Source organism: Peribacillus huizhouensis (assembly GCF_014138605.1).
In the GTDB taxonomy this organism is placed as follows: Bacteria; Bacillota; Bacilli; order Bacillales; family DSM-1321; genus Peribacillus; species Peribacillus huizhouensis.
In genome coordinates this window covers 288045-330561 of sequence record NZ_JACJHX010000005.1, presented here as the reverse complement: position 1 = coordinate 330561, position 42517 = coordinate 288045, and the positions used below count along the sequence as shown (strand labels likewise).

43 protein-coding genes, 1 tRNA gene and 1 rRNA gene are annotated in these 42517 nt (G+C 36.5%); 15 read left to right on the top strand and 30 right to left on the bottom strand.

Features of this window, described 5'->3' with window-relative positions:
* Together HNP81_RS11030 and HNP81_RS11025 are read right to left on the bottom strand one after the other, a co-directional pair.
* Window positions 1-79, bottom strand: a 16S ribosomal RNA gene (locus tag HNP81_RS11030); the annotation flags it as partial.
* A 572-nt stretch (window positions 80-651) separates the two neighbouring features.
* Window positions 652-1542, bottom strand: a complete 891-nt coding sequence (locus HNP81_RS11025) for a DMT family transporter (RefSeq protein WP_182502642.1) — start codon at window positions 1540-1542, stop codon at window positions 652-654.
* 164 nt (window positions 1543-1706) lie between these two features.
* Between HNP81_RS11025 and HNP81_RS11020 the strand changes: the two genes are divergently transcribed.
* Window positions 1707-2414, top strand: coding sequence for an MgtC/SapB family protein (locus HNP81_RS11020; RefSeq protein WP_028393771.1), 708 nt, complete (start codon window positions 1707-1709; stop codon window positions 2412-2414).
* Window positions 2415-2525: 111 nt separating this feature from the next.
* On the opposite strand, the gene HNP81_RS11015 is transcribed toward HNP81_RS11020, so the two are convergent.
* Window positions 2526-2828, bottom strand: coding sequence for a type II toxin-antitoxin system HicB family antitoxin (locus tag HNP81_RS11015; protein ID WP_028393770.1), 303 nt, complete (start codon window positions 2826-2828; stop codon window positions 2526-2528).
* A gap of 142 nt (window positions 2829-2970) precedes the next feature.
* On the opposite strand from HNP81_RS11015, the gene HNP81_RS11010 reads away from it, so the two are divergent.
* The 5 genes from HNP81_RS11010 (at window position 2971) to HNP81_RS10990 (ending at window position 7974) form a co-directional block, all read left to right on the top strand.
* A complete protein-coding gene (locus HNP81_RS11010; protein WP_182502641.1) occupies window positions 2971-3345 on the top strand; it encodes a nucleotide excision repair endonuclease in 375 nt (124 codons plus the stop codon).
* Window positions 3346-3592: 247 nt separating this feature from the next.
* Window positions 3593-3665 (top strand) — tRNA-Ala (locus HNP81_RS11005).
* Window positions 3666-4360: 695 nt separating this feature from the next.
* Window positions 4361-5752, top strand: coding sequence for a branched-chain amino acid transporter BcaP (gene bcaP, locus HNP81_RS11000; protein WP_182502640.1), 1392 nt, complete (start codon window positions 4361-4363; stop codon window positions 5750-5752).
* Window positions 5753-6380: 628 nt separating this feature from the next.
* On the top strand, window positions 6381-7442 hold the full coding sequence (locus tag HNP81_RS10995; RefSeq protein WP_182502639.1) for a DUF2157 domain-containing protein: 1062 nt from the start codon (window positions 6381-6383) through the stop codon (window positions 7440-7442).
* A complete protein-coding gene (locus HNP81_RS10990) occupies window positions 7432-7974 on the top strand; it encodes a GDYXXLXY domain-containing protein (RefSeq protein ID WP_182502638.1) in 543 nt (180 codons plus the stop codon). The genes HNP81_RS10995 and HNP81_RS10990 overlap by 11 nt, the downstream gene beginning before the upstream one ends.
* A gap of 83 nt (window positions 7975-8057) precedes the next feature.
* Here the strand turns inward: HNP81_RS10990 and HNP81_RS10985 are convergent, their stop codons facing one another.
* The 3 genes from HNP81_RS10985 to HNP81_RS10975 all read right to left on the bottom strand — a co-directional run bounded on the left by HNP81_RS10985 (window position 8058) and on the right by HNP81_RS10975 (window position 10261).
* Window positions 8058-8537 carry a C40 family peptidase gene (locus HNP81_RS10985; RefSeq protein WP_182502637.1) on the bottom strand — a complete coding sequence of 160 codons (480 nt, stop codon included), beginning with the start codon at window positions 8535-8537 and terminating at the stop codon, window positions 8058-8060.
* A gap of 207 nt (window positions 8538-8744) precedes the next feature.
* Window positions 8745-8945: a cold-shock protein gene (locus tag HNP81_RS10980; protein ID WP_028393766.1), complete on the bottom strand. Its 201-nt coding sequence runs from the start codon at window positions 8943-8945 to the stop codon at window positions 8745-8747.
* A 350-nt stretch (window positions 8946-9295) separates the two neighbouring features.
* Entirely contained in the window at window positions 9296-10261 is a 966-nt protein-coding gene (locus HNP81_RS10975; RefSeq protein ID WP_182502636.1) for a bile acid:sodium symporter family protein, read from the bottom strand.
* Window positions 10262-10495: 234 nt separating this feature from the next.
* Here HNP81_RS10975 and HNP81_RS10970 point away from each other — a divergent pair, with 234 nt between their 5' ends.
* Window positions 10496-10663: a hypothetical protein gene (locus HNP81_RS10970; RefSeq protein WP_182502635.1), complete on the top strand. Its 168-nt coding sequence runs from the start codon at window positions 10496-10498 to the stop codon at window positions 10661-10663.
* Window positions 10664-10813: 150 nt separating this feature from the next.
* On the opposite strand, the gene HNP81_RS23635 is transcribed toward HNP81_RS10970, so the two are convergent.
* From HNP81_RS23635 to HNP81_RS10910, 13 genes are all read right to left on the bottom strand, one after another.
* Window positions 10814-10945 carry a DUF6254 family protein gene (locus HNP81_RS23635; protein ID WP_220478549.1) on the bottom strand — a complete coding sequence of 44 codons (132 nt, stop codon included), beginning with the start codon at window positions 10943-10945 and terminating at the stop codon, window positions 10814-10816.
* Between the two features lie 114 nt (window positions 10946-11059).
* Window positions 11060-11242: a hypothetical protein gene (locus HNP81_RS10965; protein WP_182502634.1), complete on the bottom strand. Its 183-nt coding sequence runs from the start codon at window positions 11240-11242 to the stop codon at window positions 11060-11062.
* Window positions 11243-11592: 350 nt separating this feature from the next.
* Entirely contained in the window at window positions 11593-13422 is a 1830-nt protein-coding gene (locus tag HNP81_RS10960) for a glucose PTS transporter subunit IIA (RefSeq protein ID WP_182502633.1), read from the bottom strand.
* Window positions 13423-13929: 507 nt separating this feature from the next.
* Window positions 13930-14244 (bottom strand): thioredoxin family protein, encoded by a 315-nt coding sequence (locus HNP81_RS10955; protein WP_182502632.1) that lies wholly within the window; start codon window positions 14242-14244, stop codon window positions 13930-13932.
* A gap of 203 nt (window positions 14245-14447) precedes the next feature.
* Window positions 14448-14621 (bottom strand): anti-repressor SinI family protein, encoded by a 174-nt coding sequence (locus tag HNP81_RS10950; protein WP_152534808.1) that lies wholly within the window; start codon window positions 14619-14621, stop codon window positions 14448-14450.
* Between the two features lie 314 nt (window positions 14622-14935).
* Complete coding sequence (locus tag HNP81_RS23830) at window positions 14936-15181, bottom strand: TetR/AcrR family transcriptional regulator (protein ID WP_312859670.1); 246 nt, start codon at window positions 15179-15181, stop codon at window positions 14936-14938.
* Between the two features lie 671 nt (window positions 15182-15852).
* Window positions 15853-16251 carry a hypothetical protein gene (locus HNP81_RS10940; protein WP_246399311.1) on the bottom strand — a complete coding sequence of 133 codons (399 nt, stop codon included), beginning with the start codon at window positions 16249-16251 and terminating at the stop codon, window positions 15853-15855.
* 792 nt (window positions 16252-17043) lie between these two features.
* Window positions 17044-18180, bottom strand: coding sequence for an MGDG synthase family glycosyltransferase (locus HNP81_RS10935; protein WP_034302400.1), 1137 nt, complete (start codon window positions 18178-18180; stop codon window positions 17044-17046).
* A 164-nt stretch (window positions 18181-18344) separates the two neighbouring features.
* On the bottom strand, window positions 18345-18944 hold the full coding sequence (locus HNP81_RS10930) for a DedA family protein (RefSeq protein WP_028393759.1): 600 nt from the start codon (window positions 18942-18944) through the stop codon (window positions 18345-18347).
* Between the two features lie 15 nt (window positions 18945-18959).
* Window positions 18960-19661: a polysaccharide deacetylase family protein gene (locus HNP81_RS10925; RefSeq protein ID WP_312859669.1), complete on the bottom strand. Its 702-nt coding sequence runs from the start codon at window positions 19659-19661 to the stop codon at window positions 18960-18962.
* A 356-nt stretch (window positions 19662-20017) separates the two neighbouring features.
* On the bottom strand, window positions 20018-20848 hold the full coding sequence (locus HNP81_RS10920; protein ID WP_182502631.1) for a peptidoglycan-binding protein: 831 nt from the start codon (window positions 20846-20848) through the stop codon (window positions 20018-20020).
* Between the two features lie 260 nt (window positions 20849-21108).
* Window positions 21109-22299, bottom strand: a complete 1191-nt coding sequence (locus HNP81_RS10915; RefSeq protein WP_028393757.1) for a M14 family metallopeptidase — start codon at window positions 22297-22299, stop codon at window positions 21109-21111.
* 483 nt (window positions 22300-22782) lie between these two features.
* Complete coding sequence (locus HNP81_RS10910; RefSeq protein ID WP_028393756.1) at window positions 22783-23415, bottom strand: FMN-dependent NADH-azoreductase; 633 nt, start codon at window positions 23413-23415, stop codon at window positions 22783-22785.
* A 424-nt stretch (window positions 23416-23839) separates the two neighbouring features.
* Between HNP81_RS10910 and HNP81_RS10905 the strand changes: the two genes are divergently transcribed.
* Window positions 23840-24265, top strand: a complete 426-nt coding sequence (locus HNP81_RS10905) for a hypothetical protein (RefSeq protein ID WP_182502630.1) — start codon at window positions 23840-23842, stop codon at window positions 24263-24265.
* A gap of 142 nt (window positions 24266-24407) precedes the next feature.
* Window positions 24408-24608, top strand: coding sequence for a YwrJ family protein (locus HNP81_RS10900; RefSeq protein WP_512698951.1), 201 nt, complete (start codon window positions 24408-24410; stop codon window positions 24606-24608).
* A gap of 426 nt (window positions 24609-25034) precedes the next feature.
* On the opposite strand, the gene HNP81_RS10895 is transcribed toward HNP81_RS10900, so the two are convergent.
* A complete protein-coding gene (locus HNP81_RS10895) occupies window positions 25035-25874 on the bottom strand; it encodes a YitT family protein (RefSeq protein WP_028393754.1) in 840 nt (279 codons plus the stop codon).
* A gap of 540 nt (window positions 25875-26414) precedes the next feature.
* Between HNP81_RS10895 and HNP81_RS10890 the strand changes: the two genes are divergently transcribed.
* The gene (locus tag HNP81_RS10890) at window positions 26415-27317 is read left to right on the top strand and encodes a TetR/AcrR family transcriptional regulator (protein WP_028393753.1); all 903 of its coding nucleotides are present in this window, start codon (window positions 26415-26417) and stop codon (window positions 27315-27317) included.
* Window positions 27318-27601: 284 nt separating this feature from the next.
* Window positions 27602-27934, top strand: a complete 333-nt coding sequence (locus HNP81_RS10885) for a phage holin family protein (RefSeq protein ID WP_182502628.1) — start codon at window positions 27602-27604, stop codon at window positions 27932-27934.
* Between the two features lie 97 nt (window positions 27935-28031).
* Here the strand turns inward: HNP81_RS10885 and HNP81_RS10880 are convergent, their stop codons facing one another.
* Together HNP81_RS10880 and HNP81_RS10875 are read right to left on the bottom strand one after the other, a co-directional pair.
* Window positions 28032-28874 (bottom strand): GNAT family N-acetyltransferase, encoded by an 843-nt coding sequence (locus HNP81_RS10880; RefSeq protein ID WP_182502627.1) that lies wholly within the window; start codon window positions 28872-28874, stop codon window positions 28032-28034.
* 52 nt (window positions 28875-28926) lie between these two features.
* A complete protein-coding gene (locus HNP81_RS10875; protein WP_246399310.1) occupies window positions 28927-29091 on the bottom strand; it encodes a YvrJ family protein in 165 nt (54 codons plus the stop codon).
* A gap of 156 nt (window positions 29092-29247) precedes the next feature.
* Here HNP81_RS10875 and HNP81_RS10870 point away from each other — a divergent pair, with 156 nt between their 5' ends.
* Both HNP81_RS10870 and HNP81_RS10865 read left to right on the top strand, forming a co-directional pair.
* Entirely contained in the window at window positions 29248-29868 is a 621-nt protein-coding gene (locus HNP81_RS10870; protein WP_182502626.1) for a sigma-70 family RNA polymerase sigma factor, read from the top strand.
* Window positions 29852-30064, top strand: coding sequence for a hypothetical protein (locus HNP81_RS10865; RefSeq protein WP_028393749.1), 213 nt, complete (start codon window positions 29852-29854; stop codon window positions 30062-30064). Before HNP81_RS10870 ends, HNP81_RS10865 begins: the two co-directional genes overlap by 17 nt.
* 288 nt (window positions 30065-30352) lie before the next feature.
* On the opposite strand, the gene HNP81_RS10860 is transcribed toward HNP81_RS10865, so the two are convergent.
* From HNP81_RS10860 to HNP81_RS10840, 5 genes are all read right to left on the bottom strand, one after another.
* On the bottom strand, window positions 30353-31606 hold the full coding sequence (locus HNP81_RS10860; protein ID WP_182502625.1) for a methyl-accepting chemotaxis protein: 1254 nt from the start codon (window positions 31604-31606) through the stop codon (window positions 30353-30355).
* Between the two features lie 169 nt (window positions 31607-31775).
* Complete coding sequence (locus HNP81_RS10855; RefSeq protein ID WP_028393747.1) at window positions 31776-32108, bottom strand: hypothetical protein; 333 nt, start codon at window positions 32106-32108, stop codon at window positions 31776-31778.
* A gap of 807 nt (window positions 32109-32915) precedes the next feature.
* A complete protein-coding gene (gene katA / locus HNP81_RS10850; protein WP_182502624.1) occupies window positions 32916-34370 on the bottom strand; it encodes a catalase KatA in 1455 nt (484 codons plus the stop codon).
* A gap of 414 nt (window positions 34371-34784) precedes the next feature.
* Window positions 34785-35612, bottom strand: coding sequence for an undecaprenyl-diphosphate phosphatase (locus HNP81_RS10845; RefSeq protein ID WP_512698952.1), 828 nt, complete (start codon window positions 35610-35612; stop codon window positions 34785-34787).
* A 213-nt stretch (window positions 35613-35825) separates the two neighbouring features.
* Window positions 35826-36029: an alpha/beta-type small acid-soluble spore protein gene (locus tag HNP81_RS10840; protein WP_028393744.1), complete on the bottom strand. Its 204-nt coding sequence runs from the start codon at window positions 36027-36029 to the stop codon at window positions 35826-35828.
* A gap of 157 nt (window positions 36030-36186) precedes the next feature.
* Here HNP81_RS10840 and HNP81_RS10835 point away from each other — a divergent pair, with 157 nt between their 5' ends.
* Window positions 36187-37473 (top strand): glycoside hydrolase family 18 protein, encoded by a 1287-nt coding sequence (locus tag HNP81_RS10835; protein WP_182502622.1) that lies wholly within the window; start codon window positions 36187-36189, stop codon window positions 37471-37473.
* Between the two features lie 357 nt (window positions 37474-37830).
* A complete protein-coding gene (locus HNP81_RS10830) occupies window positions 37831-38814 on the top strand; it encodes a potassium channel family protein (protein WP_182502621.1) in 984 nt (327 codons plus the stop codon).
* A gap of 87 nt (window positions 38815-38901) precedes the next feature.
* Here the strand turns inward: HNP81_RS10830 and HNP81_RS10825 are convergent, their stop codons facing one another.
* From HNP81_RS10825 to yugI, 3 genes are all read right to left on the bottom strand, one after another.
* Window positions 38902-40254, bottom strand: coding sequence for a glucose-6-phosphate isomerase (locus tag HNP81_RS10825; protein ID WP_028393741.1), 1353 nt, complete (start codon window positions 40252-40254; stop codon window positions 38902-38904).
* A 188-nt stretch (window positions 40255-40442) separates the two neighbouring features.
* Complete coding sequence (locus HNP81_RS10820) at window positions 40443-41606, bottom strand: iron-containing alcohol dehydrogenase (RefSeq protein WP_182502620.1); 1164 nt, start codon at window positions 41604-41606, stop codon at window positions 40443-40445.
* Between the two features lie 324 nt (window positions 41607-41930).
* On the bottom strand, window positions 41931-42338 hold the full coding sequence (yugI, locus tag HNP81_RS10815; RefSeq protein ID WP_028393739.1) for a S1 domain-containing post-transcriptional regulator GSP13: 408 nt from the start codon (window positions 42336-42338) through the stop codon (window positions 41931-41933).
* Window positions 42339-42517 lie beyond the last annotated feature (179 nt).

The window sequence follows — 42517 nt, the reverse complement described above, 5'->3', positions numbered from 1 at the left end:
TCCCAATCATTCGCTCGACTTGCATGTATTAGGCACGCCGCCAGCGTTCGTCCTGAGCCAGGATCAAACTCTCCAAAAAGTGTTTGACTTGCTCATTGTTTTTATAGTGTGTACTCACTTAATTTAAACGTTGGCGCTTTGTTTTGTTCAGTTTTCAAAGAGCAATCTTTGTCGTTTCTCTCAGAAGCGACTTCTATAATTTATCACAGCCGATATCCTGTGTCAACAATTATTTCGAAAAGTTTTTTTCGTGTTAACTGCTGTCAGCGTTCGTTACTGGCTTAGCGACAAGAAATAATATATCACGATAAAAAAATGATTGCAATACTTTTTTAACTTTTTCTAAAAATAGATTACATTACTTTTTATATTTAACCATCTCTCTTATTTGTTTTCAATTCATTTCTTCATAAGATAGTTAAGAATTCATTACGAGATCAGTTCGTCTCTTCGTTCTAAAGCCTAGTAATGTCGGAATAATTCGTTTGCTTCTACATAAAATTTATTACTACTTTTTTTAAAATGAACTATGAGTAACTAACATTCATGATTAATCAAAAGCTTAAAAAGAGTTCAAAGAAAAAAAGCAGGAAAACTACACTGCTTTTTTTCATGAAGGTAAATAATAGGCATTTAAAGCTTTATTGTTTTCTATATCGAACGATCTTTGGTTTTTTTACTGTCACTCAGGAAGTAAATTAATCCTGCAAAGATGATAGCTCCACCGATAATTTGGGTGAGTACAACTGTTTCATCCAGAATAAAGTAAGCTAGAATAGTTGCCCCAACCGGTTCTAACAAAATAGCCATTGAAATGGTAGTGGTACTTAGCCATTTTAGTGACCAATTTAACAACGAATGCCCTAATAGGTTTGGAAAAATAGCTAACAGGATAAATAGAATCCAGTCTGTTGCCGGATATGGACCGAGTGGTTCTCCCTTTACTAGTACATAAAGAAATAAAGTGACCATGCTCATACCATAAACAACAAAGGTGTATGTAGTAGAAGAGATTCTTTGTCTAACGGTTTGTCCTACTAATAGGTAGGCCGTTATTAACGCACAAGCGATAAGTGCAAGAATATCACCAAACAAGGCGATCCCACTAATCTTGAAATCTCCCCAACTAATGACCAAGCTACCACTAATAGCAATTATACTACTTAAGATTGCTCGCACCGAAAACCGTTCCTTAAAAAAGAAATAAGCGCCTGCGAAGGCAAACAACGGCTGAAGTGTTACAAGAACGGTAGAACTAGCTACAGATGTGTAGTTCAACGATTCGAACCATAAAATAAAATGAAAGGCCAAAAATATTCCAGCAATACTAGACAATAGCCAGTCTTTCTTATTTATATGTTTCAGCTCGTGACGATATTTTGCCAGAAAGAATGGCAGCATAATGACGATTGTGAAAAACAGTCGATAAAATGCAATAATTCCTGATGGTGCTGAAGCTAATTTTACAAAAATAGCCGACAATGAAATAGATGTGACAGCAAGTAATAATACAAAATAAGGATTTATTTTAGGTTGAAGCATGGTAATTCCTCTTTTCAGACTTATAATAGAAAGTAATACATTTAAATTGGTACGTTTTTTTTTACATTCATACGAACCCTTTACAATTAAGAATTCATGTATAGGGTATAACACAGCAAATATAGCGTACCAGAAAATATTATATGAATGGTGATGATTTGGCCATGGATTGGTTTTTAAACTTAAGTTCAGAAGCTCAAATTTTAGTAAAGCTAGGGATATCAGCTTTACTAGGCTTAGTAATCGGCTTAGAACGAGAAATTAAACGAAAACCTGTTGGCTTGAAGACAAGCCTGGTTATCTCCATTATTAGCTGCTTACTGACAGTGGTCTCCATTGAGTCAGCTTATACGTTCACAGGTAGTGAACATGTTAATATTACGATGGATCCACTCAGACTTGCAGCCCAAATTGTTTCAGGGATTGGCTTTATCGGGGCAGGAGTTATTCTAAGACGCGATAATAATAGTATATCCGGGTTAACCACAGCTGCAATTATTTGGGGAGCAGCTGGGATTGGAATAGCAGTCGGCGCAGGATTCTTTATTGAAGCAACAGCAGGTGTCATTTTATTAATCATCAGTGTCGAACTTATTCCTTGGCTAGTTGCCCTAATAGGTCCAAAACAGTTTCGACAAAAAGAAATTATGTTGAAATTGATGATTCCAAACAAAAATGATATCGCAATCGTGATGAAAAAAATTAAAGAAAATAATATTTTTGTAAAAAATATTCGAATTAACGATCTTGAAGACGATTTACATTATGTCCAACTTCTAGTCCTAGTTGATACAAAACGAAAAACCACTGACGTCTACTATTGTGTTTCGACATTTGAAGAAATTTCAAAAGTAGAAATTGAAAACTTATGATAATAATGAAAAGTGGCTGTCCTAAAACAAATGAGCAGACCTCGTCCCCTATACACAGAATGAAGTAAATAGTGGACGAGACCCAGCTGCCTGTCGAACATCCACTTTTCCTTATACTGAAATATATTCTACTTCAATACGAAACGGCTTACCTACTTCTTCTTCTACATAAAATTGTGCAATATCAACTTGTTCAATCGGAGTTGCTTCTGGCATGGTTTTTCCTTCATCTACCGCCATGTCGATCGCAATCGCCAATAAATCCTGAGCAGCCTCTCTCGCATCCTCCAGATCATTCCCAGCTGTAGAAGCTGACAAGCCCGCTGCTTTCAGATCCGGAAAAACCACATGGATTGTATAGTCTTCTTTCATTACTCTTGCCTCATAATAATAAATCACTGGATATTGTATCATAGTTACCCCCTCAATATTCTCATGCATTATTGTAGCAAATTTAACTTCACATTACTCATTCGATATTGTTTCTCTCACAAATAGCTTTTCTTGTATACTTATGATACCATTTATCTTTATTAAATAGAGGAAGTGACTGTTCATGATTAATATTACAATCCCTACAGCAGATTTAACCATTAAGCAGCGAAAACAAATCGTAAAAGGGGACGAGCCAATCATTCCTGATATTTACGGATTTATTGACTTTCACCTGATTCCAAGAGATAAAGGCGGAATCTTCATGTTCTATAACAAAGAGGGTCAATTACTTTTCGTCGGAAAAGCTAGAAAACTCCGCCAAAGAATCAAGAAGCACTTCGAAGATTCTGTTTCACCGATTAAACTGCATAGAAATGAAGTATCCAGTATCGAGATTTGCTATGTAGAAGATCCAATGGAAAGAGAAATCTATGAAACGTTCATTATCAATGAACATAAAGCAAAATATAATATTGATAAAGTATTCTTTAGATAATATAGATAAAAAGCTGGCTGCGGGTGCAATCAGCTTTTTTATTATGACTCTTTTCACAATCTGTTACTGACATTCGTATATAAGATCGGGTATACCAATCACGAAATCTAACGGGTAAGTTAATAAATCAATTTGCAACATCGGTCAAACCACATTAATTTTAGAAAGATCGCTAAAAGAACACTTTTCTATTAAAAATCCATTGACTTTTTCAGAAAAATAGATAAAATTAAAAATATACCTTAACGGGGGCTTAGCTCAGCTGGGAGAGCGTTTGGCTGGCAGCCAAAAGGTCAGCGGTTCGATCCCGCTAGTCTCCATACTTAAAACCCTTGTGTATCAAGGGTTTTTTTTATTTTCACAAATTATTAAGATACATATCTTACTTAAAATACAGCTTTGGTCATTCTATTGGATGTTCCAACCCTATATAAACAGTATTTCTATAAAAATACACCCATAGCTTGCTACGATTGCATGTGCTTTCCATAGAGTCTCCATGATGCATCTAAATGCAGTTTTATCTATTTTTCTCTCCGTTTATATATACTTCCAATAGACCAAACTCATTGAAGTGTTGTTAACTATTCAAGTCTGCATTTAACTTCTTCATAGCAGCTATAAATAAGCATTGCTCTTAATCTCCTCTGACCATTCCCAGAACTTCTCATTTTTCAGAAAAAACATTTAATAAAGTGAAACTTCAATCAGTAGGGGTTTTATTACCGTTAATGCGGGATAAACGGTTAATAGAGGTTTCTATCCTCTTCACTTTCGATTTTACTTCTATTTCTTGGTTCATCCTCAAATACTAATTAGCTTCAGAAAAATAGCTCTTTCATCCAAGAATAGATTCATACTATTCTGCAGAAACTATTTTCGCCCCCCCCTTTTCATTTCAATTTTCAAAAACTCTTTAAATTTCGACATATTTTTTGGTAATTCGACAAAATTCATTGACCTATAAAAAATAAACATTAGAATTTTTACATATTTTTAAAAAATGAGGGTTCGTATGAAAAATGTATTATTCAGGAAAAAAAATCTCGAGGAGTTGCTGAAAAAAAAGGGAGATATCCAGCTACAGCAATCGTTAGGTGCTTTTGATTTAGTGTTGCTTGGTGTTGGAGCCATTGTTGGAACAGGTATATTTATACTTCCTGGAACAGTGGCTGCGAGTCACTCTGGACCAGCTATTGTTTTTTCATTTATTATCGCTGCTATCGTCTGCGCGTTGGCGGGTATGTGTTATTCTGAATTTTCTTCTTCCGTACCAGTAACAGGTAGTGCCTATACGTATGGATATATTGTATTTGGAGAAATAGTCGCTTGGTTAGTTGGTTGGGCTTTAGTATTGGAATATGGTTTGGCAGTTGCTGCAGTCTCAACTGGTTGGGCTTCATATTTATCTGCTTTGTTAGAAGGATTTCATATTATCATTCCAAAGGAAATCTCAGGTCCATTTTCTCCCGCAGACGGAACTTATGTAAATTTACCAGCTATTGTTATAGTGTTTGCCACTGCTTTCTTGTTAACACGCGGGATCAATGAATCTGCAAAGCTGAATAAGATCATGGTATTTATTAAAGTAGGTGTTATTCTTTTATTTATAGGAGTAGGTATTTTTTATGTGGAACCTGCTAATTGGCAGCCATTTTTGCCTTTCGGAATTGAAGGTGTTTTGAGCGGAGCAGCCCTTGTTTTCTTTGCCTATCTTGGGTTTGATGCTGTGTCATCTGCTGCTGAAGAGGTAAAAAATCCACAACGTAATTTGCCAATTGGAATTATTGGTCCATTATTAATTTGTACACTACTTTACGTAGTGATTTCTCTTGTTTTAACTGGAATGGTTCCTTATACGCAGCTAAACGTAAGTGATCCAGTTAGCTATGCTATGCAGCTTATTCACCAAGATTGGATGGCTGGTGTAATTTCACTTGGTGCTGTTGTCGGGATGATGACGGTTATTCTTGTAATGTTATATGGAGGAACAAGACTACTTTACGCACTTGGACGTGATGGATTACTACCGAAAATTATGTGTGAGCTTAATGAAAAATATAAAACACCTGTTAAAAATACGTGGATCTACGCAGTAATTGTCGCTTTTTGCGCTGGCTTCATTCCCTTGTCTAAACTCGTAGAATTAGTGAATATGGGAACATTACTTGCATTTACAATCGTTTCAATCGGCGTTATTTTCTTAAGAAAGAATAAGAATATACCATCCGGTGGTTTTAAAATACCGTTCTTTCCAGTTCTACCGATCTGCTCATTCCTATTATGTTTATTTTTAATCGCTCAACTCTCAGTTCATACATGGATTGCATGCAGTATTTGGTTTGTATTTGGATTGTTCATCTATTTTACTTACGGTAAAAAGCATAGCTTAATGAATAAAAAATAAGGTATGTTAAAAATGGCCGTTCGATTCTGCCAGTCTCCAAAAAATTAAGAGAACAAATGCTCAATCTCATGAGATACAAGAGATTGAGCATTTGTTTTTACATTAATATAACGCCCCACTGAAAGTTAGTCCCGTTTTACTGTTGTTAAGATCTAAAGCACACGCTTCAAACAATCGTCAGTACGAGCGAAGGCAATGAATCACAGACTAAGTACGCCGTGTCCTTTAGTCTTTCGTCTGGTTCCCCAAATTCTTTGGGTGCAAAATTTACCTCTGTGGGCCCTCGGATAGTTTCGCGGCTCTAGCCAATCGAGCTTTTCTTGAGACAACCGCTTTAAAGAACGTCTACTAAGATTGCTCGCCACTGTCCTGTGATAGTCCGACAAGCATAAGCTTTAATACAGTGTGGCGTAGTTTGCCAAAGAGTATTAAAGCTCGTGACCTCATACGGACTAAGAGCCAAAACTTGATTAGGCTGTTATCCCCCACCTACGCATCCTCGATTCCTTTAAACCTTGAGGTGGGGGACTTGTCTGTTGATAAATCAAAAAAATTCTTTCTCGATAAATTACATTCATTATCTTCTTTTCAACTTGTATAATAAAAGAAGAGGGAAGGAGGAATCACTTTGAGCAAGAAAGAAATAACAAAAAAACAATTTGACTTTCTTGAACATGAACTAAAATACCTTGAATCTGGAGGTATTATTTCCAAGCAGGATCAAGAAAAAATTTTACGTTCCTATGATGTAAGAGCTGGCTTAAACTTCATTACTGTATTATTAACTATCGGGGCAATTCTATTAGGTCTAGGGGTATTAACCTTCGTAGCCAGCAACTGGATGTATTTCAACAAAGGCGTTAAATTGCTGATTATTATCATATGCCTAATTGGGGTCAATTACGCAGGAGTTAAATGGCAGAGCCGCTTTCCCAAAACAGCAAGAAGTTTGCATTATGTCGGCATTTTGATTTTTGGTGCAGGTATTTTTCTAATCGAACAAATGTTTAATATAAGCATTAATTTCAACAATTCCTTTTTATTATGGGCCATCGGGACAGTATTCATCGGCTACTATTTAAAAGATATCGTCATTCTTCTTTTCACTTCCGTCCTGCTTTTCATTTATCTTAATGGAAGCATATTCCTTGATGAAACGTCCTACCCACTTGCCATTCTTGTATTTTTACCGGCTTTATACGTCCTATTAAACAAATACAAATATCCTAAACTCCTAACGTTCTTGATAAATGCTTTAGCTATCAATACGATCGTCTTATTTCTAATGGAATTTGTACCGAGGTTCCATTTTCTCAATCCAGACACAATCATCCTTACCACTCTATTTATCGTTGGTATAATATTAGTCTATATTCCAGTTCCTTCTAAGTTACAAAAAACCACTCATATACAAGGACATCTTTTACACGGAATCACAGCTATATTCCTTACCTTCGATTTTTCTATCTGGTTCCCTGTAGGTTATTTTATTTTTCTTCTCTACCTTGTCCATAAAGGTAGTTTGATAAGCATTGTCATAATATGTGCCTTGATATTCAGATACTATATTGACTCTTTCGATTTACTGCCAAAATCACTTACATTTATCATCGGCGGTGTAATCCTAATCGGTTTCGGCTTCTTTTTTGAAAAACAACGAAAAAAAGGAGGAAAACCTAATGAAGAGTAAGCAACTTTTCCAACCACTTATCGTATTTTCTATTCCAGTCTTGATTCTCCTCATTATGGCGACTCCTCCCGCTTGGACGACTTTGACAGGAAAAGAAATCAAATTACAAACCGCACCCATTGATCCTACAGATTTATTCAGAGGGAGCTATGTGAATTTACATTACGAAATTGAGTCTGTTAAGCTGGCACAGCTTGATGACTCGATAATTACCCTTTTCAAAACGGAAAATATTGGCATTCATAAAAGAGTGTATGTTCAACTAAAACAAGACAACAGCGACGGCCTGTATAAAGTCGCTCTTGTAACAAAAAAGAAGCCTAGTACTGGCATATATCTAAAAGGAAAATTAGAAATTCCGTATGAACTAAAAAACGCCGCATCTATTCAAATTAGGTACGGTTTAGACAATTATTATGCACCTGAAGAAAAGGCAAAAGAAACGGAAGCTAAAGCCTTAATTAAACCTGCAGTAGCCCTGGTAAAAGTGAAAAATGGGCATGCAGTATTAACGAGGATTACCGTTGAATGATTATATAAATTACACCTCAAATACTTCTTCATTATTAACTAGCAAAAAGAGCATCGGATGCTCTTTTTGCTTTTAATTTTATTTTATTCAATAATCCGTTTAGCCCCTATATATCGATTCTTCCAGTATTTATCGCTCATCTTTACAATCTTTACACCTTTGGTAGTACTCCCAATAAATGTACCGTCTCCATTATAGATGCCTACAAAAGAAAAGTTTCCTTTGTTTCCTGTAGCATAGAATACCAAATCACCTGTTTTTAAGTGTTCTTGCTGAATAGATTCCCCTGTTTTAAACTGTTCAGCACTTGTTCTCGGAATCTTCATTTTTGTCGCTGCATCTTTATATACATACTGAGTAAATCCGCTTGCATCAAATCCTTTGGGAGTTGTCCCACCATATTTATAGGGACTTCCCACATAGTCACCTGCTACAGCTGTCACCTCATCGCCATAGTTGATAGTTGCTGATGCACTAGCTGGTCCTAAAATAAACGCTACTCCCAATGCCACTAGTGATATTATTGCGATTAGCCATTTTGAAACTGAAAAGCTAAAAATCATTCCTTTTCCTCCCCAATATGAAACTAAAACATAATATTAAATATGTTGGACAACCCTCATCGATACCTTGAATTTCATTTTTTTCAATCTAAATTCCTATGTACAAAACCTCTAAGGACCAAAACATTATTGATACCACTTGTTTATTATTAAGTAAGAGAAATAAAAAACCAGACTCTAAAGAGTCTGGTTAATATGTCTTCAATATTAAGCTTTTTGAACGTTTGTAGCTTGGGGTCCACGTTGACCTTGTTCTACTTCAAAAGTTACTTTTTGACCTTCGTCTAATGATTTGAAGCCTTCACTTTGAATAGCAGAGAAGTGTACGAATACGTCGTCTCCATTTTCACGCTCGATAAATCCAAAACCTTTTTCTGCATTAAACCATTTAACTGTACCTTGTTCCATTTTTGTTGCCTCCTAGTGTGATAAACACACAATGTATTACTATCCCTGCCCAAAGTGATCATTAAGACGAAAAGTTGAACTTATACAATCCTTTTCACCGAACAAAAATAATTCTATTTCATCATAACAGGTAATGTTAACAATAGCAAATCATTTCACATGATTATTCATACTACTAAGCATACTACTTCAGTTACTAAGGGACCATGGCTAAGATATGAATGAAATTATAACGAACAACTGCATCCCCTTTCGTATAACGAAAGAATTTGTGTTTAACACTTTAATCTGTTGTAAAGGGTAAGGTCAGCCTCTGTTTGGAAGCTATCCTCATAAGTGTTGATACTTTTTTATTTACTAATAAACGTTTCGGCTACGTTTATTATTTTTGTCTCTTTCATGCGGCTGAATATCGTAGCAAGGATTGGTCCCGAGATGTTATGCCAGACGCTAAAAATAGCGCTTGGTACAGCTGCGATTGGTGAAAAGTGTGCGGTGGCGATCGCGGCACCTAAACCAGAATTTTGCATACCAACTTCGATTGCTATAGCCTTTTTCTTAGATAAGTTCATTTTAAAGAGTTTACCAAAAAAGTACCCTAACAAGTAACCAAGTAAGTTATGAAGAATAACAACTGCGAAAATGATTAATCCAGTTTTGGCAATCTGTTGCTGACTAACAGATACAACAGCTGTCACAATAGCAACGATTGCAATAACAGAAATGAGAGGTAGCGCTTTAGCACTCGCTTGCGCTTGTTTATTGAATAGTTTCTTCACGATTAAACCTAACACAATTGGGAGAATGACAATTTTAATGATGGATATGAATAGTCCGCTTGGATCCACTGGTACCCATTGGCTGGCCAGTAATAAAATTAAAGCTGGTGTTACGATTGGAGCAAGAACCGTTGTGACTGATGTAATGGCTACCGATAATGCTACATCCCCTTTTCCAAGGTATGTCATTACGTTTGAAGAGGTCCCCCCTGGGCAGCATCCAACCAATATTACGCCCACTGCAATTTCAGGTGGCAACTGTAAACCTTTTGCTAATACAAAAGCAAGACCCGGCATGATGACAAATTGACCTACAACACCGATAAAAACATCTTTCGGCCTTTTAAATACTTCTTTAAAGTCGTTACCAGAAAGCGTTAACCCCATACCAAACATGATAATTCCTAATAAGATCGTAATATGAGGTGCAATCCATGTAAATCCAGATGGAGCAAAAAAGGCAAATGCTGCAAATACAAGAACCCATACAGCAAATGTTTTCCCTACAAATTGACTGATTCGTTCTAAAGTTTCCATAATAACCAAAACACTCCCTAATATTTAGTATCTTGCTATAGTATAGATCAACAAATAAATAAATACAATATTCGAAATAATTTAATTTGCATGAATATTTGTTAGCGGTTTCATTAATTAGACAGGTATTTTCCTATGAAACACTTTTTATTTCAGTAGTAATAAGTTATTCCGGGATATTTTTTAGCAAAAAGTGCAAACTAAAAAAGGCAGTATTGAAAGGAGTGAATAAGTATGAGTCGTGGTAAACATTTTAATCACAAAGAAAAAGGCCACCCTGGAAACTTCCCCGCAAATAGCATAAGTGAGGAGAAGGAGCACAGTCGACAGTTTGAACAAATTGAAGATATTGTTACACATGAAGCGTTTAAAAATCGGGTAAAAGAGGACGAAATGCCTTAAATACTATGTATATGCAATTCCAAGGTTATAATATCATTCCTGATGATTATGACCTTTTTGGTAACAAGAAAGAAAGGTATCCCAAGGAGCTTAACCTCACTATCGCGTGGGGCTCAAACCTTAGGGATACCCTCTCTTTTTTATACAGTTTTACTTAGTTTCAGATTCATTTTTGCCCGAATCTTCAGCTAATTGTTCAAATGATCTGACCTTACCATGTGGATTCTGCGATTGTTTACGATCTTTCCACTGGCGTTCTTGTTGTCGTTTAGATTGAGTCATCTAAATAAGCTCCTTTACTTAATGTTCAGTCAAACAGTTTGAAGCATGGTAAGCCTCCACCTAATGTAATCGGTGCAGGCAACACTTATCATGATAGAGTCTGGCAAGAATAAATCAATGCATGCCTTTCCACTTACCTTGATTTTTAGATTCTTTTTCTTTTTTTGCTTTATTTTTATGTGCTTGATTAGCGTTTGCACTGCCAAATTCTTGAGAGAATTCTGAATCAGCTTTGCTTGAATCAAATCCTTGTTTATTCTTTTGGTCAGCGTCATTTTTCTTTGTTCGTTTCGCCACGGATTACCCCTCCTTCTTATCTTTAGTATGAGAATAGATAGAAGAAATATACCTGCATTTCAAACAGAGAGCCTTAACAAATTGCTTCATAGATAGGTAACGCATTTCGACTGGAATAACAAAATAATTCCGAGCATAATAAAAGAACAGTATTTCTACTGTTCAGTAAATAGTTATTTCATATTTAACATATCGCTTATTCTATGAACACTACAGTAGCTATTAGTATAAGAAAGCTTCCTGAGAGCTGATTAACCAATGGAAATTGCGGTATCATCTTTTTTTAAAATAAGAATCCAAAATCAGGTTACCATTAAGGTACCCCTTTCTGATTGGATAAATTTTATGGACTACACAATTACGGTTAGCAAGTCTTCATTAGCTCGAACAGTTGCGTTATTTGTATGCGTAACATCAAGATATTGACTCGTATTGGTAATTACAACAGGCGTCGTTACCTGAAAACCTGCTTCTTTTATTTTTTCCATGTCAAACTCAATCAGTAGATCACCTTGCTTCACTTTATCTCCGAGAATGATATGGGATGTGAAATATTGACCTTTTAAATTCACTGTGTCACTCCCGATGAAAATCAGTATTTCCGCTCCACCTTCAGATGTGATACCAACCGCATGTTCTGTTGGAAACAAAGTAGTGATAACCCCGTCTGCTGGTGAAACAACTTTTCCTATTTCTGGCTCAATCGTAATACCTTTCCCTACTGTTTCAGTTGAGAAAAGTGGATCATTAAACTGGCTTAAAGGAACAAGTTCCCCACTTAACGGGCTTGCAATCGTTTCTGTTTTTACACTAATTAAACTTGTTTCGAATATTGACTTAGATGTAACCTTATTGTTCTTATCTTCAAACCCGAATACATACGTAAGAATGAACCCTAGCACTAATGCCACCGTAATACCGATTACATAAAGTCCAATCGGTGTAAATGCAGGGATAGACAATAAACTTGGGAGAGCAAAGACAGTCATTTTTGCTCCAAGGGCACCATTAATTGCTCCACCAACGGCTCCAGCCAATGCTACATAAACCATCGTTCGTTTATACCGTAAGAGGATCCCATAATTGATTATTTCTGTAGTACCCGCCAATGCACCAGGAACGATCGCTGACCCAGCGAGAGTTTTCAAATTTTTGTCTTTCGTTTTTAATAAAACCGCAATCGCCATCCCAATTTGAGCAAAAGGAGCTGCAGCAGCCATACCGACAATCGGATCAGGACCATTTGCAAGATTTGCAATAGCAATAGGAATAACCGCCCAGTGTAGACCCAAAAGAGTAAGGAAGGTCCAAACTGCACCTAACACGGCTCCTGTTAAAAGTCCACTTCTTGAGCTTAAAAATTCGATAACTGCCCCAATACCTTCTCCGACATATGTACCAAAAGGGCCGAAAACAAGCACCGTTAGTGGGACAATAATTACTAACGAGATCAACGGATTGATAAACATTTGAATGTCTTTATAAATGATTTTTTTCAAGAATTTTTCTAATACGGCATAAATAGAAACAGCGATAAAAATCGGAAAAACAGTAGAAGAATAGTTCATTAACACAACTGGGATTCCCATGAAATCTACGTGTTTTGCCCCATTAGCTATTAATTCTGTAAAATGCGGCTCCAATAGCGCTGCCCCAATGGTACCACCAACATAGGCATTGGCACCAAGTTTAATAGAGAGCGTAATTCCAAGAAAAATAGGAAGGAAATAAAAAACTGCATGTCCTGCTGCAGATAGAATGGCATAGGTACCGCTTTCAGAAGATACCCATCCTAGCATAGTTAAAACGGCTAATAATGCCGATAACAACCCTGCTCCTGCAAGAACACCTAAGATCGGTGCAAAACTTCCTCCGATTATTCCTAAAATCTTATTCATTACAGTTTCTTTTTCTTCATCTGAATTAGATTCTGTAAAATCCCCCAATTTGTTAATTTCCTTAAGTAGATTTTCAACAGGTCCCTCCACTTTTACTAAGAATTGCCCGTTAATTTCTTCTACACTAATAACTCCCTCTGTATTTTCCAATGCAAGTTTATTTGCTTTCGTCTTATCTTTCACCTCAATTACTATCTGTGTTGCACTTGTGACAAGACTTGACACATTCTTCTCTCCCCCAATTTGTTGGAGGATTTTCTTAACAATCTGTTGATCATTCATATGGTGCACCCCTTGCTCTCTCAATTAAATAAATGAAAAACTTAATTCACTATGTCAAAAATCTAAAATAATACCCTGTTTATAAAGTAGATTTATCAGCCTTCCCAGTAAAAGCTCCATCCATTTTTGATTTTCCTTGAAACTGACCTCTTTTAAACAAAGGACATCACAAAAGATCTTTACCATACAACTTTGATCATTAGATTTGAAAACGATCTTTTCAATTGTTTGACTATTGTGATAGCATATTTTTATTATACCTTTTGTTTGTTTATTAAACAAACAAATAGAAAGCGATTACCTACTTTTTTTCTGCAATCAATAGATCATTACCTACAAGAGCTAGATATACATTTGTCAAAAGGTTTCAGTAAGCACCATCTTACATGTAAAAAAAACGAAGTGGAAAATATCCCACTTCGTTCTTCGTTATTATTCGATTATAGACAAATTACAAAAAATCAAGTTGTATGATAAGATAGTACCCCATATTCCAAAGAAACCCTATTATAGGTTGCCTAAAAATTCTCTGATTGCTTCTGGAGTTTTAGCATTTGCACTGTGCAAATGTGCAAGCTTTTCACCATTTTTAAAGATTAATAATGAAGGGATTCCCATTACACTTTGTTCCTCTGAAATTTCTGGGAAATCATCGCGGTCAATTGTAAACCATTGTTTATCTTGATGCTCGTCTGTAATTTCACCAATAAACATATCTAAACGTTTGCAATCTGGACACCAAGTGGTTGTAAACACTCCAACTGTTAGTTCATCTTGTTTGATTTGCTCACGATATTCTTGCTCAGATTTAATTTGTTTCATACTTTCTCCTCCTATAAATTCCTCTTTCTTATTATACTGATTTTACTTTCTGTATCTATAATCCTTTATTAAAAAGATTATCAAAGATTGTTTATTACTTATATTTCATGTACCTACCATTCGGTACATTACATAATGTATCATATTCACTGATATATTAGCAAGATAACTACTTCGTCTTTAGATAGGTGAATGAATTCCCCTTATCCTCCTGCGTTACACCGCTTCGAAAGTGTATCATCGATCTTCATCTTTTGACTTTCTTGTAGAAATCTTCGAACCTCAGTTGGTGTGATTCCAATCTGTTTGGCATTCAACATAAGAGTAACCCACTCTATATCAACCTCTTCCCTCTGCGATTCCTCGACCGACTTCATTTTGAATACCATCCCCTTATTTTCTACGTTTTTAGTCGAGTGGGTCATGGTGCATCAATTAGTGTTTAGGATTCCTCCTCTATGATCATTAAAAACCATGCCATACAAGAAAAGATGGACAATCTCATATGCGATTTCTTCTGGCTGCTTTTTCCTTGAAGCAATTGAGTAAGTGTTAAACGTTCAATGATTCTAACTAAACTTTCAGCTTCTATACTCATGTCAATATTCAAACGGAAATACTTATTTTCCTGTTCTGAAACTAGATTATCAGTTATTTGTGCAGCTAGTTGTATTTTCAGTTCCTCTGCTTATTATGCAATGAAGAAACCAATACGTGTAAGATTTGGATTTTCAACAAAATAGGTGCATATAGCTGTCGATCCACTTGTAATTGCTTTGGGGACGGAATGTGAATCGATTCCAGGTTCCAGGCGGCTCTTTTGCGTATATTCAAACAAATTCAAGCGAAATATATCAACTAATTCTTGAAAGTTTGCCTCTTTGCTTTGAAAGTATAAATAAAAGGTAGGTCGTGTTAAGTTTGCTCTCTTTACAATTGCACTAACTTTCGTTTCATGATAGCCCTTTTGGGCAATTCATCAGCTGCAATCTTCAAAAGCAGTGCTCTACTCTGTTCCCCACTCGCTCCCTTTTTCCTTCCTCTCTGACCCATTATCTAACAAACTCCATGTTGAATAATATATATTACTCACAAGTATTATTATCCTATAAATTCCATATATTAGCTATTTATTTTTAGAATTATCGAACAATTAAACATTTTATTATTTTTTTCTGATTTGAGAAACACAAAAGTTAGCTAATAAAATGAACCATTTAATTGAATAATCCTTCATTTAAAGCTGAAAGGATTTTCATATCCTCGTAGAAAAGAGGATCCCCAAATAGGTGCATCCCCAATTCTAAACACAGTTATTTGAACTGTAGATAGTAGTTTTTGGGGATGACATTCTGTTTGGAGATCCTCTTTTTTATCAATGGCTATGTAAAAGCTCATTGTTGATTTAGGCACTACGTTGATTGGAGCGGAAGGCGTGGGACTCCTGAGGGAAAAGCGAGTCAAAAGGAGACCCCACAAGCGTAAAGCGCCGAGGAGGCTCCTGGATCCGCCCGCGGAAAGCGAACGCTTCTCTAGTTGCAATCAACAGGCGAGTTTAACAAAGCCTTATCAATAAATTTAATTAATGAAATTACCTAAAAACCTTCTTTATTTTGAATCCACCTGTTTCACATAAATAGCCTGCGAGTAACTTGTGCTTATACAGCCTTCTAAATCGGCTTCACTCAACAATCGTAAATTTAAGGCAGCTTTTATTTTTCCTTCATCTGGCTTTTTCTGAATAAGATCTGTCAAATTCAACTCTTCTAATCTATGAACTGTAACTTCTTGATCAAACTTTTCTGTTGTTCTAATTTGCCTTTGCACTTTGTAATCACTTATAGTCAAATCACCTTTAACAAATTTTCCGACAAACTGATCAAAGTGTTGATTAAAGTCTTTCTTTAAATCATCTAGTTGAATTTCGATTTCTTTTTTTTTGCGATTTAGTTCAATGAATTGAGCCAGCTTGTCTCTTGTAATCAAATTATTTTCACTATTTGTCAATTATTTCCCCTCATCTCCTCATATAGATATTCCATCATATTGTGGAACAAGGGGAGATATGCCCTTTACTTTATTACATAATCAGAAAATTTTATTAGCGTCATATTAATCTAGGTTCCTCAAAATCCCTTCTCCGCTCCTGCAAATTTATCAATTAGACAAACTTTCTCACTACATCCGCACATATCATGTTTGGAAATTCAGAAAAATAGAAGGTAACGAGATGGTATACCCTCAATATCAATATATGTACAACTTCCTGGACAGCGTGATGGAAATCTGTGCATCATTATCAACAATGAAACCTTCATTATCACGGATACCCATATATGCAAACTCCTATGTCTAAACATAATCTAGAAGAGTACTATACTCATTAATATAGATAAAGTGAAACTTTAATCAGTGGGTTTTACTCCCCATTAATACGGGATAAATAGGCTACCCTTTTGGTAGCCTATTTGTAGTGTTATAGGAAAGCAATTCTGTACATTCTAAGCTATTGATAATGAGTAGACTTAAATTTGAAAAGAAATAGGGTTATTCCAGAAAAATGTTTAACACCTGGAACGAAAGAGGATATTATTTACACAGTTGCAATGTTTTTCGATTTCCTGAAGGTCGCATATGAAGTAATTATCCTAAAAGATACCTACCGCATAAGCAAGGGGCATAGCCATACATGCTAATCTCTCAATATATAAAACAAGCAACCAACTATTGCGCAAATCGCTCGAATAAATTTGGATTCATGCCATTTATTGCATCCTCTTTCTTTCCAGATGTTCATTCTTAAGCATGGGTACTCACTTCCAGATTAAGGTCAAGAAATCCTTGCATAACTTCTACCAGACAGTCTGCACTAGTCATCTCTAAACCTTTAAGATACGAATCAACGGCCAGATTCCACCGTTCCATTTGTAGATGATCATTCAAAATCCTAAACAGTTGTAATTCAAATGATTTTTTTTGATCGAGTTCGAATACAAGCGACGAGTCTTTTAAATAACGTAGATTGATTTCCTCTTGTCCTGGTAGCATCGAATGGACAAAGATTAGAAGCCTTTTCCTTAATGCTTCACTTATGGTGACACCACCAGGCTTCGTAACGATAGCATCTACTTCTTCATATAACTTGTTCATTTCTGATCTTGATGATAAATAAGGGAGTGGTTTAATATGGTCTAAATTCCACGTAATGATCTCGTTGTAAAGCTTTCGATTATTGCCGCAGAGCACATAGAAGTCGAGTCCTTTCGATTTCTTTAACTCTTCAGATAGCTTTAAAATCCCTCCAAGTCCGCTATTGCCCCCAGATATTAATATCTTCGGTCGATTTACACTTTTCGGTATACGAGCGGTCGTCGTAATTTCTTCATGCACTGGAATCCCTGTAACAATCATGTTTTGATTCGAAGTTTGATACTTCCTTATTAGGGATTCCTTCACTTCTTGACTAGGAAGAAAATGAACATCAATGCCTTCTTTTCCCCATACACTATTGATAAAAAAGTCGGTGTATACGTTAATCGTCGGGATGTTACATTTCCCTTTCCTTTTTAATTGACTGAGGAGGTAAGAAGGAAAGCCATGTGTACACACAATTAAATCAGGGTTTTCCTCGGATAACAATCGTTTCATTTTGTTCAAGAATATATGTTGATACCATTTAAAGGAGTGTATTTTTGTTGGGGGTACATAGAAAAAATTCTTATAAGCAAGATTATATGTTTCAGGTGCATACCGAATCCAATTTAGATAGCCATTGGAAATCACCTTCTCTAAAGATTCATTTGTATAACTCAACAAATCAATTTTTTTTAGAACAATCCCACTCGTCCTCATTTTTAACATATCCATTAACGCGTCGGCCACTTGATGGTGTCCAGACTGCATTCGTAAGAGAGGTAAAAACAAAATTTTTTTCATATATGTCATCTCCTAATTTCATAAACAATCCATCCTATTACACATTTACTATAAAAGGGCTATCTACATTTTTAGGACATTCTCTTCTTCCAATGTATCACTTTTTAGGGCATGATAAAATGAATTTTTGATGATACTAGTAGGCTATTTATTCGTTGTGTTCATTACCTATTTCTGGACTTTATCCTCTTTTTTAAAAAATTAATTGAAACATATAATAGAAAAAGAACTAAGAACAAAACCCCTAAATAAGGTACATAAGCAGGATTGATAGGAAATGTACCACCAATATAATATCCGGCAACGATGAATGGAACTGTCCAGAGAATCGAGCCGATAAGTGAAAATAAGAGATATCCACCCAATTGTATATGGGAAATGCCCGCAAAATACGGATTGATTTGGCGTAAACCCGGCAGATAAAATCCAAACAAGATTGTTCTGTATCCGTTTTTCGTAAATTTACTACTCGCTTTCTCTAATCGTGCGTTGGTTATCCCCACGTACTTGCCGTATTTATTGATAAATGGATGGCCGATATATTTGCCACATACATACGCAGTAAGCATGCCGATAAACGCACCAGAAATGGAACTTACTACAGCCCAACCAAAGCTAAGCTTATGGTGCACAATCAAAACGCCAATTAAGAATAGCAATGACTCTTCAGGTGCGGGAATCCCTACAATTCCAAAAAATAAAAACAGAAAAATAATCAGGTATCCGTATAAATCTATATAATGTAAAATCGTATCAATATTCATATAACCCTCATCTAATTATAATTCGCTTAATGTGATAAAACGCCTTCCCTTTTCTGTCATTTCCTTAAGATAAATTTCTAAATTTTCGAGCATATAGTGTGGCGCTTCCTCATCCGCACCGAAAGTTTCGCCACAGTCATGAAGCAGAAGAATAGAGCCTCCTGCCGTCGTTTTCCGTAATTGATCGAGTAATTCATGTTTACACGTCTCTACCTTCCAATCTCCAAAGATATTCGACCACATAATGATCTTATACTTCTTACTTACCCATAATGTAAACAGATTAAAATGTCCCCAAGGTGGCCGATAAAAGGTGACCTTTTCCTGCGTGCATTCATTTATTGCTTTTTCCGTTTTAATGAGCTGGTCCTTTAATTTAAATGGAGACATCAACCAGCTTGAAATATGGTCGTAATGATGGATACCAATTGTATGGCCTTCTTCATGCATTCGTTTTATGATTTCAGGGTGTCTTTTCACCTTGCTGCCCACTACAAAAAATGTTGCCTTCACACCATAGTTTTTTAAAACATCTAGTAAAAGTGTCGTATATTGAGGATTTGGCCCATCATCAAACGTTAGAACTATCCTATTTTCCCCTTGGACCGTCTTTGTTATCCCCAATTTGCAAATCCGAATAAGTAGCGTCGGGATCACTGAATAAACAAGAACAAGTAGTACAATAACAATAAAACTAATGATCAAGATCTTTATCACGAAAAAGTACCGTTCCTTTCAATTACTATATATTCATTCTATGTAGTTTTACGTTTTTTCCTATTATACGGTTTTATTAGCTGTTTTTCTACGGTCACCTGAATTCCAACGTTTAAGCTTATTCTAAGGTAACAGAGATGCTTGTTGATATGAAGAATGTGATACCGAGTAATGCCACTACAGCTTGTTCTAGCTACAAATTGAGAATACTCATTTTTACACCATCACTAGTTCGGATCGAGATCCCATGTTTAGATCACGAGATCTCGAATTTGGATCACAAGTTTTTGAGTTTGGGTATGACACAATATACAGTGTCAAGAGTGTAAGTGCCGACCTTTTAGAACTGCCTCTTCTTATTCAAAAATTTTAGTCCATGTGTCACGTCCAGCCACGCCATCTTGGTTTAGGTTTTGCGATTTTTGGTAGCTCTTTACGGCCATTTCCGTGTTTGCTCCAAAAATACCGTCTATTCCTCTCGAATCAAAGCCTCTGACGTAGAGGGTGGCTTGAAGAATGTAAGTGATATTGCCTCTGGCCCCTTTTTTAACAACTCGAACTGCAGCTTTTGTTTTGGGTCCCCAAATTCCGTCCGCCATAAGCCCTGCCTTATATTGTTCGTTTAGTTCTATTTGATAGCCTTTTAGGAGTGCTCTATTTGTGGCAGGTCCATATCTTCCGTCCACTTTCAGTCCGGTCCCATATCTACTATTTACTACTTTTTGTATATTCAAAACCGTTTGGCTAACTATTGGTCTTGGAGCAGTGGCTGTTTCTTTCACACTACCAAAAGGATCCGTCCCGTAGCCGTTATATTCATACTGCAAATGAACCTTATCTACAAGTGTCGTCCAATCTCCTCCCCATGTAAAACCGAGTTGCTTTGCTTTTGCAATGGCATTTTTTATTTTGGGTGTGTCAAATCCATTCCAGATGGCCAGACGGTCTTTAACTGGTACGAAATCTAGTGCTTGACCAACCAGATGGTAGGATCGCATGGTTTGTGATGCGCCTGATTTATAGTTCCTTGCTTGTTCTTCCAATGTTCTTGTCGTTTCATAAATCAGCAGGTCTATTTCCTGTTCACAACAGTACCTGTACCATTGTAGAGCGGCTTTTTTTGTGTTATATGCTAATTTGTTAATATTATTCAAATTTCTTTGGTCGTAAGTCATTATAAATGTCATCCTTTCCCCTCCTTTTCCACTTACTATAAAAAAATTGAACAACCGGTTGATCTAGCAAATAGCGAGTAAAACTAGCCATTCAACTACTTTATAAGGTGAATATGCAAAATCGGATAGAATAGATCAAGAAAAACTGTCAATTTTCCGTTGCCCAAGGAGATTGTCCAAAAGCAAAGGGTCAGCCCCCGCAGCAACTAAATACAGTATGAGATACTGATTTAGTGTGCGAAGTCAGACCCTTATGATATATCCTCCTACTTCTACATATAAAGACCAGCGAGCATAATCCCGAGCGTATCTTCATAAATTTCATCAAATTGTGATAATGGCAGTGGATTGATCCCCATACCAAGCTCTACAGTAAAGCCTGGCCTTCTCCATTCTTGAATAAACCAATCTTTATACCCTGCGTAACTATCAATGGTTTGGACTGGTTCATAGCCGCTTACTCTGCTAAATTCTTTTACGATCGTTTCCGATTCTGGTGGTTCTAAATTTTCAAACCCCCAATAAATGACTTTACCTTGTGTATGGAAGGCAAGGACTCTTTGGAAATCCCGTTTCCTCGTCAAATTTGCCATTGCAATGGCTTCTTTCTGTGATAAAGGAGATTCTCCCGGATAATCTCTTGGTCCAGGACTCTTTCTACGCCGTGCTTTTTCTTTTTCCCACTCTGCTGGAAATTGATCATTCAAGTCGACTCCATTTATATTTGCTTTCCAACTTTTAAAATCAGTTTGGCCATTATTATATTCAACTACCCTCGTTTGATAAGGTTCAATGGATGGCGGCCCATTTAGGACAAGATTCACTCCATCAGGATTCACCATCGGCACGATGGATAAGATCGTTTCCTGATATAGTGGGAATGTATGAAGCCCACGAATCGCTACGTTATTTGTCAAAGACAGCAAATAGTCATTAAGAAACGTCATAATAACAGGTGTCGTAATCCATTCATTCGCGTGAAATGCCCCATTGTAGTGAATCCGCTTATTCCCACTTCCAATTAACACTTCTGGTATTTTATTCCCTAACACCGAATTTCCAATTGATGGCATTTTCATGAAAGGATACACATTTTGCAGCCTTGTTAGATCGGTTATCATTGTTTCATAGTCATAATATTGTTTCCCCTGGACAAGCCGCCAAGTAATTCGTAATGGAACATGTATCGTCTGGCCGATTTGCAAAGCATTCGGATTTATATTTACATTTACAAGCTTAATTGATTCAACCGAGATATGCCGTTGCTTTGCAATCGACCATAATGAATCACCAGCAACAACACGGTAATCAACCGTAACATACCCTGGAATCTTAATTCTCTGACCAACCGTAAGTTGACTTGGATTCACACCTAGGTTTGAATCGACAATTAATTGGATATTCACGCCGAATAACTGACTATAATCCCAAAAACTATCTCCCTTTCTTACAATAACTTCCATAGCTCTCCTCCTCGTTTGACCAAGGCTGCTATATACACTATATGCTAATAAGTAAGAATCAGAATTAGTTTTGAAAGAAGTGATGATCTCTTTGTTCCCCTAAGTGACAAGAAGAAATGTAGGCTAATGATCTATTCGAGCTCAAATATGTACAAGATTGCAAAGTAGATAAGAACAACAATTTCTCTCATTACATGTCCATTAGCATTAAAGACGTTTAATTATAAATCCTGGAAAAAGCAAGATTAGATGGTAATTTTCATTTTGTTAGGCATGGAATCCTTTTTAAGTGGATTATACGACAATTATTTATATGCTGAATTGGATAGAAAAAATGAAAAGGGTCTGACCCCGCAACAACTCAATACAGTATAAGATACGTGTATAAAACACCACTTAACGGATTGAGAGTACGAGGTCAGACCCTATTTGATTGACAATCTTAATAGATTACATCTATAACAGATTCATCATTTACTATAATTAAGCTGTCACTGCAGAAAGATTTTTTGCTACTGCTGCAACTTTTGTTAAACCTTCAGCGATAATTGTTTCAGCTTTGTCTGGCATTGCATTGTGACCTTCAATAATAACTTCTTCTTCAATTGTCATACCGAATACGCCACCAACAACATTTTTAATATAGTTAGAAGCCATTTCCATAGGTGCTGCTTCTGGTGTTGAATAAACGCCTCCACGTGCACTTAGAATAATTGCCTTTTTGTCAGTCATTAAGCTTACTAATTGACCACTTTCGTTATATTTAAATGTGAAGCCAGCTTGATATACATAGTCAATGAATGTTTGCAATTTAGCAGGGATCGTTAAGTTCCATAATGGGAATGCAAATACAACTACATCAGCTGCTGTTAATGCATCCATTGCTTTTTGTTTAGCAGCTAATATACGTTGTTCTACGTCTGTCATTTCTTCGCCAGATTCTAATTTACCGAAAGCGTTGAATAAATCTTGACCAAAGTAAGGCATATCTTCTGCAAATACATCGTAAGTTGTTACGTTAACACCTTCTACGTTCTCCATAAAAGTTTCATACATTTTACTTGAAACTGCATCTGTTGCTGGACGGTTATTTGCTTTTACTACTAATACGTTCATTATTATATAACTCTCCTTTATTTATCATTAATTTAATAATCTCGAATTGATAATATATTAAAGTAGCATAAAAGTCAACGAAATGAACTTGGATACTATCTAATAGTCAGCTAGATTTAAGCTTAGCTATTTTCTAAAGCAAATCCGATTATTCAATTAGAAGGTAGAATTACGACAAGTTATTGTTAAACTAATCGTTATTAACTTGAGACGATGAAAAACCAACTACTCTCATTGGTTAGTAGGATCTTCTGTGTTCATACCACCAACCTCTCCTTTAAAGTAGTACTACACATAAAACCTAGAACCTGTTTATGTAAGGGGGACTTTGTAATGACATTATTTTGTAAAAACTGGGACCAATTATATTCTTCTATATCTCCAGTAATTATAGTATAGTAATCTCTAAGTTAGGAGTGAGACGATGAAGAAGTTTTTAATATTCATTGTAGTGCTAGTAGTCTTTGTAGGTGTTGGTGGCTATGCTATTTATTATTACGGCACAAACCTGGCCTCTCAAAAATTAATGGATGCTGTTTCGACTGAGCTAGAGAATAGTGGACAAACAGAAAAGGTAAAGCAATTTATCGAAAATGACTCAGAGCTGAAAAAATTCGTAGAAGAAGCGGCTTCTGTAGACGATAGCTCATTGCCTTTCACGACAAAAGAAGAAGCAACGCGTGTACTTGTCAAAAAGATCGGCGTTACTAAACTTCTAGACATAAAAGCGCAGGCTCAAGAAGGAACACTTTCTAAAGAAGAAGTGCTTGCGGACCTTCAAGGAAAATTATCTGAAGAAGAGCTACTTGCTTTAAAAGTTATTGCGTATAAGGAACTTTATCATAAATAAGCATGGAGATCTGATGAAGGTCCCTTTTTTAACACGATGTATATTTCCCTATCTCATTTGAAATGGATTACTCCGTACAATAAAAACATCACTCCATATAAGTAACACAAGCCTGCCTGTTGATCCTTCTAATGGCCCTTTATTGCGCTCCTTTGAGGACCAACTAAAAAAGGTAGAGGGAAAACTGATTGTGATTGATGGTGGAGGAGATCCAATGAAAATCGGATTATTGTTAAAAAGTATGAAAAATAACCTGTTGGAGATTGCTATAGCAAGTGGAGAAACCGTATATTTAAAACTCACCCATGTTAAATCTCTGCATTTTCCTAATGCTAATTTTTAAAATAGAAATTTTTCATGAAATTAATGATAGTCTTATTCCGTTCAAAAAAAACCGTTCGTACTCCGAACGGTTTTTTTGATTGCAGAGCATCTTATTTAGCATAACGGGGATGTTATTTAGAGAGAATAGAAAGAGGATCGACAACTAAGCTCATCCTCTCTGGAGTTTAGTCTATATGACAACGCTGATAATCCGCTCTTCACCTACAATCTTCTTCATGGCTGACTAATAAATAAATTGACATCAATTCTTCATATACTTCTACGTTTTCAGCAATTGGCTCGAGCTCATTAGTGCCACTAATCATTCTGACACACATTTAGGCTATCGACTTCACCTAATGCATACAGTCCAAGTACAGCAGCGCCTAATTATGCACGATAACAATCTGGGCGTTGACATACTTTCGGTAAAACCACTGACAGATTAAGCTTTTGAAATATCGATAAATCCTTCTCCGAAAACATCCCGTACATCGTGAATGGCAATAAACGCATCTGTATCTGTAGACTTAACAATCTTCTTAAGCTTCACAACTTCTTGCTTACTAATAACAATATAGAGAATCTCCTTAGGGGTTTTTGTATAGTAGCCATGTCCAGAATAAACAGTAACCCCTCTGTCCATTAGCTCGTTAACTTGTTTGGCAATCTCATCTGGTGCATCCGAAATAATCGTAACGGCCTTCTTAGGATTGACTCCTTCTATGACGAATTCCATTACTTTTGTTCCTACGTACAACATGATGATCGTTAGCATCAACTTTTCTGCACCAATAATAAAATAGGAAGACAAGGCAACAATTAAATCAAAAAACAAAAGGCCATAACTAATGCTCCAGCCTAGGTATTTGTTTGCGATTCTTGCCAATATTGTTGTACCAGCGGTTGTGCCGCCAACTCGAATAATCAAGCCAATCCCAACCCCTGCAAAAACACCACCGAATATTGCATCTACCAGCATTTCATTCGAATCAATACTCCAGCTTTTTGTTAAATGGAGAAAAAGAGAGTGGAAGATCACTGCAACAACTGTATAGAGAATTGTGATTTTACTTAAGAACTTATATCCGACAATCAGTAAGCAACTGTTTAATAGCAGACTTACAAGACCAGGTGACCATTGAAAAAGATAGTATAAAATGATTGTTGTTCCAACAACTCCGCCTTCACCTAGTTCATTCGGAATCACAAATAAATTTACGGCTAAAGCAAAAAGTAAAGCACCTAACAAAATGATCAAAATGTCTACAACTCTTTTATTCATACTCTACCTCACAACTGTTAGAGAATCTCTGTTAATTTTTTATCCTGCATTAACGGGCAGTATGAACCTCACATCATAACCAAGAGAAGAACCGAAGAAGCGCGATAACTGCCCGTAAATATCCGAATGATGAGGTACAGTGTAACTTACCTGTATGGTTTTCAAAGGTACATCAGTGGGTCACACAGACGAAAGACTAAAGGACGCGGCGTTGTTAGTCTGTGTTTCATTGGTTCAGGTTCCTAGTGTCGATTTATCGACACTAGAACGGGACTAACAATCAGTGCGGGATGAAGAAATTCCCACTGATTGAAGTTTCACATTATACGAACACGTTCATAATAAGCCTTCCCTATTATACTCTGATGGAATACGAGAGACAATACTAGCTTTCCTGGATTACGTCTTGCCAACCAACACCATTATCTTTAACATTGCAGGCTATTAGTCCAACTATAGAGAGGGTGTTTGTGATCCTACTTATATTAAGGTAATATACGTTAAAAGACCAATAGGCAAATGAGGGATGGAGGGACCAAAATGAACAGTCGAAAACAGCATACAATCCAAGTAGCGCATCGCCTTTTCATCGAAAAAGGATATCAAGCTACATCCATACAAGACATTCTTGAAAATAGCTCTATCTCGAAAGGTACATTTTATAATTACTTTTCCTCCAAAAGTGAATTAATGATTGCTATTTTCAATAGCATGCATGAAAAGTTGGAAAAAGAACGTAATAAGCTAATGATTGGACAAAGCCCTGCAGACACAGAAATCTTCATAAAACAAATTGAAGTTCAGCTAATTTCAAACAAAAAAAACAATATATTCACATTGATTGAAGAAGTACTTGTATCTAATGAACTTGAATTGAGACAATCCATCCAACAGATAAGACTGTTAGGAATGAATTGGCTGTATAATCGCTTTATTGACATTTTTGGGGCAGATAAAAAACCATATTTGTTAGATTGCACCATCTTGTTTGAAGGTATGCTCCATCATTTAATGCATGTTAATTTTGTTATTAATCAAGGCCATAGTGAATACCAGGTTTCAAATCTGATTCGCTATAGCTTTAAGAGAATTTCGAAAATTGTAGAAGATGTCTCAGCACAAGATGAACAAATATTTTATCCAGAATTATTAAAGCAATGGCTACCTGATAAGAATGAGGAACCATTGTCTCTTGTAGAGGAGATCCTTAATTCCATCCATTCCTTAAAAAGGATTGCTCAGAAATATATTCAATCTGAAAATGACATTTCGAAGTTTTTCGAATTGCTAAGCTTTCTTGAACAAGAACTCATACAAGATCAGGCACCACGTGAATTTATCATTGAAAGTGTACTTACTACTTTACATTCATACTCCCATCCAAAGCTTTTACATTCCATTATGAAATTTAGCAGTCTTATTGAGGCTCATTTAGAAAAATGAAATACGATTAAAGAAATGGGATTATAACGTTTTAGAATAGACAATCATCCTGACTCCTCGTTCATTTACAGCGGGGGAAAATAGCTAGTAAAGGCACTGAACTCTCCCCTAGCCATTGATTAACGAGGCTGTCAATAAAGAATGGTGTAAATCGTCACGAATAGTGCGCGTAAATAGACAAATAGAATAATGATGTGTATTCTTCTAAAAAGGGATTTTACTCATAGAATAGTAATAATTAATAATTATAGAAAGAAAAATTCCAACATTAAGGAGCTTACTTCATGAATTTCTTTATACGCTTTTTAATTAGCGGCCTCGTTTTACTCTTAATTGACTGGCTATTTGACTCCATATCAATTGATTCCTATGGTAGTGCCTTAATAGCGGTCTTCATGCTCTGGATTGTTAATTTTTTTGTCAAACCGATTTTGCACCTCCTAACATTCCCGATTACCATTTTGACATTAGGATTGTTTTCTTTTGTAATTAATGCATTAACATTTACCCTAGCCTCCCTGCTTGTAAGCGGGTTTGAGGTAACATCCTTTTTTGGGGCGCTCGTTGGTTCAGCCTTGTTAGGTTTTGCACAAAGTTGGTTAGAGAAAAAAGAGTAAACCTGCACTTCATGCAGGTTTACTCTTTTTTATTGTGAAATAGGGTCTGACCCCTGTTCAACCACTTACAAACCCTTATTACCACTAGCTTCCTGAGCTACAATAGATGTTGGGATATGGGGTCTGACCCCAGGTACACATAATAGTCCTGCTGGTGATAGCTTTTGAAACCGCAAGATTCATACAGTTTTAACGCTGCTGGATTCGTTGCCTCTACTTCAAGATAGATAGGATTTCCCTTCTTCTGCTGCTCAAGAATTACTTGCTTAAGTACCTTTCTACCAATCCCTTTTCCTTGAAAGGCAGGAGTAATGGCAAACCCATAAATCCAAGCTTCCCCATCACTTTCTTCAACACGAATTTTCCCAACAGCTTGTTCTTCATATACAATCACAAGTGTGTTCAGGCCTTCTTCCTTTAGAAGCTTATAATAAGAAGTTGCTTCATGTTGTAAAAAACCGAAACAATCGACATCTAATTGAATCTCCAAGTCTCTATCTTCTTCGTTAGATGGCCGAAGTGTAACGCCTTCATAATCCGTAAGCTCTGTTTCCTGCCATTGCATTTGGTATTCGGCCATGTCAAATCGGCAAGGCAAAGTAGCTAAAAACATCTTTGCGGACTCAGACTTTGCAGGGGCATTTAACAAGATCGCCCTAGGTTCCCGCTTTTTTGCTGTCTGAAGTGCTTTCTTTACTAGTTTTGTAAAAATCCCCTGTCTTCGATAGTGTGGATGAACCATGCCACATAATTCAATTTTGCCGCCAAAATCATAAATTGCCATATACCCCACTAGTTTGTTTCCTTCATAATAGAAGAAATCTTCCCCCGCTTTGCCTACTCGACTGCGTAAAGTATCCCAATTAAGTTTTAAAGAAAATGTTCCTTGTTCACATAGCTTTTGTAAATCCTCTATTTCTACTAATTGCTTCTCTTTCAAATAAATAATCCCCCTTAGAAAAGTACCCCATCATTACAATACCATATTTTCACTAATCGTTTTCATTTCTGTCGAAACGTTCAATCAAGCACTCTATTTCTTTCGTTAAGCCAGCCACTTTCCTTTCAAACTTCACAAGCAAATAAAGAGAAAATACAGCGGGAAATCCGAAATTACCTAATAAAGTCAACCACATAGAAATTACTTCAATATTCAACTTTATTCCCCCATTCTTTAACATATACCATAAAGTGATAGGAATGGAAAAAAGTAAATATAGCTCAATAGAATCATAGAAATAAGAACGAATGTTCGTTTATAATTGATAAAAGCAGAATCATTTCACTTTACTAGATAAGGGAGGGAAAACCAGATGAAGCAGATGACGAGCACCTACTTACCCAATTCATATGATCGATTGTTTCAACGACATCCAGATTTTTTTGAGCAACCCATCATGAAATATTTTCTACAAAGCCAAGAACATGTATCAATCTTTCATGCCACTCTAAAAAATCCAACGTCCCAAAATATGAACGATTTAAATGAAACCTTTCAACTTTATTATCATCGAGTAAAAGTTTATAAATATTTAATTTCGTTCATTCATACCTTTTCCATCGATTTTGATAAGCGGGAAAGACGACGCAAGAGGAAATACCTTACCATTTTGGACAAGCCAGCCGAACATGGCGCGCATACAAATATGATAGATACATTGGCCTATATGGAAGAAGAATTCGTAACTGTATTTCATACTGAACAACTTTCTTCTATCCTAACAGAGGAAAAATTAGTAAAAGCTATCGCTAAGCTTACTGAAAAACAACGACAAGTACTATCACTTATGTATTGCTCAGGATTATCAAATAAAGAAATTGCCACTTATTTTCATGAAACACCACAAAATATTTCTAATATCCATAAGCAAGCACTTAAAAAATTACGAAAATCCCAGGTAATTGGAGGAAAAAGAATTGCAGAAATTCTCTAAACAAGAATTAATGGAAATGGTAGATTCACTGAAACCAAAAATCAAGAAATCATTACAAAATGTTGCTTATGCAGACAGAGAAGACTTAGAGCAAGAATTGATGCTAAAAATTATTGAATCATATGAAAAAATCGCCGGACTTAATGCACCGAATTTCGAAGAATTCCTCAATTCCTATTTGAATAAGCAAAAATAATAGAAAAAATCCCCTTCAGATTACTGGGTTTAAAACATTTATCCCTGATTAACAGAGGGGGTATCTTTCAGATCATTATGTATCTAAAAAGTCATATCCAATAACATATAATGTACTGCTTGTGTACGATCTCCTACTTCAATAACTTCATGATACAAAGAAAAAGAGGCTATCCCATAACAAAAGGGTCAGACCCCGCAACGACTATATACAGATTATAGTTAGTACTTTCAACTATATACTGTGTATAGAGTGGCGAGGTCTGACCCTTTTGGGACACCCTCATTCTCATAGCTTAAATGTATAGATCATTTTCTGTAATTCCATCGCTTGGTTCTTTAAGTATTCAGCAAAGGCGCTAATTTCTTCTATTGATTCTGCTTGTTCTGCCGAATCTTTTAATACACGTTGAGTAGATGATGCGGATTTTGCTGCAACATTCGAGATCGAGTCCATTGACGATACAGCTATCCCCGTCCCTGCAGTCATTTGCTGGATTGCAGCAGAAACCTGCTCCACTTGTTCTGACACAAAATTAACGGATTCTTGAATCTTCAAGAACGAGTCTCCAGCACCACTCATCGCTTCAATTCCTTCACCAACTTCATGGTTCACAGCTTCCATTGTTTCCACTACTTCAATCGTTTCTTTTTGAATATGAGAAATGATTTCACTTATTTGTTTCGTCGCTTGTCCAGATTGTTCAGCCAGATTTCTCACTTCATCAGCAACAACCGCAAAGCCTTTTCCATGTTCTCCTGCTCTAGCTGCTTCAATAGCAGCATTCAAAGCAAGTAAATTCGTCTGTGCTGCGATTCCAGTTATAACATCTGAAATCTTGCCAATTTCATTCGAGCGCTCGCCTAAGCCTTTTACTGCTCGAGCTAATTCTGTAACATTTGAATGAATAGACTCCATTTGTTTACTAGCTACTTCAATTGTTACGGAACCCGTATCTGCTTTTTTCATAGTCTCTTCCATGCTTTCTGTCACTGTGACGGCATTGTGAGACACTTGAGATAAGCTAGCAGACATTTGATAAATCGTTGTAGAAGCTTGGTGCATTCCTTCTACCTGACTTTCTGCTCCTTTGGCAATGTCTTTCATTATATCTGAAATCTGAACCGTTGCTTTATTCGTTTGCTCTGATCCTTGTGCCAAATCCTCTGTATAGGCAGCCATACTTTTTGATGCCTCTTGGACTTTGGTAAGCACATTTCTCCAAGAATCCGTAGCGTTATTAATACTATCTGCCACCGAATGAAAAAGACCGACTTTGTTCGGATTAAGTCGATTTTGTATATCACCGTTGGCCAATTGCTCCAAATAATGATTAATGGAGCCAATCGGTACAACAATACGTTGAAAATTCATTAAGGAAGAAATAACCCCTACTACTCCACCAACAATCGTCAAACCGACAAGTGTCATCCAAAAGTTCATTCCATTTAAACTATTAAATTGACATACTGCTAATCCTATAAGAAACGAAGACGGGATAACGAAAAGACTTGTTCGAAATATATAAGTCAAACGACTCATTTAAAACTCCCCTTACATAAAGTAATGAATTTATATAAGGTAATCATACTATTATTAAGAAAAATTTACTAGGAAAAAACTACTAAATTCCTAACGATACTAGTTTTTCGATCAACTATTATTCGATTCTATATTTCGAACATATCTTTTCATAAAAAGTAACTCTCTGTTATTTCTTTCTACGAATCTCTGTAATCTGATTTCCATCACTTGTAACATACACTTTTTCGCCTATTTTATAATTGACGTTTATACTGCAATCCAATTCTAATATTTTTCCATTATCGAATTCCATCGCGCAATTATAGCCTTTTCCGTTTTTGGATACTTCGATTACTTTATCCGTTTTAAAACCGACAGCTTTTCCATCGGATGATTGTGGATAATACTTATCCATAATGGTTACATGCTCTACACGACTTATTTTATCACCAAATGAAACGTATACTAATATTGCCAATAAAATAAGTAAACTACTCAGAAGTACTGTCTTTTTTATCATAGAATGATATCCTCGCTTTAATAAATCTTTAATTCTATATGTATCCAAGTTTAACAGGATGTATGACACTTTACCCTATTTTTCCCCGAAAAAATCTAGAAACTATTGGTTAGAAATCAACAGCAAAATCTAGCTACACGTTGTCGTTTCGCATTATTAAGTAATCCCCCTATTGATATGTATCAGTTAAACTTATCGATATTTTATCAGATAGATATAGAAATAATAATTATAACGCTGTACCTCAATTAGCTGCTCTATTCATAAAAGCTATTTCAATAGCTTACGAAATTTTCTATAAAAAATGCAAAAAATACTATCTGGAAAATAGTAGAAGTGTTTGTTCAAAAAAGAGGTTAATAAAAGCGCCAAGCAGTTCGAGGAGCAATAGTTTATATCTGCTATAAGGTGAAACTTCAATCAAGGGAACTTTCTACCTCCCCTACTGATTGTTAGTCCCGTTCTAGTGTCGATAAATCGACACTACGAACCTGAACTATAAATCACTGACTAAGCGAGCTCCGTCCTTTAGTCTATCGTCTGTGTGAAAAGCCTTGCGGTGAGGGTTCTGCCCGTTAGCGAGATAAACTATTAAGTTGAGACTGAGTTTGGTACAGGACTTTTAACAACCTCTAAAATGAAAAAAAACGAGGATATCCCCTTACACGAAAAAGTCAGACCTCACATCTACTATATATCGTTTGTATGACGTGTACATGACACAATAAACGGTGTATAGAGCGTGAGGTCAAGACCCTTTTTTGTGGGGATGCCCTCGTCCATATAAGAGAATAAAGCGAGTAATTCTTACGCTTCTTGTGGCACGGCTAAACCAAGGCCTTCAGCAATACGAGTACCGTATTCTGGGTCAGCTTTGTAGAAATGGCTGATTTGACGCAGTTTAATTTCTTCTAATTCCACTGGTTCCATTGCTCCAACGATATTAGCAACTAAGCGAGTGCGTTCCTCTGGGCTTAATAAACGGTAAAGGTCACCAGCTTGTGTATAGTGATCATCGCTATTATAAGCAACTTGTGCAGCTTGTCCTGAAATGTCAAAAGGTGTAAGTCTCGCTTCTTGTGACTCAGTTGGACCACCAAAGCTGTTTGGCTCATAGTATACTGAACGTCCACCATTGTCATCTGCTCTCATAAAGCCATCGCGTTGATTGTTGTTCACTTCTGCTTTAGGACGGTTTACTGGCAATAAATTATGGTTAGCACCTACGCGATAACGGTGGGCATCTCCATATGCGAATAGACGTCCTTGAAGCATTTTATCTGGTGATGCTTCGACTCCAGGAACAAATGTACCAGGTGAGAAAGTTGCTTGCTCTACTTCAGCAAAATAGTTCTCAGGGTTACGGTTCAATTCCATGCGGCCAAGTTCGATTAACGGATAATCTTTTTGTGACCATACTTTCGTGACATCAAATGGATCGAAACGATATGTATCCGCATCCTCGATCGGCATAATTTGCACGTATAGTTTCCATGCAGGGAAATCACCCTTTTCAATTGCATTGAAAAGATCATCGATATAATAGTCTGGGTTTTCACCAGCAATTTTTGCAGCAAGATCGACATCAAGGTTTTTGACACCTTGTTCTGTTCTAAAGTGATATTTCACCCAAACAGCTTGTCCATCAGCATTTACCCATTTGAATGTATGGCTTCCGTAACCGTGTGTATGTCTCCAAGTTGCTGGAATACCACGATCCGACATCAAAATGGTAACTTGGTGAAGAGACTCAGGCGAATGAGACCAGAAATCCCAAACAGCTGTAGGATTTTTCAAGTGTGTTCTTGGGTCTCTTTTTTGAGTATGGATGAAGTCAGGGAATTTAATCGCATCGCGGATAAAGAATACTGGGGTATTGTTCCCAACGATGTCATAGTTTCCTTCTTCTGTATAAAACTTAACAGCAAATCCACGAGGATCACGAACTGTATCAGAAGAACCAAGCTCCCCTGCTACTGAAGAGAAACGGATAAACATATCTGTTTCTTTTCCAACACCATTGAATAGTTTAGCTTTTGTATATTTTGATAGATCGTTTGTTACTGTAAAAGTTCCGAATGCACCGCCACCTTTGGCATGAACAACACGTTCAGGTACACGTTCACGGTTAAAGTGAGCTAGTTTCTCAAGTAAATGTACATCTTGAATTAACACTGGACCACGCTGACCAGCAGTGATCGAGTTCTGGTTATCTCCAACTGGAGCTCCCCAACTAGTTGTTAGGTTTTTCTGGTTTGTCATTTTGAATCACCTCTTAATTTATTTTGTATACTTATAATAATAATACTTATTATAAAAAAATCAATCCTTTTTTATAATAATTGTAATGTAGTATTATTTATTTAAGTTTAAATATTCCGAATAATTTCTTACAATATACACACAAAAATTTAATAAATTTTTACAAAAGAAAGCAATTACACATAAATTTATTAAATTACTCATATAAGTGTGTTAGTGCTCCCCTATATTGTAATTGTTCTTACGATATCACACCAATAAAAAGACTTAAAAATTAGATAATTCTAATTATTGTTAAAGTTTATTATTACAAAAAAACTCCCGCCTCATTTTAAAAGAGATGGGAGTTCATTATTCATGTACTTTTTTCTAAATTCCCCTCTAAGAATCGAAGGTAATAAAGATACGAATGTATTACAAATAAATAAATAAAATGATGGCAGCTAATACAATTCGATAAATCGCAAATGGTGTTAACTTAATTTTTTCAATTAATTTTAAGAAGAAACGGATACAGATTAGAGCAAATATAAAGGCACTGATGAAGCCTACGACGAAAAATGGCAACACATCTAGCGTGAAGTAGCTCCAATACTTTACAACCTTTAATAAACTGGCACCAGCCATAATCGGAATTGCCATAATGAAAGTAAAATCCGCTGATGCTCGATAGCTTAGCCCAAGCAGAACGCCTCCAGATATCGTTGAACCTGAACGTGAAAAACCGGGCCAAAGTGACAAGCATTGAATTAAACCGACCCCTAAAGCTTGCTTATAAGTAATTTCATCTACGGTTGCCGTTTGAATTCTAGGCTTGATCTTATCGGCAGCAATCATTAAGAACGCACCGATAAGTAAACCAATTGCCACTGTTTTAACAGAGAATAAGTGCTCGTCTATATAATCTTCAAATAAAACGCCTAAAATACCAGCCGGAACTAAACCGACAAAAATTTTCAGAAGACTAAGCCTTTCTCCGCTCGGTCTATCCACAGTTTTCATTTTCCGAAGACCTAATAAATCCAAAATACGATCCCAAAAAATAACAGCCACTGCTAAAATGCTACCTAGTTGAATGACAACTTTAAACGCGTTCGCTATTTCATTTCCAAATAACTCATTCGATTTAAACAACAAATCATCGACGATAATCATATGCCCTGTAGAAGAAACTGGAGCAAACTCTGTTAACCCCTCAACAAGCCCAAGAACAATCGCCACAAAAATTTCCCACATATTAATTTCTTCCACCTCATTTATTACGGCTTCTATTCACAAAATAGATTGTACCCCCCGCTAAAGATAATGTCTAATTATTTTGTTGTTTTTAATCTAATTATAATAAAGTGAAATTTCAATTAATTAGAAGGTTCTCTTCATCCCCACCTGTTTAACAGGAATAAAAAACAAAAGGAAGGGGACTAAAATCCCCTTCCTTATTCCATTTGTATTTAATTATTTGCTGTAACCGCCTAATTGCTGTTCAGCCATTTGCACTAAACGTTTTGTAATTTCACCACCTACAGATCCGTTTGCACGTGATGTAGTTTCGGCTCCTAAATTCACACCAAATTCACTAGCAATTTCATACTTCATTTGTTCTAGTGCTTGTTCAGCTCCAGGTACAACTAAGTTATTGCTGTTATTGTTATTTGCCATGTTTATCACCTCCTGTTATTAATTATTTGTAAATTTTATTTTTATATGAATGGAAATTTGCGGAAACGATTTGCATCATGAAATGGTTTATTTATCATAAACTTTTTACAACGGATATATTTCATATTCCGCCCATCTTTTTTAGGAGGTTATGCACTTGCAAATTCATGTTGTACAGCGAAATCAAACACTCACGAGCATCGCTCAAGCATATAGTGTGCCTGCTAACCGCTTAAGTGAAGCCAATCAATTACAAAATCCAGACCAGCTTGTCGTAGGGCAGGCCCTTGTTATTCCCATAGTAGGCAGTTATTACTTCGTTCAAACAGGAGATAGTTTATCATCTATTTCACAAAAGGTAGGTATTCCTGTTCAAGAACTCGTACGGATTAACCAACTATCTGCCAATCAATCTCTCCCTGTCGGCTTTCGATTATATATTCCGGCAAAACCCAAAAGAACAGCTGAATTTAATGGGTATGTGGAACCGCGGGGAACGACAGTTAGCCCTAATTTGATCAGCAGCGCTCGAGAAACTGCACCATTCTTAACCTACTTAGCTCCATTTAGCTTTCAGGCCCTTCGCAATGGTTCATTGAAAGAGCCACTTCTTGATGACTTCCCAGCCATCGCCCGAAACAATCGAAATGTATTAATGATGGTAATTACGAATCAAGAGAATGACCAATTCAATGATGAACTTGCGAGGATACTTTTAAATGATATGGCCATTCAAAATACCTTTCTAAACACAATTGTCACAACAGCAAAAAAATATGGTTTTAAAGATATTCATTTTGATTTTGAGTTCATTAGACCAGCAGACCGAGAAGCTTATAATCGTTTTTTAAGAAAAGCAAAAGCGCGTTTTCAACAAGAAGGCTGGTTAATGTCAACAGCTCTTGCACCGAAGACGAGCGCGGACCAAAAAGGTCTTTGGTACGAAGGGCATGATTATAAAGCTCATGGAGAAATTGTTGATTTTGTTGTTATTATGACCTATGAGTGGGGCTATAGTGGTGGACCTGCGCGAGCCGTTTCACCTATTGGGCCAGTCCGAGACGTTCTTGAGTATGCCATTACAGAGATGCCAGCATCGAAAATTCTCATGGGCCAAAACTTATATGGCTACGACTGGACACTCCCTTTCGTTCAGGGGACAATTGCAAAAGCCGTCAGTCCTCAACAAGCCATACAATTAGCTTTAGAGCATTCAGTAGAAATTCAATATAATTATGAAGAGCAGGCACCTTTTTTCACATACAGAGATAGCGAAAACAAAAACCATGAAGTCTGGTTTGAAGACGCTCGTTCCATTCAAGCAAAATTTGATTTATTAAAAGAACTGAAGCTTCGTGGAATGAGTTATTGGAAGCTTGGGCTCGCTTTTCCACAAAATTGGCTGCTAATCAGCGATAACTTTAATGTACGAAAACGAGGATAAAGGTACATTGCGTTCTCCCATAAGGATCTAATCTCCTAACCACAGCTTTCGGTCTTTACTTATAGTTCCTATAAAGAGAAACTTCCGTGATGTGCCTTGTATATAGTTGTCAAAAAGGTCTGCTTTTATTCATGATGACCTTCATCCTGACTCATAATCATTATTACCTTTAAGAAAGTTACTCTAAAACTAAGGTTCGACTGGGATTGTTCTTTTACATTCAAGAAAATTTAGGGAATTAGTATTTATAAATAACTAATTATTTAATGCCTAAAATTAATTAAGTGCCTTGTTATGAAGATCATCTCCCATTGTCCATACTGTTTATAGATAACAGTATGGACAGGGGGTGACTCAATGATTCGATTAAGGAAATTTGATGGAAGTTTTTCAAGGTGGCCGAATCTCTTCCGTCTGCTTGGTGTAATAGCTATTTTTCTCTTTTCATTCGGAATGCTGATTCATTTCACTGAACCTAAAACATTCCCTACTCTTTATGATGGAATTTGGTGGGCAATCGTGACAATGGCTACTGTTGGCTATGGAGATTATGCGCCAACTAGCGACTTTGGCAGAGCAATTGGGATATTGCTCATCTTATCTGGCGCAGGTCTTGTTTCTTCTTATTTCGCTTCTGTTTCCGCCATTGCTGCCACTTCAGAACAAACTTATCGCCAAGGGAAGAAGAAATTTAATGGGACAGATCACGTGATCATTGTTGGCTGGAATGAACGCTCACGTAGCATTATTGAAGAGCTGCACGAAAGAAAACAACGCTTACAAATTGTATTAATCGATGATTCATTAACAGAACATCCTCTACCATTGACTAATATCCATTTCATACAAGGTAAAGCTACCGCTGACTCTGTTTTGCTTCGAGCAAATATCGAACAAGCTGATCGTGTCTTAATTACCGCAGATTTAAGACAAAATGAATTTCAAACAGACATGTTTTCTATTTTGACATTATTGGCCATCAAAGGGTTAAACAAAGATCTATTTTGTTTAGTGGAAATTTTAACAGTCGATCAACTTGAAAATGCTTTGCGGGCCGGAGCTGATGGGCTAATCGAGACGAATCGCTTCGCTAGTGATTATATGCTCAAAAAATTAATGGGGGAATTGGACGTTACTGAGTTGTTAGATGATTCGACAGTTTCTTTAGGCTCACTTGCTTTAAAAAATGGATGGGAACAGCTTACATACAAAGAATTAACCATTTTACTGCTTGAAGAACATATTATCGTGGTTGGAATCATACGCAAAGGAAAGAACTTACTACCTCCCCCCCTTGAAACTAAAGTATTTTCCGACGACATCCTACTAGTCATGCGCTAAATTTGGGAAATACTCTGGGAAATGGGGTCTGACCACTAAAGATATTACTAAAAAGCACAGTCGGTCGACTGTGCTTTTTAGTCAATCTTATTGTTGAAGTCGTTTTTCAAGTTCCGCTTTCTTTTCTTCGAAGCCTGGTTTTCCTAGTAGAGCAAACATGTTGACTTTGTATGCTTCTACCCCTGGTTGATCAAATGGGTTAACGCCTAATAGATAGCCGCTTACCGCACAAGCCTTTTCAAAGAAATAGACAAGGTATCCAAATGTGTATGCATCCATTTTAGGGATGTTTACAATTAAGTTCGGTACGTTTCCGTCTGTATGTGCAAGCAATGTACCTTCAAACGCTTTGTTATTTACGAAATCCACAGTTTCACCTGCAAGATAATTTAAACCGTCAAGATCATTATCTTCTGCTTCAATTGTCAATTCATGGCGTGCTTCCCCAACCTTGATGACCGTTTCAAACAAGTCACGACGCCCTTCTTGTACATATTGTCCCATTGAATGTAAATCAGTTGAGAAGTTTGCAGAAGCTGGGAAAATTCCTTTTTGATCTTTTCCTTCACTTTCACCAAACAACTGTTTCCACCACTCTGAGAAATATTGAAGTCCTGGTTCAAAATTGATCAGCATTTCAATTGTTTTACCTTTGTTATACAGAACATTACGAACTGCCGCATATTGATATGCAGCATTATCCGTTAATTCTGGAGAGCTGAAGTCTGTGCGGGCACTAGCTGCACCTTTCATCATTTCTTCAATGTCTGCACCACTAACCGCAATTGGCAACAAGCCAACAGCTGTCAATACAGAATAACGTCCACCAACATCATCTGGAATGACAAATGTTTCGTAACCTTCTTCATTGGCAACAGTTTTTAAAGCACCTCTCGCTTTATCAGTTGTTGCAAAAATACGTGAAGTTGCTTCTTCTTTTCCATATTTTTCAATCAATAACTTACGGAAAATACGGAAAGCAAGAGCAGGCTCTGTCGTCGTACCAGATTTTGAAATCACATTGATTGAGAAATCCTTATCCTCAAGCAAGTCCATAACATCTTTCATGTAAGTAGAAGAAATATTATTGCCGACAAAGATAATTTGTGGTGTTTTACGTTGTTCTTTAGAAAGCGCATTATAAAAACTGTGTTGCAGCATTTCAAGTGCAGCACGTGCACCCAAATAAGAACCTCCGATTCCGATAACAAGCAAGACATCAGAATCCGATTTAATTTTATTTGCTGCTTTTTGAATACGAGCAAATTCCTCTTTGTCATAATCAACAGGAAGGTCAATCCAGCCTAAAAAGTCATTTCCCGCTCCTGTTTTTTCGTGCAAGGAATTGTGTGCCGCTTTTACTGCATCTTGTAAATATGTAATTTCATGTTCGCCAAAAAAAGACAATGCTTTTGAATAATCAAAACGTACATGTGTCATTATCGTTCCTCCATCTCTTTAGATTACTCTTTCACTTTAACGAAAGCTTCCCTGATAATCAAGACTTCGGCTCAGTGAAAGCGTACCCATATAAAATTTTATCTGAATGTTTTTACAAATACCTGCAACCTAATAAATTATCAAGTATGAAACTGATAGACTAGGCCATTTATTCAAGTAAAAAGCACTTATAGAGAGGCTTTCAAAATTGCTAATACATCATCACGATTTAAAGATTTAAACGTACCAAATTCACCATATACCATTGATTTATCTGCCATTGTTTCAATTTCAGAATCATCAATATTATAATCTGCAAGTCTTGTAGGTGCCCCAATGCTTGACCAGAATTCACGAAGCTTCTCAATTCCTAAAAGAGCAGTTTCTTCATCTGTCTTGCCTTCTGGATCTACGTTGAATACTCGGACAGCAAATTGTTTAAAACGACTAACATCTTCATGTAGAACATGCTTCATCCAGTTCGGAAATAGAATCGCAAGCCCTCCTGCATGTGGAATGTCATAAACAGCTGAGACGCTGTGCTCAATATTATGAGATGCCCAGTCCCCTCGGTACCCAACTCCTAAAGAGCCATTTAACGCAATCGTACCACAATATAAAATCGTTGCTCGATGCTCATAGTTTTCTAAATCCTCTAAAAGCTTCGGAGCTGTTTCCATTACAGTAATGAGCAGTGATTCGCAAAAACGGTCCTGCAAAGGTGCATTTGCTGCTGGATGAAAATATTGTTCAAACACATGCGACATCATGTCAACGATTCCATAGACAGTCTGATCTTTTGGTACTGTGAAAGTATTCTCTGGATCTAGAATTGAAAATTGCGGATACGTGACTGGACTTCCCCAGCCATATTTCTCTTTTGTTTCCCAATTCGTAATGACCGAGCCAGCATTCATTTCAGAACCGGTCGCAGCAAGTGTAAGCACAGTTCCAAAAGGTAGAGCTGCTTCGACTGGTGATTTTTTCGTCACCAAATCCCATGCATCTCCATCATACTTCGCACCAGCTGCAATCGCCTTCGTACAATCAATTACACTGCCGCCGCCAACAGCAAGGATAAAGTCAATCTTATGTTCCTTACATATATCTACACCTTTACGAACAGTCGAAATACGCGGATTTGGTTCCACACCAGCTAGTTCAAACGTCTCTACATCGATTTCATTTAGGGTTGCCATTACTTTTTCATATAAGCCATTCTTCTTAATACTGCCCCCACCATAAACAATGAGTACCTTTTTACCGAATGATGGTATTTCCTTCTTTAACTGAGCAAGCTGATTTTTTCCAAAAATAAGCTTAGTCGGATTTTTATATATAAAATTCTCCACACTTTTCCCTCCTTTTTCTACTCTTATTATCTACAAGAACTCTGATAATTACAAAAGATTGGTTTAGAACCTTTTACTGATCAGATGATACTATCAACAAATCTGCGACCTATTCAACACAACGCACAATTTAAAGGGGCAAAATGTAAGATAAATTATGTATCGTTTCTAAGCAAGGCTCTGTTAAACTTGGCTATTGATGAAACGAACGGAGTACGCTTTCCGCTCCAATCAACACAGTACCAAAATCAACAACGAGCTTTAACATAGCCAAAGCAAAAAATAAAGCCGGTTGATCCAAACGGACCACCAGCTTACTCGTCATTATTTCTTGATTAAATCTTCGCGTTTAGATTGTTCAATCCACTCTTGAAGTTTATCTTTCAATGTGTTGAAGCCTTCAGAAGAATCAGTGTTAGTTGAAGTTTTAACAGCTGCTTGACGCTTTTTAGGGGCTTTATTAGCAGGAGCTTCTGTACGTTCAGGAGCCTCTTCAGTAGCACGGATGGAAAGACCGATTTTCCCTTTAGCTTCGTCAATTGAAAGAACTTTCACTTGAACCTCATCGCCAACCTTTAAATGGTCATTGATATCTTTAACATATCCATGAGTAATTTCAGAGATATGAACTAAACCTTGTGTAGATTCATCTAAAGCAACAAAAGCACCATAAGGTTGAATACCAGTAACTTTACCAGCAACAACTGCTCCAATTTCGTAATTAGTAGACATTGTAACACTCCTATTTTTAAGTAAATTTTTTCTCTTTACATGCAATAAAAAATTATATCATAGATTTTAAAAATAATCAAAGGTAACAAACTTCATTTTCAAAAAAGCGAATCTTATTTTAAAGTTTCCTCTTTTGTACTACCTTTAACCATATTATCAAAGGGGAATTGTTGGAAATA

Excerpts from the sequence above, each read along its gene's own strand:
- HNP81_RS10955 (WP_182502632.1), bottom strand. The coding sequence starts at position 14,244 with ATGAAACAAATTAAATCTGAGCAAGAATATCGTGAGCAAATCAAACAA.
- bcaP (WP_182502640.1), top strand. The coding sequence starts at position 4,361 with ATGAAAAATGTATTATTCAGGAAAAAAAATCTCGAGGAGTTGCTGAAA.
- HNP81_RS10825 (WP_028393741.1), bottom strand. The coding sequence starts at position 40,254 with ATGACACATGTACGTTTTGATTATTCAAAAGCATTGTCTTTTTTTGGC.
- HNP81_RS10870 (WP_182502626.1), top strand. The coding sequence starts at position 29,248 with ATGAAGCAGATGACGAGCACCTACTTACCCAATTCATATGATCGATTG.
- HNP81_RS10855 (WP_028393747.1), bottom strand. The coding sequence starts at position 32,108 with ATGATAAAAAAGACAGTACTTCTGAGTAGTTTACTTATTTTATTGGCA.
- HNP81_RS10985 (WP_182502637.1), bottom strand. The coding sequence starts at position 8,537 with ATGATTTTTAGCTTTTCAGTTTCAAAATGGCTAATCGCAATAATATCA.
- HNP81_RS10920 (WP_182502631.1), bottom strand. The coding sequence starts at position 20,848 with ATGACATTTATAATGACTTACGACCAAAGAAATTTGAATAATATTAAC.
- HNP81_RS10860 (WP_182502625.1), bottom strand. The coding sequence starts at position 31,606 with ATGAGTCGTTTGACTTATATATTTCGAACAAGTCTTTTCGTTATCCCG.
- HNP81_RS10990 (WP_182502638.1), top strand. The coding sequence starts at position 7,432 with ATGAAGAGTAAGCAACTTTTCCAACCACTTATCGTATTTTCTATTCCA.
- HNP81_RS11015 (WP_028393770.1), bottom strand. The coding sequence starts at position 2,828 with ATGATACAATATCCAGTGATTTATTATTATGAGGCAAGAGTAATGAAA.
- HNP81_RS10980 (WP_028393766.1), bottom strand. The coding sequence starts at position 8,945 with ATGGAACAAGGTACAGTTAAATGGTTTAATGCAGAAAAAGGTTTTGGA.
- HNP81_RS11020 (WP_028393771.1), top strand. The coding sequence starts at position 1,707 with ATGGATTGGTTTTTAAACTTAAGTTCAGAAGCTCAAATTTTAGTAAAG.
- HNP81_RS10895 (WP_028393754.1), bottom strand. The coding sequence starts at position 25,874 with ATGAATAAAAGAGTTGTAGACATTTTGATCATTTTGTTAGGTGCTTTA.
- HNP81_RS10930 (WP_028393759.1), bottom strand. The coding sequence starts at position 18,944 with ATGAATATTGATACGATTTTACATTATATAGATTTATACGGATACCTG.
- HNP81_RS10910 (WP_028393756.1), bottom strand. The coding sequence starts at position 23,415 with ATGAACGTATTAGTAGTAAAAGCAAATAACCGTCCAGCAACAGATGCA.
- HNP81_RS10935 (WP_034302400.1), bottom strand. The coding sequence starts at position 18,180 with ATGAAAAAAATTTTGTTTTTACCTCTCTTACGAATGCAGTCTGGACAC.
- HNP81_RS10885 (WP_182502628.1), top strand. The coding sequence starts at position 27,602 with ATGAATTTCTTTATACGCTTTTTAATTAGCGGCCTCGTTTTACTCTTA.
- HNP81_RS10840 (WP_028393744.1), bottom strand. The coding sequence starts at position 36,029 with ATGGCAAATAACAATAACAGCAATAACTTAGTTGTACCTGGAGCTGAA.
- HNP81_RS23635 (WP_220478549.1), bottom strand. The coding sequence starts at position 10,945 with ATGACTCAATCTAAACGACAACAAGAACGCCAGTGGAAAGATCGTAAA.
- HNP81_RS10890 (WP_028393753.1), top strand. The coding sequence starts at position 26,415 with ATGAACAGTCGAAAACAGCATACAATCCAAGTAGCGCATCGCCTTTTC.
- HNP81_RS11010 (WP_182502641.1), top strand. The coding sequence starts at position 2,971 with ATGATTAATATTACAATCCCTACAGCAGATTTAACCATTAAGCAGCGA.
- HNP81_RS11025 (WP_182502642.1), bottom strand. The coding sequence starts at position 1,542 with ATGCTTCAACCTAAAATAAATCCTTATTTTGTATTATTACTTGCTGTC.
- HNP81_RS10830 (WP_182502621.1), top strand. The coding sequence starts at position 37,831 with ATGATTCGATTAAGGAAATTTGATGGAAGTTTTTCAAGGTGGCCGAAT.
- HNP81_RS10950 (WP_152534808.1), bottom strand. The coding sequence starts at position 14,621 with ATGAAGTCGGTCGAGGAATCGCAGAGGGAAGAGGTTGATATAGAGTGG.
- HNP81_RS10975 (WP_182502636.1), bottom strand. The coding sequence starts at position 10,261 with ATGGAAACTTTAGAACGAATCAGTCAATTTGTAGGGAAAACATTTGCT.
- HNP81_RS10970 (WP_182502635.1), top strand. The coding sequence starts at position 10,496 with ATGAGTCGTGGTAAACATTTTAATCACAAAGAAAAAGGCCACCCTGGA.
- yugI (WP_028393739.1), bottom strand. The coding sequence starts at position 42,338 with ATGTCTACTAATTACGAAATTGGAGCAGTTGTTGCTGGTAAAGTTACT.
- HNP81_RS10915 (WP_028393757.1), bottom strand. The coding sequence starts at position 22,299 with ATGGAAGTTATTGTAAGAAAGGGAGATAGTTTTTGGGATTATAGTCAG.
- HNP81_RS10960 (WP_182502633.1), bottom strand. The coding sequence starts at position 13,422 with ATGAATGATCAACAGATTGTTAAGAAAATCCTCCAACAAATTGGGGGA.
- katA (WP_182502624.1), bottom strand. The coding sequence starts at position 34,370 with ATGACAAACCAGAAAAACCTAACAACTAGTTGGGGAGCTCCAGTTGGA.
- HNP81_RS10905 (WP_182502630.1), top strand. The coding sequence starts at position 23,840 with ATGAAGAAGTTTTTAATATTCATTGTAGTGCTAGTAGTCTTTGTAGGT.